The organism is Pantoea sp. PvP021 (genome assembly GCF_054056055.1).
Genome location: NZ_JBSRXX010000015.1, coordinates 1 through 57671 on the forward strand (window position 1 = coordinate 1; position 57671 = coordinate 57671).

The 57671-nt window shown below is 49.0% G+C and carries 56 protein-coding genes, 4 tRNA genes and 1 other annotated feature (1 of these 61 running past the window's edge); of the genes, 44 read left to right on the forward strand and 16 right to left on the reverse strand.

Translation table 11 applies throughout. The features are described 5' to 3' along the window. Nucleotides 1-242: 242 nt before the first annotated feature. The 6 genes from ACVKSX_RS23165 (at nt 243) to ACVKSX_RS23190 (ending at nt 4124) form a co-directional block, all read left to right on the forward strand. Nucleotides 243-656 (forward strand): hypothetical protein, encoded by a 414-nt coding sequence (locus ACVKSX_RS23165; protein ID WP_354439709.1) that lies wholly within the window; start codon nt 243-245, stop codon nt 654-656. 455 nt (nt 657-1111) lie between these two features. Further along, nucleotides 1112-1204, forward strand: a complete 93-nt coding sequence (locus tag ACVKSX_RS23170) for a pantocin A family RiPP (RefSeq protein ID WP_012770338.1) — start codon at nt 1112-1114, stop codon at nt 1202-1204. A gap of 56 nt (nt 1205-1260) precedes the next feature. Beyond that, nucleotides 1261-2382, forward strand: a complete 1122-nt coding sequence (locus ACVKSX_RS23175) for a ThiF family adenylyltransferase (protein WP_354439707.1) — start codon at nt 1261-1263, stop codon at nt 2380-2382. Further along, a complete protein-coding gene (locus ACVKSX_RS23180; RefSeq protein WP_354439705.1) occupies nt 2379-3056 on the forward strand; it encodes a 2OG-Fe(II) oxygenase family protein in 678 nt (225 codons plus the stop codon). Before ACVKSX_RS23175 ends, ACVKSX_RS23180 begins: the two co-directional genes overlap by 4 nt. A 4-nt stretch (nt 3057-3060) precedes the next feature. Next, complete coding sequence (locus ACVKSX_RS23185; RefSeq protein ID WP_354439704.1) at nt 3061-3966, forward strand: DMT family transporter; 906 nt, start codon at nt 3061-3063, stop codon at nt 3964-3966. Nucleotides 3967-3977: 11 nt separating this feature from the next. Next, nucleotides 3978-4124, forward strand: a complete 147-nt coding sequence (locus ACVKSX_RS23190) for a type VI secretion system tube protein Hcp (protein WP_354439702.1) — start codon at nt 3978-3980, stop codon at nt 4122-4124. Nucleotides 4125-4328: 204 nt separating this feature from the next. Here the strand turns inward: ACVKSX_RS23190 and ACVKSX_RS23195 are convergent, their stop codons facing one another. The 5 genes from ACVKSX_RS23195 to ACVKSX_RS23215 all read right to left on the reverse strand — a co-directional run bounded on the left by ACVKSX_RS23195 (nt 4329) and on the right by ACVKSX_RS23215 (nt 8256). Then, nucleotides 4329-4973, reverse strand: a complete 645-nt coding sequence (locus ACVKSX_RS23195) for an EcsC family protein (protein ID WP_354439701.1) — start codon at nt 4971-4973, stop codon at nt 4329-4331. Between the two features lie 126 nt (nt 4974-5099). Continuing rightward, nucleotides 5100-5690 carry a DUF4755 domain-containing protein gene (locus tag ACVKSX_RS23200; RefSeq protein WP_354439699.1) on the reverse strand — a complete coding sequence of 197 codons (591 nt, stop codon included), beginning with the start codon at nt 5688-5690 and terminating at the stop codon, nt 5100-5102. 306 nt (nt 5691-5996) lie between these two features. Further along, nucleotides 5997-7118: a relaxase/mobilization nuclease domain-containing protein gene (locus tag ACVKSX_RS23205; RefSeq protein WP_435530758.1), complete on the reverse strand. Its 1122-nt coding sequence runs from the start codon at nt 7116-7118 to the stop codon at nt 5997-5999. A 19-nt stretch (nt 7119-7137) separates the two neighbouring features. Beyond that, a complete protein-coding gene (locus ACVKSX_RS23210) occupies nt 7138-7530 on the reverse strand; it encodes a hypothetical protein (RefSeq protein WP_354439696.1) in 393 nt (130 codons plus the stop codon). A 198-nt stretch (nt 7531-7728) separates the two neighbouring features. Then, entirely contained in the window at nt 7729-8256 is a 528-nt protein-coding gene (locus ACVKSX_RS23215; protein ID WP_354439695.1) for a hypothetical protein, read from the reverse strand. A 1508-nt stretch (nt 8257-9764) separates the two neighbouring features. On the opposite strand from ACVKSX_RS23215, the gene hxsD reads away from it, so the two are divergent. Genes hxsD through ACVKSX_RS23240 form a run of 5 tightly spaced genes read left to right on the forward strand, consistent with a single transcriptional unit; the run spans nt 9765 to nt 16449 of the window. Then, on the forward strand, nt 9765-10013 hold the full coding sequence (gene hxsD / locus ACVKSX_RS23220; RefSeq protein WP_435530759.1) for a His-Xaa-Ser system protein HxsD: 249 nt from the start codon (nt 9765-9767) through the stop codon (nt 10011-10013). Further along, a complete protein-coding gene (hxsB, locus tag ACVKSX_RS23225; protein ID WP_354439693.1) occupies nt 10010-11404 on the forward strand; it encodes a His-Xaa-Ser system radical SAM maturase HxsB in 1395 nt (464 codons plus the stop codon). Before hxsD ends, hxsB begins: the two co-directional genes overlap by 4 nt. Next, nucleotides 11397-12509, forward strand: a complete 1113-nt coding sequence (hxsC, locus tag ACVKSX_RS23230) for a His-Xaa-Ser system radical SAM maturase HxsC (protein ID WP_116585331.1) — start codon at nt 11397-11399, stop codon at nt 12507-12509. Before hxsB ends, hxsC begins: the two co-directional genes overlap by 8 nt. After that, the gene (hxsA, locus tag ACVKSX_RS23235; RefSeq protein WP_354439691.1) at nt 12506-13141 is read left to right on the forward strand and encodes a His-Xaa-Ser repeat protein HxsA; all 636 of its coding nucleotides are present in this window, start codon (nt 12506-12508) and stop codon (nt 13139-13141) included. The genes hxsC and hxsA overlap by 4 nt, the downstream gene beginning before the upstream one ends. 50 nt (nt 13142-13191) lie before the next feature. After that, a complete protein-coding gene (locus ACVKSX_RS23240; protein ID WP_354439689.1) occupies nt 13192-16449 on the forward strand; it encodes an ATP-binding protein in 3258 nt (1085 codons plus the stop codon). Nucleotides 16450-16773: 324 nt separating this feature from the next. On the opposite strand, the gene ACVKSX_RS23245 is transcribed toward ACVKSX_RS23240, so the two are convergent. Then, entirely contained in the window at nt 16774-18192 is a 1419-nt protein-coding gene (locus ACVKSX_RS23245) for a sugar porter family MFS transporter (RefSeq protein ID WP_354439711.1), read from the reverse strand. A 515-nt stretch (nt 18193-18707) separates the two neighbouring features. Here ACVKSX_RS23245 and ACVKSX_RS23250 point away from each other — a divergent pair. Then, on the forward strand, nt 18708-19109 hold the full coding sequence (locus ACVKSX_RS23250) for a hypothetical protein (RefSeq protein ID WP_354439688.1): 402 nt from the start codon (nt 18708-18710) through the stop codon (nt 19107-19109). A gap of 74 nt (nt 19110-19183) precedes the next feature. Then, a complete protein-coding gene (locus ACVKSX_RS23255) occupies nt 19184-19432 on the forward strand; it encodes a hypothetical protein (protein ID WP_354439686.1) in 249 nt (82 codons plus the stop codon). A gap of 3 nt (nt 19433-19435) precedes the next feature. Here the strand turns inward: ACVKSX_RS23255 and ACVKSX_RS23260 are convergent, their stop codons facing one another. Beyond that, on the reverse strand, nt 19436-19642 hold the full coding sequence (locus tag ACVKSX_RS23260) for a hypothetical protein (protein WP_354439685.1): 207 nt from the start codon (nt 19640-19642) through the stop codon (nt 19436-19438). 636 nt (nt 19643-20278) lie between these two features. Beyond that, entirely contained in the window at nt 20279-20926 is a 648-nt protein-coding gene (gene narL / locus ACVKSX_RS23265; RefSeq protein WP_010248531.1) for a two-component system response regulator NarL, read from the reverse strand. A 316-nt stretch (nt 20927-21242) separates the two neighbouring features. On the opposite strand from narL, the gene ACVKSX_RS23270 reads away from it, so the two are divergent. From ACVKSX_RS23270 to ACVKSX_RS23300, 7 genes are all read left to right on the forward strand, one after another. Then, nucleotides 21243-22634, forward strand: coding sequence for a NarK family nitrate/nitrite MFS transporter (locus ACVKSX_RS23270; RefSeq protein WP_354439684.1), 1392 nt, complete (start codon nt 21243-21245; stop codon nt 22632-22634). Nucleotides 22635-22735: 101 nt separating this feature from the next. Further along, nucleotides 22736-26497: a nitrate reductase subunit alpha gene (locus ACVKSX_RS23275; RefSeq protein WP_354439683.1), complete on the forward strand. Its 3762-nt coding sequence runs from the start codon at nt 22736-22738 to the stop codon at nt 26495-26497. Then, a complete protein-coding gene (gene narH, locus ACVKSX_RS23280) occupies nt 26494-28038 on the forward strand; it encodes a nitrate reductase subunit beta (RefSeq protein ID WP_060680820.1) in 1545 nt (514 codons plus the stop codon). Before ACVKSX_RS23275 ends, narH begins: the two co-directional genes overlap by 4 nt. Continuing rightward, nucleotides 28035-28763 (forward strand): nitrate reductase molybdenum cofactor assembly chaperone, encoded by a 729-nt coding sequence (narJ, locus tag ACVKSX_RS23285; protein WP_010672124.1) that lies wholly within the window; start codon nt 28035-28037, stop codon nt 28761-28763. The genes narH and narJ overlap by 4 nt, the downstream gene beginning before the upstream one ends. Then, nucleotides 28760-29437, forward strand: a complete 678-nt coding sequence (narI, locus tag ACVKSX_RS23290; RefSeq protein ID WP_022623789.1) for a respiratory nitrate reductase subunit gamma — start codon at nt 28760-28762, stop codon at nt 29435-29437. Before narJ ends, narI begins: the two co-directional genes overlap by 4 nt. A 149-nt stretch (nt 29438-29586) precedes the next feature. Beyond that, nucleotides 29587-30669, forward strand: a complete 1083-nt coding sequence (gene mltB, locus ACVKSX_RS23295; protein ID WP_010248519.1) for a lytic murein transglycosylase B — start codon at nt 29587-29589, stop codon at nt 30667-30669. A gap of 80 nt (nt 30670-30749) precedes the next feature. After that, entirely contained in the window at nt 30750-31085 is a 336-nt protein-coding gene (locus tag ACVKSX_RS23300) for a zinc ribbon domain-containing protein YjdM (protein ID WP_010248517.1), read from the forward strand. Between the two features lie 34 nt (nt 31086-31119). Here the strand turns inward: ACVKSX_RS23300 and ACVKSX_RS23305 are convergent, their stop codons facing one another. Beyond that, nucleotides 31120-32007, reverse strand: a complete 888-nt coding sequence (locus tag ACVKSX_RS23305; protein WP_354439680.1) for a dihydrodipicolinate synthase family protein — start codon at nt 32005-32007, stop codon at nt 31120-31122. A gap of 167 nt (nt 32008-32174) precedes the next feature. Between ACVKSX_RS23305 and tam the strand changes: the two genes are divergently transcribed. From tam to luxS, 14 genes are all read left to right on the forward strand, one after another. Then, complete coding sequence (tam, locus tag ACVKSX_RS23310) at nt 32175-32951, forward strand: trans-aconitate 2-methyltransferase (protein ID WP_354439710.1); 777 nt, start codon at nt 32175-32177, stop codon at nt 32949-32951. 105 nt (nt 32952-33056) lie between these two features. Beyond that, entirely contained in the window at nt 33057-33551 is a 495-nt protein-coding gene (gene pncC / locus ACVKSX_RS23315; protein ID WP_010672121.1) for a nicotinamide-nucleotide amidase, read from the forward strand. Between the two features lie 95 nt (nt 33552-33646). Next, the gene (recA, locus tag ACVKSX_RS23320; RefSeq protein ID WP_010248510.1) at nt 33647-34714 is read left to right on the forward strand and encodes a recombinase RecA; all 1068 of its coding nucleotides are present in this window, start codon (nt 33647-33649) and stop codon (nt 34712-34714) included. 122 nt (nt 34715-34836) lie between these two features. Then, the gene (locus ACVKSX_RS23325) at nt 34837-35355 is read left to right on the forward strand and encodes a regulatory protein RecX (RefSeq protein ID WP_010248508.1); all 519 of its coding nucleotides are present in this window, start codon (nt 34837-34839) and stop codon (nt 35353-35355) included. A 133-nt stretch (nt 35356-35488) separates the two neighbouring features. Continuing rightward, the gene (alaS, locus tag ACVKSX_RS23330) at nt 35489-38116 is read left to right on the forward strand and encodes an alanine--tRNA ligase (RefSeq protein WP_010672120.1); all 2628 of its coding nucleotides are present in this window, start codon (nt 35489-35491) and stop codon (nt 38114-38116) included. A gap of 250 nt (nt 38117-38366) precedes the next feature. Continuing rightward, nucleotides 38367-38552 (forward strand): carbon storage regulator CsrA, encoded by a 186-nt coding sequence (csrA, locus tag ACVKSX_RS23335; protein ID WP_008927091.1) that lies wholly within the window; start codon nt 38367-38369, stop codon nt 38550-38552. A gap of 283 nt (nt 38553-38835) precedes the next feature. Beyond that, a tRNA-Ser gene (locus ACVKSX_RS23340) sits at nt 38836-38928 on the forward strand. Between the two features lie 8 nt (nt 38929-38936). Beyond that, nucleotides 38937-39013 (forward strand) — tRNA-Arg (locus ACVKSX_RS23345). A 209-nt stretch (nt 39014-39222) separates the two neighbouring features. After that, nucleotides 39223-39299 (forward strand) — tRNA-Arg (locus ACVKSX_RS23350). A gap of 222 nt (nt 39300-39521) precedes the next feature. Then, nucleotides 39522-39598, forward strand: a tRNA-Arg gene (locus ACVKSX_RS23355). 596 nt (nt 39599-40194) lie between these two features. Next, nucleotides 40195-40761 carry a fructose-1-phosphate/6-phosphogluconate phosphatase gene (gene yqaB / locus ACVKSX_RS23360; protein WP_022623783.1) on the forward strand — a complete coding sequence of 189 codons (567 nt, stop codon included), beginning with the start codon at nt 40195-40197 and terminating at the stop codon, nt 40759-40761. After that, entirely contained in the window at nt 40758-41186 is a 429-nt protein-coding gene (locus tag ACVKSX_RS23365; RefSeq protein WP_010248498.1) for a YqaA family protein, read from the forward strand. The genes yqaB and ACVKSX_RS23365 overlap by 4 nt, the downstream gene beginning before the upstream one ends. Before the next feature lie 31 nt (nt 41187-41217). Continuing rightward, nucleotides 41218-42825, forward strand: coding sequence for a glutamate--cysteine ligase (gshA, locus tag ACVKSX_RS23370; protein ID WP_033770020.1), 1608 nt, complete (start codon nt 41218-41220; stop codon nt 42823-42825). A gap of 150 nt (nt 42826-42975) precedes the next feature. Further along, nucleotides 42976-43491, forward strand: coding sequence for an S-ribosylhomocysteine lyase (luxS, locus tag ACVKSX_RS23375; protein ID WP_009086888.1), 516 nt, complete (start codon nt 42976-42978; stop codon nt 43489-43491). 61 nt (nt 43492-43552) lie between these two features. Here the strand turns inward: luxS and ACVKSX_RS23380 are convergent, their stop codons facing one another. Next, the gene (locus ACVKSX_RS23380) at nt 43553-44839 is read right to left on the reverse strand and encodes an HlyC/CorC family transporter (protein WP_022623780.1); all 1287 of its coding nucleotides are present in this window, start codon (nt 44837-44839) and stop codon (nt 43553-43555) included. Nucleotides 44840-44854: 15 nt separating this feature from the next. Further along, on the reverse strand, nt 44855-45655 hold the full coding sequence (locus ACVKSX_RS23385; protein ID WP_010248489.1) for a cytochrome C assembly family protein: 801 nt from the start codon (nt 45653-45655) through the stop codon (nt 44855-44857). A 166-nt stretch (nt 45656-45821) separates the two neighbouring features. Between ACVKSX_RS23385 and ffh the strand changes: the two genes are divergently transcribed. The 5 genes from ffh (at nt 45822) to rplS (ending at nt 49333) form a co-directional block, all read left to right on the forward strand. Continuing rightward, entirely contained in the window at nt 45822-47183 is a 1362-nt protein-coding gene (ffh, locus tag ACVKSX_RS23390; RefSeq protein ID WP_010248486.1) for a signal recognition particle protein, read from the forward strand. Nucleotides 47184-47325: 142 nt separating this feature from the next. After that, nucleotides 47326-47574, forward strand: coding sequence for a 30S ribosomal protein S16 (gene rpsP, locus ACVKSX_RS23395; RefSeq protein WP_003849041.1), 249 nt, complete (start codon nt 47326-47328; stop codon nt 47572-47574). 18 nt (nt 47575-47592) lie between these two features. Beyond that, nucleotides 47593-48141, forward strand: coding sequence for a ribosome maturation factor RimM (gene rimM / locus ACVKSX_RS23400; RefSeq protein WP_010248480.1), 549 nt, complete (start codon nt 47593-47595; stop codon nt 48139-48141). A gap of 35 nt (nt 48142-48176) precedes the next feature. Then, nucleotides 48177-48941, forward strand: a complete 765-nt coding sequence (gene trmD / locus ACVKSX_RS23405; protein ID WP_010248477.1) for a tRNA (guanosine(37)-N1)-methyltransferase TrmD — start codon at nt 48177-48179, stop codon at nt 48939-48941. Nucleotides 48942-48985: 44 nt separating this feature from the next. After that, nucleotides 48986-49333 (forward strand): 50S ribosomal protein L19, encoded by a 348-nt coding sequence (rplS, locus tag ACVKSX_RS23410; protein ID WP_003849035.1) that lies wholly within the window; start codon nt 48986-48988, stop codon nt 49331-49333. A gap of 97 nt (nt 49334-49430) precedes the next feature. Here rplS and ACVKSX_RS23415 read toward each other — a convergent pair whose 3' ends face one another. Beyond that, complete coding sequence (locus ACVKSX_RS23415; RefSeq protein WP_158131420.1) at nt 49431-49967, reverse strand: GNAT family N-acetyltransferase; 537 nt, start codon at nt 49965-49967, stop codon at nt 49431-49433. A gap of 288 nt (nt 49968-50255) precedes the next feature. Here ACVKSX_RS23415 and ACVKSX_RS23420 point away from each other — a divergent pair, with 288 nt between their 5' ends. Together ACVKSX_RS23420 and tyrA are read left to right on the forward strand one after the other, a co-directional pair. Then, entirely contained in the window at nt 50256-51335 is a 1080-nt protein-coding gene (locus tag ACVKSX_RS23420) for a 3-deoxy-7-phosphoheptulonate synthase (RefSeq protein ID WP_010672116.1), read from the forward strand. 5 nt (nt 51336-51340) lie between these two features. Beyond that, a complete protein-coding gene (gene tyrA / locus ACVKSX_RS23425) occupies nt 51341-52462 on the forward strand; it encodes a bifunctional chorismate mutase/prephenate dehydrogenase (protein ID WP_033758683.1) in 1122 nt (373 codons plus the stop codon). A gap of 56 nt (nt 52463-52518) precedes the next feature. Here the strand turns inward: tyrA and pheA are convergent, their stop codons facing one another. The 4 genes from pheA to bamD form a co-directional block, all read right to left on the reverse strand. Next, complete coding sequence (gene pheA / locus ACVKSX_RS23430) at nt 52519-53682, reverse strand: bifunctional chorismate mutase/prephenate dehydratase (protein WP_010248448.1); 1164 nt, start codon at nt 53680-53682, stop codon at nt 52519-52521. A 22-nt stretch (nt 53683-53704) separates the two neighbouring features. Then, nucleotides 53705-53829, reverse strand: a sequence feature (Phe leader region). Further along, nucleotides 53781-53828 carry a pheA operon leader peptide PheL gene (gene pheL, locus ACVKSX_RS23435; RefSeq protein WP_187507180.1) on the reverse strand — a complete coding sequence of 16 codons (48 nt, stop codon included), beginning with the start codon at nt 53826-53828 and terminating at the stop codon, nt 53781-53783. (Overlaps the previous feature by 48 nt.) Nucleotides 53830-53930: 101 nt before the next feature. Then, a complete protein-coding gene (gene raiA, locus ACVKSX_RS23440; protein WP_003849030.1) occupies nt 53931-54266 on the reverse strand; it encodes a ribosome-associated translation inhibitor RaiA in 336 nt (111 codons plus the stop codon). A 281-nt stretch (nt 54267-54547) separates the two neighbouring features. Beyond that, nucleotides 54548-55279, reverse strand: coding sequence for an outer membrane protein assembly factor BamD (bamD, locus tag ACVKSX_RS23445; RefSeq protein WP_010248444.1), 732 nt, complete (start codon nt 55277-55279; stop codon nt 54548-54550). Between the two features lie 129 nt (nt 55280-55408). Between bamD and rluD the strand changes: the two genes are divergently transcribed. The 3 genes from rluD to clpB all read left to right on the forward strand — a co-directional run. Further along, entirely contained in the window at nt 55409-56386 is a 978-nt protein-coding gene (gene rluD, locus ACVKSX_RS23450) for a 23S rRNA pseudouridine(1911/1915/1917) synthase RluD (RefSeq protein ID WP_010248442.1), read from the forward strand. Continuing rightward, entirely contained in the window at nt 56386-57114 is a 729-nt protein-coding gene (gene yfiH, locus ACVKSX_RS23455) for a purine nucleoside phosphorylase YfiH (RefSeq protein WP_167430644.1), read from the forward strand. Before rluD ends, yfiH begins: the two co-directional genes overlap by 1 nt. 113 nt (nt 57115-57227) lie before the next feature. Then, nucleotides 57228-57671: the beginning of an ATP-dependent chaperone ClpB gene (gene clpB / locus ACVKSX_RS23460; protein ID WP_029519628.1), read on the forward strand. It continues 2142 nt past the right edge of the window; 444 of the gene's 2586 nt are visible here — the first part of the coding sequence; its start codon is at nt 57228-57230; the stop codon falls past the right edge of the window.

Consider the following 57671-nt stretch of genomic DNA (forward strand, 5'->3'; position numbering starts at 1 on the left):
CTGAGCCTGAGCCTGAGCCTGAGCCTGAGCCTGAGCCTGAGCCTGAGCCTGAGCCTGAGCCTGAGCCTGAGCCTGAGCCTGAGCCTGAGCCTGAGGCAGAAGACCCCAAATCGCGCGGAGGTTTTTTAAATGGTTTGAAAGCAATTATTGAAAAGTTTCGAAGATAGTGTAGCTATTGATTTTTAGGTCATATGCGTTATAAGTAACATGTCAAGGATGACAACTTAGCAAGGATGCTTACTATGGATAAATTACAAAAATATTTGCCTGACCAAAGGTTTTTGATTCTTCTTAATCGATTTATCATACGATACGATGAGTCACAATGTAATAAAGATAAAGTTATTAAAGATGCCTATCTTTTCTGTGTGGGTTACTTCTTCAAATATCAGCAAGATTACGAAAATCCTTATCTAAGAGGGCCCAGCAACATTATTGCTATTTTGAGTTCGGCTTTACTTAGTCCAAGCTTCTATGCAATACCTTCGAGTATTAGTCTTGATCGTATTCTATATTTTTATAAATTCATTATTGAATACATAATATGGAATGAGTATGAAGTTGAGACTGTGTTCAGAACTCATAAATTAAGTTTTAGAAAAGATATTCCCTATGAAATCAAAGACCCATCTTCTCGTAAGAAAAAGAGGTTGTAATAACTTTTCATTACTTAATCCCAGGTTAATAACTTCTTCAACAATGGCTTTTCGATTTTCTCAAAGGGGGGGCATATAGGCCATTTTTTTAAGCATTTACAGCTCCTCACTCACTTGTCCTGCTTCCTGCTGAACCCTGAACCTGCTGTCATAAGTTCACTCACTAAGTAAATATTCTAACTATTTCTTAAGGTTACTAATGAGTGTTTTTCAAGTTGCACTTTTTAAGTACATGTTAATAAAATGCTGATAAAAGCATCATCTGCATGATCTTAACTCCGGATTTTGCCTGCAAAGCCAGAGGTTTATTCTTTTAAGATTTTAAATTAAAAAAGAGTATGGCTTTTTGCGGCTAGGGTTATTGACGAGTAAATCATTAATGTTGTTTATTGGAGTGGTATCGATACACAAACACAACTTTACAAACCTAACTGAACAAGCAAGAGGGTATCACTATGATCAAGTTCTCTACTCTGTCTCAGCGCATTTCTGCTATCACTGAAGAAAATGCTATGTATACCAAAGGTCAGGTTATCGTCCTTAGCTGATAACGTATGACAAAGGCCGCATCTCGTATGCGGCCTTACTTTTTTTGGAGCACACCATGTCACTGACGAATGTTAAACCCCTCATTAAAGAATCTCATCACATCATCCTCGCAGATGATGGAGATATTTGTATTGGAGAAATCCCAGGAGTATCTCAGGTCATCAATGATCCTCCTTCCTGGGTAAGACCAGCTCTTGCCAAAATGGATGGTAAAAGGACAGTTCCCCGGATTTTTAAAGAACTGGTTAGTGAGGGTGTCCAGATTGAAAGTGAACATCTGGAAGGACTGGTTGCGGGCTTGGCGGAAAGGAAGCTCCTTCAGGACAACTCCTTCTTCTCAAAAGTGCTGTCTGGTGAGGAAGTAGAAAGGTACAACAGGCAAATCCTTCAGTTCTCCCTGATCGATGCTGATAACCAACATCCTTTCGTGTATCAGGAACGGCTAAAGCAAAGTAAGGTAGCCATCTTCGGGATGGGAGGATGGGGCACATGGTGTGCACTTCAACTGGCTATGTCAGGTATAGGCACCTTAAGACTCATTGATGGGGATGATGTCGAGTTGTCAAACATCAACAGACAGGTGTTGTATCGCACAGATGATGTAGGCAAGAACAAAGTTGATGCGGCCAAAGATACGATCCTTGCCTATAACGAAAACGTGAATGTGGAGACATTCTTTGAGTTCGCTTCTCCAGACAGAGCAAGACTTGAAGAACTCATTGGTGACAGCACTTTCATCATCCTTGCCTGGGCAGCACTGGGTTACTATCGTAAGGACACTGCTGAAGAAATCATCCATAGCATAGCTAAAGACAAAGCCATCCCTGTTATTGAGCTGGGTGGTGATCCTTTAGAGATCTCCGTTGGTCCCATCTACCTCAATGATGGTGTTCACAGCGGGTTCGATGAAGTTAAGAACTCTGTTAAGGATAAGTATTACGACAGCAATTCAGACATTAGAAAGTTTCAGGAAGCCCGTCTGAAGCACTCGTTCATAGATGGTGATAGAAAGGTAAATGCCTGGCAAAGTGCTCCCTCACTATCAATCATGGCTGGTATCGTTACCGATCAGGTTGTCAAAACCATAACTGGCTACGATAAACCACACCTTGTAGGTAAAAAATTCATTCTTTCATTGCAAGATTTCAGGTCTCGCGAAGAAGAGATTTTTAAATGAGCATTGATAGTATTACCTTTAACGACAAAGGTTATCTTACCAAAAACATACAATCTCAATTCGCTTCAAAAATATATGAGATTATGGAGTCGTCACAAGATTCATCTGAGGAGTCCTGGACTTACATATACAAAAATTCCTTAGAGCAAAAAGATCTTTCATTTTTGACCCCGGCTGATGAGATTGAAAAGAGTTTCAACTCTTGTTTTGCAGATTTTTGCGATAATAAATTCAGTTTCTTCTTCAGAAGACTCTCCAATGAAGTGAGAGATAAGGTTGCTTCAAGTGAAGCTTCAATAATTGCTTATAATTTTTGTAATTCCGAAGAGTTTAAAGATCTGATTGCTCGCCTAACCGGGAGGAAGATAGGAAATACCGATCTTTTCTACATTAATCGTTTTGATAAAGGCCATTTTCTCAACACACATACGGATTCAGGGAACAATGTCGGGGTAGCCTTGAATATTACTCAAAATTGGGACCCGAACTTCGGTGGTTTAACACATATCCTTGATCAGGATAGAAAGAAGGTTGTTGATACATTGACGCCAGGTTTTGCGGAACTGTTTCTTTTTGATACATCAGAGAAACAGGTTCCTCATTTCGTATCAATGGTTACAGCTAATCAGAAAAGCAGGCGGATGTCTGTTATAGCAAGGTATGGGAAGGCTTAGATTAATGACTAAAAGTTCTTTATGGCTTACGATGTTAATGGCTTTAATATGGGGCACTTCATTTCCTGTTTCAAAAATTGCGATTAATGTGATAGGCCCTTATGCATTCCGAATGGCGGGTTCTCTTGTTTCATGTGGTATTATTTTTTTGATATTCAACAAAAGTATCCGTGAAAGCCTTAAGGCCCTTAACTTTGATGAATTTTTAAGAATCGCAATAATTGCGGTGCCAAATGTTTTCCTGGTTCCAACACTCAATAGCATCGCTCTTCACTTCACCTCTGTTACGAATGCGACAATCCTTGTTTACACAATGCCTTGTTTTACCTCGATTATCCTGATGGGCTTGGCAAGAAAGCTGAACTTACTCTCCCTGTTCTCACTCCTTCTTTGTTTTTCGGGGATTTTCTTGATACTCAAAGAAGTGCATGTTGGTTTGGGTGAGGTTGTAATTCTATGTAGTGCCATTTTCTGGGCTATAGGAGCTGTCGTTTCTCAAAAGATAGTGATTTTCACTCCATTTAAGGCGAGGTTATTCTGGCAGATATTGGTTTCAACTATTCTGGTTTCCATTACTTATCCTTTCTTTCAATCAGGCCCATTACTTCAACCTCTTGTTACCGCTTTCACTAATACCGAGTGTCTTCTTTGTGTTCTCTATCTCGGTATTGTAGGTAATGCACTGGTATACTTCATCTGGTTTTATCTCATTCAGAACGAGAGTGCAGAATTTGCAAGCTATGCGACTCTGTTATCACCTGTAATAACTGTTATTATTGCTTCTACATTTCTCAATGAACAACCTACAAGCAAGCAAGTAATTGGTTTTAGCCTGATTTTGATGAGTGCTTTAATAGTGAACCTTATCAAACCCTATCTTACTAAGAAGTTAGTGAAAAGGGTTCGCTAAGCCCTCCAGCAGTGAAGAAGTATGTTTCGTCAGGAAATCATCTTGATGAGATGGAAATCTCTGCCTGCAAGTCCGGTGGTAGTCAATCCGAGCTTTGCAGGATCACATTGGAGGATGTGCTTGTTACTAATGTCCTCTTCAATGCAGCGATACACTAAGAAATTCTAAGTATGTCGTATCGATTTCAGGCATCTAAGACGAAAACCAGTACTGGGAACTGGGAACAGACTGCCTCGGGCGGGAAAGGGGCAGGGTCATAATGAGGATGAGGTATGAAAAATAACAATTATGGCTAAGTGAAATTTTGTATCGGAAGCAGTGGTTTATACACACTGCTCCTGTTAAAAATCTATAAATTTGATCTATTCTGCTAACAAACTTTTCTCGATGAATGTTTTTCGAGCAACATTCCCTACAATGTTTGTTGAAACTCCATCAAATGTCCCGCCGATTATACCACCGACAAGGGGGATCATTTTTCCTAAGTTGATAGCCCCTTTTTCACCAAACTTTGTTAACAATCTGAATCCTACTTTTTTGTTAATGGCAAATATGGCTTCTTTCGAAATACTTTTGATTAACTGAGTTGACATCTTTGAGCCAACGACAATTCCTGTTCCTTTGAGAATGTCTTTCGCTGCATTCCCAACAAGGCAACTGTAAACGAGGCTTCTCACTCGATCATCTTTCACATCCCATCCACCCATTATCGCAAGTGAGGTTATCATTCGGATCTGAACATATAGGACAGTAGCGATACTTGCTGGGACTGCTACAGGTAGAGTCACAATACCACCGAGTCCTGACAGAAATCCTGAGGTAACTGACTTAGTGTTTTGCCATCTAATAAGAGAATTAGCTTGGTCAACAAGGGTGCCATCACCTTTCAAATAGCTACCTGCCATTTCAAAAGCTGAATCTGTTCCAGGTATACTCCCGTCCAGGGCCTTGTCATAAGCCCAGTTAAGGACCTGCATAATTTTGCCTTCATTGATTTTTTCAGCCACTTTAAATTTCCTTTTCAACATTTGATTATATGTAGCTGTTATCGGCATTGTTAAATTTTTCTTTATGAAATTTTAAATGTAAAAAGCCAGCAATTAGCTGGCTTTTGTTTGTGTCAAACTCGGTTATTAATGGTGTAAGTTATTAACTACCTTGTCAAAAATGTGCATCCACCGCTTGAGTTGCAGTTCTGTATCACGGATACCTTCCTGTGAGTTGAAGTCACCCTTTTGAGGAAAGAACATTACCCGCCATTCTGGATACTGAACATCGTCAACAGCGATGTAAAAACCTGACTCTCTGAAATCGTGGGTGCGATCCAGTTCCTTATCAAGACCTGTTCTTTGTCTCGTAGTAGACAAGTTGTATCGCCATTCTTTGATAGCTGAGAAGGGATATGATTTCTGTTTATTCTCTTCCTTGAGATGAATTAGTCCTCGTTTTTCATCGAGCTTCATTGCAGTAGGACCGAACTCGTGACTCCACATGCCATCAGACTCTCCGAATACATCTCTGGTGCTGGCATTCCACTTCTTAATGCGGAATTTTTTATAGGCAAACATCAAGAGCATGATGCTTGCGAAAACCCAAATAATAGCGAGTTGCACTAATCCTCTCATACCCAAGAAGTAGAAGATGACAATTGGCATAGCGATGGCAATCCAAACTCGTTTCATCATTAGGAAATTAGGCTGCTTAACTTCAGTAATTGTTGTCATAGAACCATCCAGTGTTGTTTCGTTGGATTCAGAGCGCACGCATCCATCAGCTTATTTTGCTGATAAATCAGTGAGCTATATCGCTTCGTTTGAAGTTACATTACGGCCAGTAATGAGTGTCTAGCAAATCATTTGTACCGATCGATCAGATCTTTTTGATAGGTGCAGGCTATTATGATATTAAAATTGATCTGTAAAAACGATCGATCGGTTTTTCCTATCAATATGATTGTTAATAAGAATAGATAGCGCATTTGACTTAATGTGTAGTTTTAAGCTACTGATAACTAGCAGGTTTAAAAGGCATCAAATAGAAAATCTTTTTTTCCCAGTAGCGCTTTCTTTGATGATTGCGAGTGATTCTTTACCGCCAAGGTTTTGGGTGGGGGTAACGAAGTGGAAAGGTTTCATCTTGATTGACGGCTTAAGAATGCTCAGACCTGTTGCTTTAAAGGCTTGGATAATCTGCTTCAGGTATGGGACCCATAGTAGCCAGCGAACCCTGCCGTTCTGTTTAGTATTCGGCTCCTCAATATGTGGAATAGCAGGGGAGTGGAACATTGGCTCGTCGTCTATGTTCGCCAGTCTTTCCACTGCTACTAACTCCTCCTCAGGCAACTCTGCATCAGCTATCACCTGAGGCTCGACAGCAGGGGGGAGGATAACCCTCTTACTCAGGCTCGACCATGAGTAGGCTTTACCTAACTGAGATGCTTTGAAGGCGATTCCTGCATACTCAAATGAGAAGCCATTCATTTTACCCGTGGAAGCAATGCTCGCTTTGGCTGTTATCTTTAGCTTGCTGAGTTCATAAACAAAATCGTCAATGGTGATGGTGCCATAGAAACTGAGCACCGCCTCAATTGCTTCCTGGATGATTTTTTTTGGAGCTTTAATGCCTGACCTTGCTTCCATCATTTCTTCATTCCTGCCAGTTTTCCTGACTTTGGGTGCTGAAGGAGGAGATGGACCTTTGGTTCGTGTAAGCAGATGATCCCGCTCAAGCTCTTGAATGATTTTGGTGCTGATGAGGTTTTCATTTCTACCGAGGTAGAGCTGGCCATCAGGTATACGGATGCGGGAAGCAATTATGTGTATGTGCTGGCCGGCCTCGTCATTATGCATGATATAGCAACGGAGATGAGTATCACTGAAGCCCATTCGCTTCATATAGTCGTCAGCAACAAGCTTCCATTGCTCATCAGTGAGTGAATCTCCTTTAGGAAGGCGAAGAGAGTTGTGCCAGACAGGTTTCTGCACATCTGACCGGAGCTGCTGTGTTCGCATGAACTCAACAGTCACTTCATCCACAGATAAGCCAATCATGTTACCGCCGATTATCACCGGGGCTGTCTTATGATGAGGTGCTGGGGCAAGTGCATATGAGACGATACCTTTGAAGCACTTACCTCTACGAATTTTCTGCATTCCCTTCATGAGCTGATAGTTACTTATCGAGTGATAGCAGGGCATCTCTCACATGCGACAGCTTCAGCCTGAGAGTATCAACCTCCTTACTCAAAGGTTGAGCATCAGATCCGCGACGATTAAGAAACGAAGTGAGGTCATTCAACTTTTGCAGGGAAGCCGTCAGTTGATGCCAGGCTTCTTTGTTCACCTCTGGAACTGAGGCAGGCAATTGCTTGAGAGCTGAAGATCTCAGCCAACAGCTCCTGCTTAGCTGTCCTCTTGACTGGTTTAGTTTGCTCAGCTCAACCTCATTTAATCTGACAGTCACAGAGTATCTGCGAAGACGATTGGGCGGTAGCTTCTTTGCGATAGGATCATTGGTAAACGAAGAAGGAAACTCATCATCGAAAATAATATTTAATTTTTCCATATCAACTCCTTTTGATATTTAGGCTTAATAGCAAATCCGTATGCTATATGTAATAAATACCATAAAGATCAATAGTGTCAATGGGTTGGCATTTGATTGTGGTGTGGCTTTTATCTTTCTTTTTCAACCGAAGAGCAGAAAAAGCAAGGCAACTGAGCATCGCTCAGTTAGCCCTTGCTAAATAGATTTAGGGGGGTGTTATTTATTTTTAATATTTAAAGAGTCGCTCGGTGATTTCAGGTTGTTAGTGTCATAAAATAATGCCGAATAGATAAAGTCTTTTATAACTTCCTTCCTGATTTCTAATGCTTCTGAAACGATACTCTTTTGCATGGTTTTCAAGAAAACATTATCATTAAATTCGCTATCGAATTTATCAGCTTTAATTAGTTCGGCTTCAAACTGAGATATGTCCAACACTTCATGATCAGAATAATTTATTTCTTCAACCTTCTTCAAATCATCATCTTTTCTAGAAATGATAAACTTTGATTCAATTTCAGCATCATGCCTTTTGTTTTTTTCCTTAGTCTTTTGTATGGCATAATAATAGTTAAAGCCTGTCATGGCAGTTTTCTTATTATCCTTGTCATAGAGCATATATACAGAAATGAAACCTTTTGGACATAGGCTTTCATTTTTCAAAATAGATAGAATAAATGGAGGGAACGGCAGTAAAAAAGTAGGCAAACAAACTTGAGAAAGTATAAAACGATTTGCAGACATATAGTTTCCTAAGGTTTAATTATGATACGGCATTAATAATTCTAGTCTGGCTATGAAGAATAATCAATTTAGATAAATTATATATTAACCTTATATTAATATTGGTTATTAAGATAGTTAATTAGGGGGTGTAAATGTTTATAAGAAAAAATGTTTTGAAATATATTGATAAAGCCTAAAATTCAAATGATAAAGGTATTATGGCTCATGCTTATACTAATATTGGTTTTATCTTCTATAAATTGGATGGTTTTAAATCAGGTCGAGAGTGGTATGAAAAGTCTATTAACATGTTTTTATCAATAAATCATCCCTCTTAAGTTTTGGCTGAAGTAAATCATCTGAGGGAATCCATCATTTCTCAATCACCTTGGGCTGACGAATTATTTGGATCTATCAGTAGGAAAATAGGTAAAGGAGGCATCTGGAACGAGCCTGCTATAAGGTTTTATATGCCTAAACTTGCTAAACTTAAAAAAGATCCATCTAACTGGAGGTTCCTCTTAACAGAAGATAATAAAATTTCTAACAGTAATACGCTTGTTGTTAATAAAAAAGGCAAGATTTAATTTTAGTAGAAGCAATCCAACTATATGGATAAGTAATAAAAAAAGATAAATTAACTGTTAGCTCTAATATCAGTTAGATCTTTTTTTGATATAAGATATCCTAAGGTGATTTTTTATTTTCTGTAACCTTCATAAAAACTTTAAAGAGTTTCAATAACTCATATTGTCATAATCTCAATATGAGTTAAAAGGATTGTAAATAGAAATGGAGGATTTCATTATTGAAGATATTTATGGTGGGGCTTCTTTTTTAAAGAAAAATTGGAATACCTAAAATTATTTTAATTGTTATAAATTTTTCTACGGTGCTCATCAAAGAATATTTATGAAATGATGACTAACATTTGAAAACTGATTTAGGTTTCATACCGTCTTGTAATCTACATCCTTGACACCATGACTGGACGATGAATCTACCATCACCCATATTTCTCATACCAAAATCATCATATTTGAAGAAAACATGTGTGCCTGCATTGCTGGAGCATGAAGGGCAACTTTTGAACACCTCGCCATCTTTTTCAATGATCACAGAATCATGCAAGGGCTGTTGACATGTGGAACATACATCTTCCGCTGGTATCTCAGACATTAGATTGATCCTCCATCATTTTATTTAAATCAATGAGTTAGAATATAGGGCTTGTTGCCCAAAGTTCAATCAAATCATAAATTCATGTAATCATATTCGCATGTGTCATAAAAATTTTCAAAACAAATTTACATTCCCATTCCCGATGATTATTATTTAGGAATAAGAATGTTCTGTAATAAGCATTGAATAAAATAGTTATAAAACAAATGTTTATTGGGTTTCTTCGCTTTTCAATTATTTTTCAGCGATTCAGTGCCTTCTTCGAAAGGTAATTAAAATTTTTCTGATTTCAGCTTTGATACTTTCTGGATGGTAATGTAATGCAAAAAAACATATCAAAAACAATGTATTCAGAATGGGTGCTTCGAAACAGCCTCTATTGGATGAGTGCTGTCGTCCGCTGGAAGTTGGATGAAAATGAGGAGCATTGGCTTGTATCGTTCGATCATTGGAACGACGAGGTGGAGTTCGAGTTCGAACGACTGCTGAATGACTACAAGCTCAGGGAGAAGCTTCAGGCACACACCGTCCAGGTTAGGACTTCGATTATCGACAATGTTCTGAGGAGTATTGATTCGAGACTCTCTCAATGAATACGATGCCATTCAACTTTGACCGCCTTAGCAATGGCAAAGTCTTCATCAGCAACCTTGCTGGCTTTCACAGCTTCGTCGATCACGAAGAGCTACATCTTCTTGCTGATAACAAATTCCCTCCAGAACAAACAATATCCCGGCTACTTGAAAGCAGATTGTTCATTTCAGACGATGCTACTCAGGCAGTTTCAAAAGCCTCCCTAAGTTCTGCATTTGCCAAACGACTGATGAATGAACTGGCCGTCCGTCCAATCTTCATGATAGTGCCGACTCTCAGGTGCGATCACACATGCAAGTATTGCCAGGTCAGCAGAGCATCGATTACCGCTGATGGTTACGACCTGAACCCAGAACTGATACCGCAAATCGTCAGCACTATTAAGAAGCTGAGCACCCCGCCATACAAGATTGAAGTGCAGGGTGGAGAACCGCTTCTCAGGTTCGATCTCGTCCAGTCAATTTATGAGGAGTGTGTGAGTTTGTTAGGTAGTGATGCTTTCGAAATGGTTATTGCCACGAGTCTCTCAATACTCGATGAAAGCATCCTCTCTTGGGTTGAAGACCGGAATATCACCTTTTCTGTGTCTCTTGATGGTAATGAAACCGTCCATAATAAAAACCGTATCCTCACCGATTCTCAGGCTCACAACAAAGCCGTCACGGGCATTAGAAAAATCACAGAAGAGCTTGGAGCAAACCGTGTAGCTACGGTAACCACAGTAACTAAGGAGCTGACAAAAGAGCCAGCTTCCATAGTGGATGCTCATCTGTCCCTTGGCCTAACCGACATGTTTATCAGACCCGTCAGCCCATACGGGTTTGCTCAGAAGCAGAGCTTCACTTTTTCAATGCCTGAATATTTTGAGTTTTATAAGAAGTTAATGCAGGAAGTGTTGCTTCAGAACCAGAAGGGCATACCTGTCGTTGAGCATTCGGCTTCAATCCATCTAAAGCGAATTTTCAATCCGGGCTTCAGTGGTTATGCAGACTTGAAATCACCAAGCGGAGTCGTTCTGAACTGCATCCTGTTCAACTATGACGGCAAGGTCTACGGTAGCGATGAAAGCCGTATGCTTCAGAAAGTAAACCCTGAAGCAGATTTTAGTGCCGGAGAGTTCGCCTCACTGTCATTTAGTAGCAACGAATACTACCGTTCCGCTCTCTCATCTTCATTTAACTTCGCCATGCCAGGTTGTGACACCTGTGCATACCAGCCTTTCTGTGGAGCAGATCCTTGTCAGAACATCAGTGTTCATGGCGAGCCAGTTGGTGACAAGAGTCGGTCAACCTTCTGCCAGTATCACAAAGGGATGTTCCGCTTCCTGCTGAATGAAATCTCTCAGGATGGACCAATGGCTGAGATGCTCAAAAGGTGGGCTTATGTCTGAGGTGCTGAGAAACGATATTTTCCGGTTTTCATCAGACTTACCAGTTCAGCAAGGCTTCTATTGCCTGTGTAAAACCAAGCCCGAGAATCCTCAATTCTATCTGCCAAATTTGCTTGTCACTGCAACACAACTCGATTCCAGACTGCCTGCATATTTTGCAGACTCGATTATGAGTCAGGAGCTTTACGATTCCATAGAAGATGGTGACATTGGGATCGTCAATAATGGCAACATGCTCCGGGTAATTCTGTCCCGTAGAGCAAACCATAACACTGTCCTGGTCACTGAAAGGTGCAACAACAGTTGCCTGTTTTGTTCTCAGCCTCCTAAAGCTGGAAACGATGACTGGCTTCTCAACCAGTCAGCTCTCGCTATCGCTTCCTTCTCTCTGAATGGAGTAGTGGGAGTGAGCGGGGGAGAGCCTTTGCTCTATGGCGAAGACTTCCTGCATTTTCTGGACTTCATAATCGAAAATTCCCCTGAGACAGCACTGCATGTTCTAACCAACGGACGGAAGTTTGCGGATGTCAGCTTTACCCAGCAGATGAAGGAAAGAAGCGATAAGCTCAAAATCACGTTTGGGATACCGCTTTATTCTTCAAGAGCATCAGTGCACGACTATCTGGTCGGAAGCGAGGGAGCTTTTGATGAAACAGTCAGGGGACTGATCAATGCCGGTAACTCAGGGATCAACATAGAACTGAGAGTCATCCCCACTCAGGCTAACTACAGCGAGCTTGATGACATCGTTGAGTTTGCTGGTCGTGTGTTCTCGAACATTAACCAGATCTCCCTTATGGGATTGGAGTCGATTGGATGGGCCCGTAAGAACTGGTCATCAATCTTCATAGAGCACGACAACTACAGAGAACAAATCCTTTCGGCTGTAGATACTGCACACAGGTCAGGCATCCCTCTTACCATCTTCAATTACCCACTGTGTCACCTTCCTGAAAGGGCATGGGATTTAGCCACACAGTCCATCTCAGACTGGAAAAATTACTATCCCAAAGAATGTGATGAATGCACTCAGAAGTCTTCCTGTGCTGGTTATTTCAGTTCATCAAAAGGCCGTTTTCATCAACCTCCGAGACCAATAATATGAAAAAGTTTAATTTCGCGGCTCTGCTTCCTGGATTTTTGGCTCTTAATAACTCTGTTTGGGCAAGTGATTCATCTACTGGTGCCAATGACTTACCTGGTATGACTTTGAACGAACATGATTTAGTGATAGCACCACTCAACACCGAAGTGCCGTTCTACATTGCAGGACATAGAAGTCACAGTTCTCACCGTAGCCACAGCTCACACCGTTCCTCATCAGGCGGTGGCTACTATGGTGGAAGCACTCCTTACTATCCCAAAACATACAGCTCCCCTGGCACATCAGACTCATCCAGCTCAGGAACTCGTTCGTCGTCGTCTTCCTCATCTGTTCGCTCACTTCGCTCTAATGACACAAATAGCTCAACCACAACAAACTCAGAAGGAACCACAGGTGCTAATCGTGCAAGTAGTGGACTGACTGCTGATACAGAAAAACGTAAGCGGTTGATCATGAGAGTGCAGTTCGCATTACTCGATAAAGGTTTTTACAACGGCAATATTGACGGGAGCATGGGACCTGCGACACGAACAGCCATTAAGAATTACAGAGTTGCAAATGGGCTACCCACACCGGCAAGGGAAACCTTGGATACACAGTTATTAAATTCATTAAGTATTTTGGCGAGATAGTTTTTATTTTTTCTTAGTAGAGTTATAACTTTATTTATGCAAGGTAGAAAATGATTACTGACGAAATTGTAGATGAAAAAAACAGCGATTTAGGTGCCGGGGAAAGAGCTTTTCTTATTTCAAAATTGGAAAGTGAAATAGAGCTGCTTACAGAAGGTGAAAACTCTTCAGCAGCCTGTGAACCAGCAAGAAACACATTGGTTGAAGTGGTTAAAAACATTTGCGGCATTGGTGGAACCTATACTGGAGCGAACTTTGAAAGGGTTTTAGGCAAAGTTGAGTCTGCAACTCAGGGTCATAGCGAAGTGGCAGTCATATTTATTCGTTGTCTATCTGTTGATGGATTAATACCTATTGATGAAACACAAAATGTTGTAATAAGAAAGCTCATATCTCTTTTCGAGAGCTATTCCCCAGCTATATTAAAGATTTTCAGGACTGATAAACAACAAAACTATGAAAAACTAAATAGTGTAAGGAAAATACATTCTGCAATTTGCAGTAATTACAATCCTTTAGCTCAGGCCACTGGTAATTTAAGAGAGATATTAACTCAAAAGGAAAGCATTTTAAAATGTTTAAAACATACGGTTTATCAATCATATTTGGAGGTTTTCAATTTTATACCTATTCGCTCTAAAATTGAAACACTGATCGAAGCTATAGAGTCACACTTATCGAGTGAAGGTGCAGACTATAAAACTAGTCTTGAGGAATTAGAAAGGATTGTGTCAGAGTTGTCAGTTTTGCTCGATGAATCCAAGTCATTTTTTACAAATAAATATGCCTTTCCATTGCTTTCAAAGATAAAAAATGAAGTGGATGACATAAGAAAGAATTCATCTGAAATGAGTGGTGCAGTCATTGAATTGCTAAGGCAACCACCCAAATCCGCAGAGAAAAAATATCCACTTCATCAGCAGGATAAAGAAATTAAAATTATCATTCCATTTGTTAACAAAGGTCCAAGTACTGCTCTGGATGTTAATATTGAGATTGATTGTGGTGATGAAGGTTATATTCTGATTGCCAATGAGCAAATTAGATGCGGAGACGTTAGACCAGGTGATTTTGCAGTTTGCTTAGAGGCACATATTATTGAACCTGCAAAAAAACTTGAATTTACATTGGAAATTAATTGGAAAGAAATATTTGGAAGCGAAAATAGTCAAATATACGATATTTGTATAGAAGGACAGAATGAAAAGGTCGATTGGGCAGAGTTGGAAAAACTTGAACCATATAGTCTTGAAGTTGCAGAGGGAGATATGTTTGTAGGCCGCGAAGCTAAAGTTAAAAACATAGTGAATAAATTGTTAAAAGCGCCAATGACTTCGACCTATGTTACAGGACAGAAAAGAATCGGGAAAACTTCTCTTGCAAAAGCAGTTGTTAATAATTTAGAAATGGAAAGCGAGGATTTCCATAGCTTATATCTTGAGTATGGGGAGTTTTGCTCAACCTCACCTCAAAAAACTCTAAAATCACTGGGGGAAAACATTTTTAGCTTTTTAATCGATTATTATCCTGGTAATTATCAGCATGTGCCAGATTTTTCTGAATCGTTATCTGACTTGAACCTAATTGCAAAAAACCTTGAGTCAAAAAACCCAAAAAAACGCTTCATTATTATATTAGATGAGTTTGACGAGATTCACCCCGAAATGTATCGCTCTGGCCCTTTGGCTGAAACATTCTTTGCTAATTTAAGGACTTTAGCGGCTAGGAAAAATTTGGCATTCATACTCGTAGGTGGTGAAAAAATGCCATTTATTATTGGGGCACAAGGAGATCAATTAAATAAGTTTTCAAGAGAAACTCTTGATTATTTTTCCAGAAGTAGTGAATGGGGGGAGTATATTGATCTCATCAAGAATCCAGTTGAAGGGAAACTTAACTGGGACGATTCAGCAGTAAATGCCATCTTCAATTTAACTCATGGGCACCCTTATTATACCAAGCTGTTATGTTCAAAAATTGTTAGTGCATCAGTTAAAGAAAGAGATACCGAAATTATTGATTCGGATGTCTCAAAGGATATGGTGTTACTAATGTCCGAATTAGATACCAATGCTTTTGCTCATCTTTGGAAGGATGGAATTAACTTTGAGAGAGAAAGAACAGAGGTTATTGAACTAAAAAGGCTGAGACTTCTAGTATGCATTGGTCGATGTATTCGCGAGAATAGCCGGAGTTATGAGGATATTGAGAATAGTATTGATGGTTCTCAATTGTTGATACAAGAATTATCCCCTCTCATATCTGATTTTCAAAGGAGAGAAATTTTATATGAAAAAAATAAAGAGCTTCATTTCACTATTCCTCTCTTTGAAAATTGGCTTAAGGAGTACGGTGTAAATAAGCTTATTACCAGCACATTGGGCGATGAATTAGAAGCAGGTATAAAAAGAGCAGAAGACAAAGCTCATGTAACTTCATTTGAAATACAAGAGTTAGTTAGGAAGTGGCCTTTATATCGCTCTCAAAAAATCGATGGAGAAAGGATTCGGGCTTGGTTGGAACAGGTCCCTGATATTCTCTCACAAAGGCTAATGTTTAAAATGTTAACTAATTTGAGATTTATTGCTCCGTTGGAGATTGAATCTTACTTAAAAGATGCTCATTCAAAAATTGTTCGAGATACCATTGGCATCGCGACTATGATTAAAAGAAGTGATCGTAGAGCAGATATCATTATAACCTCTTGTGATGGTTTAGGAAAAAGTGGATTACAGTATGCTCGTATGTATGCCAAGACTAATTCGATTTTAACTAATTGCATTTCAGATATTAACTCACTTGTTAAAAGATTTTCATCTCTAAATGCAGATAGTTTAATTCCAAAAGCTATAGTGCTTGTCGATGATGTTGTAGGAAGTGGTGAAACCCTTTCGCAGGGAATAGGCTCCTTGTTGGATTCGATTGGAGTCTATCTCCAACAATTAAAAATACCCTTATTAGTCATTGCTATTATTGGCACCGAAAAGGGTGAAGGGAAAGTTAATGAAGTTCTTAAAAGGCATTCAGATTTGAATAAAATTCACTTTGCGGAAATGCTTGAAAGTACGAGTGTTGCTTTTCCAAAGCATGGTTATGGTTTTTGGGAAGATATGGATGAAATGCATAAAGCTAAATCATTATGCTTGACACTTGGGGCTAAAATTTATAAGAAACCTCTCGGGTTTGATGATCAAGGTTTATTGTTGGTTTTACCTGAAACATGTCCTAATAATTCTTTGCCGATTTTATTTCAGAGCAAGGCAGGTAAAGAACCTTGGAAACCATTATTTGAGAGGCCCACATCCTAACTGATATTATAAAACTTGAGGTAATGTGTTTAGACTATTGAATCCATGTTTAATAGTCCTTTACATTACCTCTTTTATCTTTTAAGAGAGTAATCTTACATTTTTAAAAAAAAAGCTACAGCTTTATTAATTGTATTTAAATTCTCCGTCATAGGGTGGGTTGTTAATTTTTTATATCATTAATTAAAGGGTGTGATATCCTTTGATCTTTTAGGAATGCTAACTTAAATCAATAATAGATTATTCTTCAAGTTATTTATAAAACTAAACCAGATTTATAAAACTAAGCCAGCCGTTATTTGCTGGCTTTTATTAAATTTTAACTTACTGGCCTATATCACGAAGCCTCTTGCCAGACATCAGATTTTTTTCAATGTACTCAAGAGTAACCCCTTTAGTTTCAGGGACCAGCAGAAAAGTTATCACGATGAAGAGCAGATTGAATCCCGTATAGAGCCAGAATGTCCCTGCCGGACCTATGCTACCCAGAAGTGAAAGGAAGGTCGCACCGATAATCATGTTTGCAACCCAATTCGTCGTGGTTGAACAGGTAATCCCAAAGTCCCGGCATTTTAGGGGCTGTATCTCAGAGCACAGTATCCACACCACAGGAGCAGCACTCATAGCATAGCCACCGATGCATAGCATCGTCATACCCACTGACACCCATGACAGACCCGTGCTGATTTCTCCCTGACCCGCTTTCATCAGACAGTAGCCCAGAACCATTGTGGCGAAGGCCATTACACTAAATCCTATCTTAAGGATTGGCTTCCTTCCTGTTTTATCAACCGTGAAAACTGCAATGAAGGTTGCGAACATGAAGGTCAAACCCACGACAATGGTCGCAATCATTTGCTCCTGGGTGCTCTGGAAGCCAGCCATTTTAAAAATCTGAGGGGCGTAATACATGATAATGTTCATACCCGTAAATTGTTGCATACCCTGTAGCAACATACCGAGATAAACGGCTCGTCTCACATTGCTGTTCTTCCTGAAAAGAGCAAACCCTCCCTGCTTCATACGGAGGCTTTCTCTTATCTCATTCAGCTCCTGTCGTGCTTTCTCAGATGTGTCTCTGAGCATTCTGAGTACTTCTTCCGCCTCTACATGCAAACCTTTAGAAGCTAGCCAGCGGGGGCTGTTAGGCAGGAATATCACCATAACGAAAAGAATAACCGCTGGTATAGCGAGAACTCCAAGCATTGCCCGCCAGTTGCCACTGTAACTAAATGCAGTATCCGACAGGAAAGCTACGACAATTCCAAAAGTGATCATGAGCTGATAAAGGCTGATCATTTTTCCGCGAACATTCTCTGTTGCCATCTCTGACAGGTAGAGAGGGGCGGTGTATGAAGCAATACCAACGGCCAGCCCGAGCAGAATCCTGAATGTAAGAAGAACTTCGACACTGTTTGCGAAAGCAGAACCAAGTGAACCCACGATGAAGAGGATGGCTCCAGCCATAAGGCTGTATTTTCTTCCCAGACGATGCGAAACCCAGCCATTGCAGATCGCTCCAATCGCAGCTCCCAGCATCATACTGCTGACAACCCATTCTTGTTCGTGACTGGTTAACTGAAAATGTTTTGTGATGAAAGGCAGGGCACCTGAGATTACCCCTATATCCAGTCCAAAAAGAAGCCCTGCGAGAGCAGCAGAAATGGATACAAAGAGATTCATTCTTCTGACTTTAGATTGATGGTCACTATCGTATGTGACTGTCTGATTTACATGAGACATCATTAAGCTCCGCTCATACAGCATGTAATAGTGCTCAAGCTTACTCAGGGGTTTCAGGCAGGATTAGGGCAACTGTCTCTCAAGATATGGACTTTATTGCTATAGCTGTAGTTTGTGTGATGAGGATCTCACTGCTGACCCTTATCGAGTTAGATTTTTCTCTAATTAAATTTCAATTCTTATTTATTTTAATTTTTTGGAAAGCCGTGGAGGGGGGCTTTATAATGCCCTGCGAACTTTCTAAAAAATCAGGTTGCTTCTCCAATTTGATTGACAGGTAATTTATATAATTTTTTTTCTGTAGGGTTTTAGATGGTTTAGTTAAAATTCATAGATGTTTACCTTAATGTTTTTTTCTAAAACATTTATTTTCTGGATGGGAATGAAGTTTAATAATTAGGTGTTTGAAGATTTGCAAACTGGCTTGGTTAACTATTACATTCAAATAACGATTATGGAATTGACATACTCAATATTTATGTTATAAGAAAATAACAATAAAGAAGGAGGGCTAAATGAAAGGTGAAAATATAATTGAAGAAGAAACTATATCTTTAATCGAAGCTAAAAAGTTTTTAGTGAAGATTCATATTGTTTTAAAAGCTTTTCTTGAAAAACATGACATGTTAGAGAATTATGAAATGTATCCTGCTGAAGATGTTGTTTATATAATGTTCAGGGAATATTTTAATTCTAAAGAGTGCTTAAGGCTTTTTACTATTGCTCACGGTTTTGAATTGTCCGATCTTGCCAAATATAATAGTGTTGAATGGTGGTTCTTATCATCTTTGGCATTCGATGCGGATTTTGATAAAGTCAAATCTATCATTGAAAGAAAGATTACCAAAGAAGAAAAGAGCCAAATCGGTTCTATCATTGAGAGCAGTGAAGGCAAAATCATTCGAAAAAGAATATAAAATACAATCTGTATTGACATTGTTTTTTATGGTGATTTTAATAAAGAGTTTTTTAAAAAATAAGAGGATTTATCATGACTATAGAAGAGTTTTGGAATAAAGCATTCATAGCTAGTTTAACAAGGCTTCCAGTGAATGAAGCAAAGAAAGAAGCGGATGCAGCACTGAATATATGTATTAAACACTGGGATGCCAAGAAAGACAAATTTATTCCATTTTACAACAAATGGCAAAGTCAAAACGTAGGGGATGTTTTCATTCCTACAGAAGGAACTCAATCGAAAAACTTCCCCGGTTTTTTGGATGAGGAGGAGAGTGATTGATAGTTAAAGTGTGTATGAGTATCCTTCATCATTTAACTTAATTAATGCTTCATCGAAGGAATAAGCGACTGATAGAACTTTAGGCGGAGAAGATTTAACAATAACCCAATATTCATATTGTGGCGGATCATAGGTCTTGCCATTTTCATCAATCTCCTCCACTCTAACTATTGTTGCGGGCGGTTTATTTTTTTTAAACAGGTCTATCATTTATTCCTTCTCCTTATAAAATAAAAACCATAAATTCTGATTTAATTTATAATCATAAATCTAATGAAACTGTTAGGGGGTTGTCAATTTTTTGTTTTCAAAATAACTCTGTTTTACTCATGTTTTTGTGTATGAAAAGACCTATAACCTTTGTCATATCAATGTAACTCTTACCGTAAAAATTAGCTTAGCATGCATGTATGCCATTTGTATGCCAATTAAGAGGTTTAATTTATAAATTCAATAAAAACATTGAATTAAAAATATTAAAAAATACTGCTGCATCATCGGCGTGTGGGAAGGAAAGTCCTTTTCGGTTGGCTCTTGCATAAGGTTTTAGCTCATTTTTAATGCGGTAAATTTCTGGCGGTCAACGCCCATGAAACCGAAAGGGATTCCAGGCGCGCAGGATAATCAGATGATAACGAATAGGGCAGGGCATATGCCAGCGTGATGCACAGCCGCGATCCTGACCGGGTGTAACCTGACAGGCATCCTGGCAAATGTGGCGGTGGCTGGCGACAAAAAAGTGCCTGTTCTCATGACGCTGATGCGGGGCTGCGAGGCGGCTCGCGATTTCTGCGGCAGTTTACGGCCGGCAGGACGGCACTGCGCCGCATCGGGAAGGGGGAAAGGTCAGTGCAGCCCGTTCTGCAGCGCCCAGACGGCGGCTTCAAGTCGGGATTTAAGGTTCATCTTCTTCAGCAGATATTTAACGTGAACCTTAACCGTGCTTTCACTGATGGCCAGCTTGCGGGCAATCGCTTTATTGGTCATCCCGTCGCTGATCAGTTGCAGAATATCGCGTTCGCGCCGGGTCAGCTGATTGATGTCGCGCGTCTGAGCAGGCTGCGCTTCACGCAACCTGGCGACCAGAATCGGGGTTAACGCCTCGCTCAGCACGATCTGACCGGCAGCAGCCTGATGCAGCGCTTTCAGTAAGGCTTCCGGTTCCATATCTTTCAGCAGATACCCATCAGCGCCGCGCTTCAGCGCGCTGACCACATCCTCTTCATTATCTGAAACGCTGAACACCACCACCCGGCCAGAAAGGGCTATCTCACGCAGCTGGGTCAGGGTATCCAGTCCGTTCAGACCTGGCATATTAAGATCAAGCAGGATCAGGTCGGGATCATGCTGCTGTGCCAGCGCCAGGCCATCAATGCCATTACCCGCTTCGGCAACCACCTGCAGTCTTTCATCCAGCGCAATAAGCTGCTTCAGGCCATTGCGCAGCATGGGATGGTCGTCGATCAATAAAAGCGTAAATTTCTCTGCCGTCACAATGGCTCCTGTTCCTGTCACATACGCCAGCCCTGAGCGGGCGGAGAGCCTATCTTACCGGTGAAGCGGGGTCGCTATATACCCCCAATGGACTACTCCTTTATTTCCAGTTGGACACCCTTTTACAGAAGGCATGGGCGACCGTGTTTAAACCTTATGATTTATAAGGGTTATCTGAATTCAGTCAACTACTTAACCGGGGTGAAGAGAGGGCGCCGCGCCTCTGTAACCTGCATTGCCGTTGATTTGTATCAAGCCCGACACCACGGCGGATGCGCAGGATACGCACAATTATTATTCTGCTAATGAGAGATTTATGACCCAATCCACCTCTTTGCAAACCCCGACGCGCGGCGCGTTAATTCAGGACTGGCAACCGGAAAACGATGCGTTCTGGCAGGCGCGTAGTAAACGTATCGCCAGCCGTAACCTGTGGATTTCTGTCTTCTGTCTGCTGCTGGGCTTCTGCGTCTGGATGCTGTTCAGCACCGTTGCGGTTAACCTGAATAAAGTTGGCTTTACCTTCAGCACTGAGCAACTCTTTTTACTGACCGCACTGCCGTCGGTTTCTGGCGCGTTGCTGCGTGTGCCTTACTCTTTTGTTATTCCCATCTTTGGGGGACGTCGCTGGACCGCCTTCAGCACCGGCATCCTGATCATTCCCTGCCTTTGGCTCGGCTTTGCCGTACAGGACAGCCAGAGCTCATTCACCACTTTTATGGTGATTTCCCTGCTGTGCGGTTTTGGTGGCGCTAACTTCGCGTCGAGCATGGGCAATATCAGCTTCTTCTTTCCCAAAGCCCGTCAGGGCGGCGCGCTGGGTATCAACGGCGGCCTCGGTAATCTTGGCGTCAGCGTAATGCAGTTTGTCGCCCCGCTGGCGATCTCCTGTGCCATTTTTGGTTTTGCCGATGTGGGTCAGACCACCGTCACCGGCGACAGCATCTGGCTGGAGAATGCCGCCTGGATCTGGGTGCCGTTCCTGGCGATCGGCACGCTGGCGGCCTGGTTCGGCATGAACGACCTGGCGGCGGCGAAATCCTCGCTGCGTGAGCAGTTGCCGGTGCTGAAACGTCCCCACCTGTGGGTTATGGCGCTGCTCTATCTGGCCACCTTTGGCTCATTTATCGGTTTCTCTGCCGGTTTTGCCATGCTGACGAAGACGCAATTTCCTGATGTCGTGATCATGCATTACGCCTTTTTCGGCCCCTTTATTGGCGCGCTGGCCCGTTCAGCAGGCGGCATCATTTCTGACCGCTTCGGCGGTACCCGCGTCACGCTTGTCAACTACGTGCTGATGGCGCTGTTTGCTGCGCTGCTGTTCCTTACCCTGCCGGGTGCAGGACATGATGGCTCGTTCGTGGCCTTCTTCGCCGTGTTTATGGGCCTGTTCCTGACGTCCGGGCTGGGCAGCGGCTCCACCTACCAGATGATTGCGGTGATCTTCCGTAAGCTGACGCTGGAACGTATCAAAGCTGAGGGCGGCGACGATGCGCTGGCACAGCGCGAAGCGGCAACAGAAACCTCTGCTGCGCTCGGCTTTATCTCCGCCATTGGCGCGCTGGGCGGTTTCTTTATTCCGCAGACTTTTGGCCTGTCGCTCGCCATGACCGGTTCACCCGCCGGCGCGATGAAAATCTTCCTGGTCTTTTATCTCTGCTGCATCGCGGTGACCTGGCTGGTTTACGGCCGAAAATCACGCGCCTGATAACGACAAAGCCGGTGTGGCGCACCGGCACAATTTCACTTTCTGTGTCGGGACAGATGCAGAGTCAGCAATGTCACATTAAGCCTTCAGGAGTATTCCGGATGAGCAAGTTTCTAGATCGGTTTCGCTATTTCAAACAGCTGGCCGAACCCTTTTCCGGCCAGCATGGCCAGACGTTAAACAGCAACCGCGACTGGGAAGATGGCTATCGCAGTCGCTGGCAGCACGATAAAATCGTGCGCTCCACGCACGGCGTTAACTGTACCGGCTCATGCAGCTGGAAAATCTACGTCAAAAATGGACTGGTCACCTGGGAGACCCAGCAGACCGACTATCCGCGTACCCGTCCCGATCTGCCAAACCATGAGCCGCGTGGCTGCCCACGCGGTGCCAGCTACTCGTGGTATCTCTACAGCGCTAACCGCCTGAAATATCCGTTAATGCGCAAGAAGCTGATTCAGCTCTGGCGCGACGCGAAAGCGCAGCACAGCGATCCGGTGGACGCCTGGGCATCAATCATCAGTAATCCTGAAAAGGCCAGAAGCTACAAACAGGCGCGTGGACGCGGCGGCTTTGTCCGCTCCAGCTGGCAGGAAGTCAACGAGATGATCGCTGCCGCGAACATCTGCACCGCGAAGACCTACGGCCCTGACCGCATTATGGGATTCTCACCGATTCCGGCGATGTCGATGGTCTCTTACGCTGCGGGCGCACGTTACCTGTCACTGATTGGCGGAACCTGTCTGAGCTTCTACGACTGGTACTGCGATCTGCCGCCGGCCTCACCGATGACCTGGGGCGAGCAGACCGACGTGCCGGAATCGGCTGACTGGTACAACTCCTCCTACATTATTGCCTGGGGCTCTAACGTGCCGCAGACCCGTACCCCGGATGCGCACTTCTTTACGGAAGTCCGCTATAAAGGGACGAAAACCGTGGCGATCACGCCGGACTATGCTGAGGTCGCGAAGCTGTGTGACCAGTGGCTGAGTCCGAAGCAGGGCACCGACAGCGCGATTGCGCTGGCGATGGGCCACGTGATGCTGAAAGAGTTTCATCTTGATCGCGAAGTTGGCTATTTCCGCGACTACGTGCGCCGTTACACCGATATGCCGATGCTGGTGCTGCTGGAACCCCGTGAGGGCGGTTTTTACGCCGCCGGCCGTCAGCTGCGCGCCAGCGATCTGGTGGATGGGCTCGGTCAGGAGAATAACCCGGAGTGGAAAACCGTCGCGATCAACGAGGCGACCGGGGAACTGACCGCGCCGCAGGGATCTATCGGCTTCCGCTGGGGCGAAAAAGGCAAGTGGAACCTCGAGCAGCGTGATGGGGCGTCACATCAGGAAGTTGAACTGCAGCTCAGCCTGCTCGGCAGCCACGATGAGGTGGTCGAGGTTGGTTTCCCTTACTTCGGTGGCATTACCAGCGAGCATTTCAACAGCGTTGCGCTGGACGAAATCCTGCTGCATAAGCTGCCGGTGAAACGCCTGCAACTGGCGGATGGCAGTGAAGCGCTGGTCACCAGCGTCTACGATCTGACGCTGGCGAATTATGGTCTGGATCGCGGTCTGGATGATGCCAACTGTGCGCAAACCTACGACGACATCAAAGCGTACAGCCCGGCCTGGGCGGAGCAGATTACGGGTGTCTCCCGTCAGAACATCATTCGCATTGCCCGTGAATTTGCCGAAAACGCCGAGAAAACCCGCGGTCGTTCGATGATCATCGTCGGTGCCGGTATGAACCACTGGTATCACATGGACATGAACTATCGTGGCCTGATGAACATGCTGATTTTCTGCGGCTGCGTTGGTCAGAGCGGCGGTGGCTGGGCGCACTATGTCGGCCAGGAGAAACTCCGTCCGCAGACCGGCTGGACCCCGCTGGCCTTTGGCCTGGACTGGCAGCGTCCGCCACGCCAGATGAACAGCACCTCCTTCTTCTACAACCACTCCAGTCAGTGGCGCTATGAAACCCTGGCCACCAGCGAATTGCTCTCCCCGCTGGCGGATAAAAGTCGCTACAGCGGCAGCCTGATCGACCTTAACGTCCGTTCCGAACGTATGGGCTGGCTGCCTTCAGCGCCGCAGCTTAACGTCAACCCGCTGCACATCGCGGCGCAGGCGAAAGCCGCCGGTCAGTCGCCGCTGGATTACACCGTGGAAAGCCTGAAGCAGGGCACCATGCGGTTTGCCGCTGAACAGCCGGACGATCCGCAGAACTTCCCGCGTAACCTGTTTGTCTGGCGCTCCAACCTGCTCGGCTCATCCGGTAAAGGGCATGAGTACATGCTGAAGTATCTGCTGGGCACGGAAAACGGCATTCAGGGCAAAGATTTAGGCCAGCAGGGCCGCGTGAAGCCGGAAGAGGTGGAGTGGCTGGATCAGGGCGCCGAAGGCAAACTGGATCTGGTGGTCACACTCGACTTCCGCATGTCGAGCACCTGTCTCTACTCCGATGTCGTGCTGCCAACGGCGACCTGGTATGAAAAAGACGATATGAATACCTCGGATATGCATCCGTTTATTCATCCGCTTTCGGCGGCCGTCGATCCTGCCTGGGACTCAAAAAGTGACTGGGAGATCTACAAAGGCATCGCCAAAGCCTTCTCCGATCTCTGCCCGGGTCATTTAGGCGTTGAAACGGACGTCGTTACTCTGCCGGTGTTGCATGACTCACCCGCGGAACTGGCGCAGCCTTTTGAGGCGAAAGACTGGAAAAAAGGCGAATGCGATCTGATTCCGGGTAAAACCGCGCCACACATTATGGTGGTGGAGCGCGACTATCCGGCGACCTGGGAGCGCTTTACCTCGCTGGGACCGTTGCTGGAGACCCTGGGTAACGGCGGCAAAGGTATCAGCTGGAACACCAGCAAAGAGGTCGATTTCCTCAAGCAACTGAACTACGTCAAAGCGGATGGCCCGGCAGCGGGGCGGCCGAATATCGACACGGCGATCGATGCGGCAGAAGTGATCCTGGCGCTGGCACCGGAAACTAATGGTCAGGTGGCGGTGAAAGCCTGGCAGGCACTGGGCGTGATTACCGGTCGTGACCACACCCACCTGGCGCTCAATAAAGAAGATGAGAAGATTCGCTTCCGCGATATCCAGGCGCAGCCGCGCAAAATTATCTCCAGCCCGACCTGGTCAGGGCTGGAAGATGAACATGTCTCTTACAACGCCTGCTACACCAACGTTCATGAGCTGATCCCGTGGCGAACCCTGAGCGGCCGTCAGCAGCTCTATCAGGATCATGAGTGGATGCGCGCCTTCGGTGAGAGCCTGATGGTCTATCGTCCGCCAATCGATACCCGTGCGGCGAAGCCGTTGCTGAACAGCAAACCCAACGGTAACCCGGAGAAGGCGCTGAACTTCCTGACGCCACACCAGAAGTGGGGCATTCACTCCACCTACAGCGACAATCTGCTGATGCTGACACTGTCGCGCGGTGGACCGATTGTCTGGATGAGTGAAGATGACGCTCGTGAGCTGGGTATCGTGGATAACGACTGGATCGAGGCGTTCAATGCCAACGGTGCGCTGACCGCACGTGCAGTAGTGAGTCAGCGCATCCCGGCGGGTATGACCATGATGTACCACGCGCAGGAACGTATCGTGAATATCCCTGGCTCGGAGATCACCAGCCAGCGCGGCGGGATCCATAACTCGGTGACGCGGACCTGCCCGAAACCGACCCATATGATCGGCGGTTATGCGCAGCTCTCCTGGGGCTTTAACTACTACGGCACCGTCGGCTCTAACCGCGATGAGTTCGTGGTAGTGAGAAAAATGAACAACGTTAACTGGTTAGATGGGGAAGGCAACGATGCCTGCCAGGGCAGCCAGCAGGAGGTAAAACCATGAAAATTCGTTCACAGGTCGGCATGGTGCTGAACCTCGACAAATGTATCGGCTGCCACACCTGCTCGGTGACCTGTAAAAACGTCTGGACCAGCCGCGAGGGCATGGAGTACGCCTGGTTTAACAACGTTGAAAGCAAACCTGGTGTTGGCTATCCGCACGCCTGGGAAGATCAGCAGAAGTGGAAGGGCGGCTGGATCCGTAAGATCAACGGTAAGCTGGAGCCGCGCATGGGGAGTCGCATCGGCCTGCTGTCGAAGATCTTCGCCAACCCGGATGTGCCGGCGCTGGATGATTACTACGAACCGTTCGATTTTGATTATCAGCATCTGCACAATGCGCCCGCCGGTAAGCATCAGCCGATTGCGCGTCCGCGCTCGCTGATCACCGGTCAGCGGATGAAAAAGATCGAAAACGGCCCGAACTGGGAAGAGATCCTCGGCGGCGAGTTTGCCAAACGTTCGCAGGATAAGAACTTCGATAACATCCAGAAGGAGATTTACGGTCAGTTTGAGCACACCTTCATGATGTACCTGCCGCGCCTGTGTGAGCACTGCCTCAACCCGGCGTGTGTGGCGACCTGCCCAAGCGGCGCGATCTACAAACGCGGCGAAGATGGCATCGTGCTGATCGACCAGGATAAATGTCGCGGCTGGCGGATGTGCCTCACCGGCTGTCCGTACAAGAAGATCTACTTCAACTGGAAAAGCGGCAAATCAGAAAAATGCATTTTCTGTTATCCGCGCATTGAAGCGGGCCAGCCCACCGTCTGTTCAGAAACCTGTGTCGGCCGTATCCGCTATCTCGGCGTGTTGCTCTATGACGCTGACCGCATTGAACAGGCGGCCGCAGCGGAAAACGAGAAAGATCTCTATCAGAGCCAGCTGGATATCTTCCTTGATCCCAACGATCCGGCGGTGATTGCGCAGGCGCTGAAAGATGGCGTTGCGCAGAGTGTAATCGACGCAGCACAGCGTTCACCGGTCTATAAAATGGCGATGGAGTGGAAGCTGGCGCTGCCACTTCACCCTGAATACCGCACGCTGCCGATGGTCTGGTATGTGCCACCACTGTCACCGATTCAGTCGGCGGTGGATGGCGGGGCGCTGGCGCACACCGGCGTGCTGCCGGATGTGGAAAGCCTGCGCATTCCGGTTGAGTATCTGGCGAACCTGCTGACCGCAGGCGACACCGCACCGGTGCTGCTGGCACTGAAGCGGATGCTGGCTATGCGTCATTACAAACGCGCAGAAAGCGTGGACGGTGAGCATGATATCCGGGCGCTGGAGCAGGTCGGCCTGACCGAAGCGCAGGCGCAGGAGATGTACCGCTATCTGGCGATCGCGAACTATGAAGATCGCTTTGTGGTGCCCTCCAGCCATCGCGAACTGGCGCGTGAAGCCTTCCCGGAAAGCAAAGGCTGCGGCTTTAGCTTTGGCGATGGCTGTCACGGCAGCGACAGCAAATTCAACCTGTTCAACAGCCGCCGTATTGATGCCATCGACATCAGTAAGAAAACCATCCGTCCGGAGGATGCCTCATGATGACGTTACGGATTCTTTCGCGGCTGCTGGACTACCCGGACGAGGCGCTGTTTACACACTCTTCTGACCTGATCGCGGCGCTGGATGACGCCTCTGAACTCAACCTGCAGCAGAGCGCACGGCTGGTGCGGTTTATCAATCAGCTCTGTGCCCGGCCACTGCTCGACGTACAGGCTGACTACTGCGAACTGTTTGATCGTGGCCGCGCCACCTCGCTGCTGCTGTTTGAACACGTGCACGGTGAGTCACGCGATCGCGGTCAGGCGATGGTTGATCTGCTGGAACAGTATCGTGCCGATGGTCTGGAGCTGGACAGCAAAGAGCTGCCCGATTTCCTGCCGCTCTACCTGGAGTATCTCGCCTGTAAAAGCGATGAGGCCGCGCGTCAGGGACTGGACGACATCGTGCCTATCCTGGCCTTGCTGGCGGCGCGGCTTGAAGAGCGTCAGAGCCCCTACGCCGATCTCTTCACAGTGTTACTGACGCTGTCCGGTAGCGCAGTTGATCCTGCGGCCCTCAAGCCACAGGTGGCGCAGGAAGCGCGCGACGATACGCCGGCAGCACTGGATGCTGTCTGGGAAGAGGAGCAGATTAAATTTCTCGGCGAACAGGGCTGCGCCTCGGCGCAGCAGGCGATGCATCAGCGTCGCTTCGCCGATGCGGTCGCGCCGCAGTATCTGGACATCGCCGCGGCGACGGCGCGTACCACAGGAGAATCAGCATGAATTTTATTAACACTTTCTTCTTCGATATTTACCCCTACCTCGCCGGAACGGTCTTCCTGGTGGGAAGCTGGCTGCGCTATGACTACGGGCAATACAGCTGGCGTGCCGGTTCCAGTCAGATGCTGGACAAAAAAGGGATGCGTCTCGCCTCCAACCTGTTTCACATCGGCATCATCGGTATTTTCTTCGGTCATATCGTCGGGATGCTGACGCCGCACTGGATGTATGAATCCTTCCTGCCGATCGACGTAAAGCAGAAACTGGCGATGATTGCCGGTGGCCTGTTCGGGGCGATGACACTGGTGGGCGGTGGACTGCTGCTGAAGCGCCGTCTGACCAATCCACGGGTGCGGGCGACCAGTAGCGTCGGTGATATTCTGATCATGACCCTGCTGGTGGCTCAGGCGACGCTGGGCCTGCTGACCATTCCCTTCTCCGCCCAGCATATGGACGGCAGTGAAATGATGAAGCTGGTGGGCTGGGCGCAGGCGGTGGTGACCTTCCACGGTGGCGCTTCGCAGCATCTCGACGGCGTGGCGTTTATCTACCGCGTGCACATGGTGCTGGGAATGACGCTGTTCCTGCTGTTCCCGTTCTGCCGGCTGGTGCACATCTGGAGCGCGCCGGTTGAGTATCTGACCCGTCGCTATCAGCTGGTGAGAAACCGCCGCTAAGCGCATGATGGCTGCGGGGCAGAGAGAGCCCCGCAGCCATTTTAGCCCATGGCTGCCTTGACGTTTTTTTAAGATTTTGCCCTGTATGTCATTGCGCTGAACGTCTACTATTACCGCATCTGAAATTACCCCTCGTTTATGGATAACCGATGCGCCTCAAGTTAGCCTTCCTTGCGTTCATTCCGCTTCTGGCCTCCTGCAGCAGCAAACCTGAAGTCCCGTCCCAGCAGAAGATGCTGGCTGCGCCACAGGGCGGTTTTTTACTGCAGCCGTCGCACAGCGGACAGGCGATGTTTGGCGACTTTGCCGGTAACCCGGCAGCAGAGCAATTTATCGATAAGATGGTGGAGAAGCATGACTTTGACCGTCAGCAACTGCACAACATCATCGGTCAGGCCAAACGACTGGATTATGTGCTGCGACTAATGGACCGTCAGGCACCAAGCTATACGCCAGCGCCAGGGCCTAATGGCGCCTGGATCCGCTATCGCAACAAGTTCATTACGCCCGATAACGTGCAAAATGGGGTGGCGTTCTGGAATCAGTATCAGGATGCCCTGCAACGCGCACAGCAGGTTTATGGCGTGCCACCGGAAATTATCGTGGGCATCATTGGCGTGGAAACCCGCTGGGGTCGTGTGATGGGGAAAACGCGGATTCTGGATGCGCTTGCGACCTTATCCTTTAACTATCCGCGCCGCGCAGAGTACTTCAGCAGCGAGCTGGAAACCTTTCTGTTGATGTCGCGCAAAGAGCAGGATGACCCGCTGGCGCTGAAAGGCTCCTTTGCCGGGGCGATGGGTTATGGTCAGTTTATGCCCTCCTCTTACAATGATTATGCGGTTGATTTCAACGGCGACGGTCATGCAAACCTGTGGGATCCGGTGGATGCTATCGGCAGCGTGGCGCACTATTTTCAGAAGCATGGCTGGCGTAGCGGCGAAAACGTGGCGGTACCGGCCAGCGGTCAGGCACCGATGCTGGAAGATGGCTTCAAAACCCGTTACAGCGTGAGCATGCTGGCGGCGTCAGGATTGTCCCCACAGGGCTCGCTGAACGGTAACGATCAGGTCAGTCTGCTACGCCTGGATTTGGGCACCAGCTACCAGTACTGGTACGGCTTACCCAATTTCTATGTCATTACCCGCTACAACCACAGTACCCATTATGCGATGGCGGTGTGGCAGCTGGGTGAGGCGGTGAGCAAGGCACGCCAGGGCGGCCTGTTATAAAGGCTATCCTTGTTAACTGTAAGGTTATATGATGACGCCCTTTTTCAGGCCACACAGCCACTGATATTTCTGGAGTCACTATGTCTTTACCTGCCTGCCCGGCTTGTCACGCCGATTACACCTGGCAAGATGGCGATAACCTTAACTGCCCCTCCTGCGGTCACATCTGGACCGAGGGAGAAGGTGACAGCAGCAACGCAACACTGGAAGTGCGTGATGCCAACGGCAATCTGCTGGCAGATGGCGACAGCGTCACGGTGATCAAAGATCTCAAGGTGAAGGGCAGTTCTTCATCGCTGAAGATCGGCACCAAAGTGAAAAGTATTCGTCTGGTTGAAGGGGACCACAACATCGATTGTAAAATCGACGGTTTTGGCCCGATGAAATTAAAATCTGAGTTTGTGAAAAAGAACTGAGATCGGGGGCGCAGGGATGCGCCCGCTTTCCTGCTTAGCTGAACAGCTTATCAATTGCGGCACACTGTTCCGCATTCAGCGTGCCACCGTAGTTTCGTGAGCCGCTGTTCATCGAGTCATAGCGCCGTGCCACGGCCGTTTTAATTGTCGTTACGAAATCATCTCCGATACTGTAAATCGCCATCAGACGGCCGATCTGCTGCTGCAGGTGCGTCAGCTCCGGCAGATTGCCATTTCGCCACGCCGTCATCATCTGCGCAAAGTACTCCGGCACAATATTATTCAGTCCTGAAATGACACCGGCACCGCCCGCCAGCAGGTTCGGGAGCAGGTACTCGTCATACCCCGACAGTACGGCGAAATCGCTACGCACCTTGCGGGTCTCTTCAATCATCATCCGGTTGTGCGACAGGCAATCCACCGTATCTTTAATGCCGGCGAAGTTGGGCAGCTTTGCCGCCAGGGCGGCAATCAGCGCGGGCGTCAGATCGCAGCCGGTGCGGGCCGGAAAATTGTAGGCAAACCATTTACCACCCAGCTGCGCGTCCAGTGCTTCGAAGTAGTGCATCAGCTGGTTTTGCGTCTGGCCATAATAGTAGGGTGGCAGCACCATCACCGCGTCAAAATCATTTTTCCAGGCGGCTTCAGCCAGCTCCAGCATGTCAGGAATGCAGGTTGCCGAGACGTTCGCGACCATCTTCAGCGATGACAAGGGTCTGGCTTCCTGAATCAGTTGTAAGCGTTCCTGCTGCGTCAGTGAGGCGAACTCGCCAATGCTGCCCATCACCAGTAAGGTATCGATACCGGAGTCATTGAGGCGGGAGAAATGTCGCCCGAGCGCATCAATATCGACCGCACCCTGCGCATTAAACGGGGTGACTGAAGGGCACCAGACACCGGCAAAGGGCGATTTTTCACTCATAAATGACTCCTGAATCGGATGTTAAAAAAATGAAACAGTGTTTTAACTTAATGACTCCGGCCGGTCTCTGCCAGCGCATGATTCAAAAATGAGCAACGGGTCGCACTTTTTCCTCTTTCATCCGTCTCAGTAAGCGGATGCATCTGATAACTGAGCGAGAGGTCATGATGAAAGAGTGGGATCCTGTGCTGTACCGTAAGTTTGAAGCAGAACGAACCCGTCCAGCCCGCGAACTTCTGGCGCGCCTCAGCCTGGAACAGGTTGAGCAGCTGACCGATCTGGGATGCGGGCCCGGTAACAGCACCGAGCTGCTCGCCGATGCCTGGCCACTGGCGCAGATTACCGGGCTGGACAGTTCCGCCACGATGTTAACTCAGGCCGCTGAACGCCTGCCGCACTGTCGTTTTATCCAGGCGGACATCCGCAACTGGCAGGCCGATGTGCCGCAGCAGGTGGTCTACGCCAATGCGTCTCTGCAATGGCTGGATAATCACGCAACGCTGTTTCCCCATCTGGTCAGCCAGCTGGCGCCCGGTGGCGTGTTAGCGATCCAGATGCCTGATAACCTCAATGAGCCGTCGCACCGGCTGATGCGCGAGGTGGCGGCAACAGATCGCTGGCGTTCACGCATCAATGCCGATGCCGCTGAACGTACACAGCTGCTTTCCACGGGCGAGTATTACGATCTGCTGACGCAGGCCGGCTGTGAGGTGGATATCTGGCGTACCACCTATTATCACGTGATGGCCGATGCGCAGGCAATTATCAGCTGGCTGCAGGCGACCGGTTTACGGCCTTTCCTGGCAACGCTGGATGAGACCGAACAGACGGCGTTTCTGACCGATTATCATCAGCGTTTGCTCGCGGCTTATCCGGCTCAGGCCGATGGTCAGGTGTTGCTCGCCTTCCCGCGTCTTTTTATGGTTGCGGTGAAAAACCGGTAAGCGCAGTGGAAAGCTGGCCGCAAAAACAGCGTAATAATGGTGAGTGACCTTGAAAAAGCGGTTTTTCTGCACCACCTTCAACCCACAGCCAAAGGGAGAGTCGCAATGGATGATCAGCAATTGCAGGCGCTTAGTGCGCAGATAGGTGAGAAGCTGAAGCAGCGCAATGCCACCGTAACCTGTGCGGAATCCTGCACGGGGGGATGGATTGCCAAAGTCTTTACCGATATCAGCGGCAGCTCCGCCTGGTTCGAACGCGGTTTTGTGACCTACAGTAACCAGGCCAAACAGCAGATGGTCAGTGTTCAGGCTGCTTCGCTGTTGCAGTATGGTGCGGTAAGTGATGTGGTGGTGCGGGAGATGGCGCTGGGTGCCCGCAGGGCGGCCCATGCTGACTACGCGATCTCCGTCAGCGGTATTGCCGGTCCGGATGGCGGCAGTGAAGAAAAACCGGTGGGCACGGTGTGGTTTGGCTTTGCCGGGCCGCAGGATAACGTATTGACTTTTCAGCAGCATTTTAGCGGCGATCGTGATGCCGTACGCCGCCAGTCGGTGGCATGGGCCCTGCAGAAACTGTATGGCGAATTTCTGACAAATTAAACTTGATACTGTATGACTATACAGTATAATTGTCGGCAACAGAAAGAGTACAGGCACCCTGAGTGCGTGTTTACCCGGCTTGATTAGGAGTTGAAATGGCGATTGATGAAAACAAACAGAAGGCTTTAGCTGCCGCGCTTGGCCAGATTGAGAAGCAATTTGGTAAAGGCTCCATCATGCGCTTGGGTGAAGACCGCTCAATGGATGTGGAAACTATCTCTACCGGCTCGCTGTCGCTGGATATCGCATTAGGCGCAGGCGGTCTGCCAATGGGCCGTATCGTTGAGATCTATGGACCTGAGTCTTCAGGTAAAACCACGCTGACTTTGCAGGTTATCGCATCTGCACAGCGTAAAGGTAAAACCTGTGCCTTTATCGATGCAGAACATGCGCTTGATCCGGTTTACGCCAAGAAACTCGGCGTAGACATTGATAACCTGCTCTGCTCTCAGCCAGACACTGGTGAGCAGGCGCTGGAAATCTGTGATGCGCTGGCGCGCTCTGGTGCCGTTGACGTGATCATCGTCGACTCCGTCGCGGCGCTGACGCCTAAAGCGGAAATCGAAGGTGAAATCGGTGACTCACACATGGGCCTCGCGGCACGTATGATGAGCCAGGCGATGCGTAAACTGGCCGGTAACCTGAAGCAGTCCAATACCCTGCTGATTTTCATCAACCAGATCCGTATGAAAATTGGTGTGATGTTTGGTAACCCGGAAACCACCACTGGTGGTAACGCGCTGAAGTTCTACGCCTCTGTCCGTCTTGATATCCGCCGTATCGGTGCAATCAAAGAGGGCGATAACGTGGTCGGCAGTGAGACCCGCGTTAAAGTGGTGAAAAACAAAATCGCCGCGCCATTCAAACAGGCTGAGTTCCAGATCATGTACGGCGAAGGTATCAATACCTTTGGTGAGCTGGTCGACCTGGGCGTGAAGCACAAGCTGATTGAAAAAGCGGGTGCATGGTACAGCTACAATGGCGACAAGATTGGTCAGGGTAAATCGAATGCCGGCAACTTCCTGAAAGAGAATGCTGCTGTGGCAAACGAGATTGATCTGAAGTTACGTGAGATGTTGCTCAACGGCGCGGATGAAAAACTCGCAGCAGCCGACAAGGCTGCTGAGAAAGAAGACGCGGCTGAAGCGAACGAAGACTTCTAATCTCTGATGCGGGAGGGGCGAAAGCCTCTCCCGTAGTTTTATCCCCCTCTATTATCTTTCTTGCCTTCCCTCTGTCCTGTTCTGTCGCCATAATCTCCCTCTGTTTGTACAAGGTGCGCAGTATGACTGAACCCTCTCAACCCCAACCTAATGTCGTCTCTTACTCTCGTCTGCTTGACCGTGCGATGCGTATTCTGGGTCAGCGCGACCACAGCCGTGCAGAGTTAGCGCGTAAACTGCAACAATCAGCGCAGCGTGCTGCGTGGGCGCAGAAAAAAGAGCCCGAAATTGTTACCGAAGCGTTGCTGGAACAGGTTCTTAACTGGTGTCAGGAAAGCGGCTGGTTAAACGACGAGCGTTTCACCGAACGATTTATTCAGAGCCGGAGCCGTAAGGGCTTTGGATCGCAGCGCGTGCGCCTTGAACTGGGCCAGAAAGGCATCGACCGTGAAGCCATTGATCTTGCAATGGAAGAGACAGAGGTAGACTGGGCGGCGTGTGCGGCTCAGCTGGCTGAACGAAAATTCGGACACCCGCTGCCCACAGAGTGGAAAGAGAAAGCGAAAGTACTACGCTATCTGCAGTCAAAGGGTTTTATGAGCGAAGATATCCAGTCCATTTTCAGAAATTTTGATGACTAAAAGCCGATGTAATTTTACTTCCCACTGAAGAAAATTTATCTTATTCCCACTTTTTGTTCCGCTAATCAGGCACCACCAGAATGTGGTCGCGCCGATCAGAGGGAACGTTCGTTAGCGTGATTCCAGGATATATATGAGCAAGAGCACTGCTGAGATCCGTCAAGCGTTTCTCGACTTTTTTCATAGCAAGGGACATGAGGTTGTAACCAGCAGCTCCCTCGTACCGAATAACGATCCAACGTTGTTGTTTACTAACGCCGGGATGAACCAGTTTAAAGATGTGTTCCTCGGTCAGGACAAACGTGACTACACACGTGCGACCACGTCACAGCGCTGCGTACGCGCAGGCGGCAAACACAACGATCTTGAAAACGTCGGTTACACCGCACGTCACCACACCTTCTTTGAAATGCTGGGTAACTTCAGCTTTGGTGACTACTTCAAGAGAGAGGCGATTGGTTTTGCCTGGGAACTGCTGACGAGCGAGCAGTGGTTCAGCCTGCCAAAAGAGCGTCTGTGGGTGACGATCTATGAAACCGACGATGAAGCCTTTGATATCTGGGCGAACGAAATCGGTGTGCCACGTGAACGCATTATTCGCATCGGCGACAACAAGGGCAGCGCGTATGCGTCAGATAACTTCTGGCAGATGGGCGATACCGGTCCTTGTGGTCCGTGCAGCGAGATTTTCTACGATCATGGCGATCACATCTGGGGTGGCCCGCCGGGCAGCCCGGAAGAAGATGGTGACCGTTACATTGAGATCTGGAACATCGTCTTTATGCAGTTCAACCGTCAGGCTGATGGCACCATGCTGCCGCTGCCAAAACCGTCGGTTGATACCGGAATGGGCCTTGAGCGTATTTCTGCCGTTCTGCAACACGTCAACTCCAACTATGAAATCGACCTGTTCCAGAAACTGATTCAGGCCGTGGCGCAGGTTACCGGTGCCACTGACCTCAGTAACAAATCGCTGCGTGTCATTGCCGACCACATTCGCTCCTGTGCTTTCCTGATTGCCGATGGCGTCATCCCGTCTAATGAGAACCGTGGCTACGTGCTGCGTCGTATCATTCGTCGTGCCGTGCGTCATGGCAACATGCTGGGCGCTAAAGAGGCCTTCTTCTATAAGCTGGTTGCGCCACTGGTTGAGGTCATGGGTGCCGCAGGCGAAGAGTTACAGCGCCAGCAGGCTCAGGTTGAGCAGGTGCTGAAAAGCGAAGAAGATCAGTTTGCCAGAACCCTGGAGCGCGGACTGGCGCTGCTGGACGAAGAGCTGGAAAAACTGCAGGGCGACACGCTGGATGGTGAAATCGTCTTCCGTCTCTACGATACCTTTGGTTTCCCGGCTGATTTAACGGCTGACGTCTGTCGCGAACGCAATCTGAAGATCGACGAAGCCGGCTTTGAGCGGGCGATGGAGCAGCAGCGTCAGCGCGCACGTGAAGCGAGTGGCTTCGGCGCTGACTACAGCAACGTTATTCGTATTGATGCCGCCTCATCCTTCAAAGGCTACGACCAGCTCGATTTAGCTGCCACGGTGAAAGCGCTCTATGTTGCAGGCGAGGCGGTTGATGAAGTGACCGCGGGTCAGGATGCCGTGGTCGTGCTGGATGAAACGCCATTCTATGGCGAATCGGGTGGCCAGGTAGGCGATACCGGTCTGCTGAAAGGGAAGAATGCTGAATTTAGCGTCCAGGATACACAAAAATATGGTCAGGCAATCGGTCATGTCGGTAAGCTGACCGCAGGGCAGTTGCGTATCGGTGATCGCCTTGAGGCGCAGGTTGATGCAGCACGCCGTGCGCGCATCCGTCTTAACCACTCTGCTACTCACTTACTGCATGCCGCCTTGCGTCAGGTTTTAGGTGAGCATGTGGCGCAGAAAGGCTCGCTGGTTAACGACAAGTACCTGCGTTTCGATTTCTCGCATTTCGAAGCGATGAAACCTCAGGAGATTCGTCAGGTCGAAGATATCGTCAATGCGCAAATTCGTCGCAACCTGCCGGTTGAAACCGAAGTGATGGATCTGGATGCGGCGAAGTCTAAAGGGGCAATGGCACTGTTTGGCGAGAAATATGATCAGCGCGTGCGTGTTCTGACCATGGGTGATTTCTCTGTTGAGCTGTGTGGTGGTACCCATGCTGCGCGCACGGGTGACATCGGGCTGTTCCGTATTCAGGCGGAGTCAGGTACCGCAGCCGGTATTCGTCGTATCGAAGCGATTACGGGTGAAGGCGCGCTGGCGCAGGTCAATGCGCAGAGCAGCCAGCTGCAGGATCTTGCGCAGCTGGTAAAAGCGAACAGCAGCAACCTGAATGAGAAAGTGCGTGGTCTGGTCGATCATGTACGGGCTCTGGAGAAAGAGTTGCAGCAACTGCGCGATCAGCAAGCCGCGCAGGAGAGCGCTTCACTGAGCAGCAATGCTATCGACATTAAGGGAGTGAAACTGTTAGTCAGTGAGCTCAACAATGTTGAACCTAAAATGTTGCGTACCATGGTTGATGATCTTAAGAATCAGCTGGGGTCGGCGATTATTGTGCTGGCAACGGTTACTGAAGGTAAGGTGTCGCTGATTGCGGGTGTGACCAAAGATCTGACTGACCGTGTTAAAGCGGGTGAGTTGATTGCCGGTCTGGCTCAGCAGGTTGGCGGGAAGGGCGGTGGCCGTCCTGATATGGCACAAGCTGGTGGTAACGATGCGGGTGCTCTGAAAGGCGCATTAGCAGGGGTTGAGGACTGGGTCAGCAGCCGTCTGTAAGTGAATTAAAACAAGGCATCGTAAAAAGCGTCAGAACGGTTGTTCCGGCGCTTTTTAATACGATGCTAAAGCAGCAAATGACAAAGTCAGGTTGATGTAGTGTATTTCGGCTAAACTAACTATCAGCAGAATGTATTGGCGCATCGATGTGCATTGGTGTATTTCTCATACACATTGTGCAGCGTTAAATGATGGATAATGCCGGGAGCCTGTACAAGCCCGACTCTTTTAATCTTTCAAGGAGCAAAGAATGCTTATTCTAACTCGTCGAGTTGGTGAAACCCTCATGATCGGTGATGAGGTAACTGTAACGGTGCTGGGTGTTAAGGGTAACCAGGTTCGTATCGGTGTTAACGCGCCGAAAGAAGTGTCTGTGCATCGCGAAGAGATCTATCAACGCATCCAGGCTGAAAAAACGCAACAAACCAGCGTTTAACGGATTCAGCGTCTCGCACCTGTGCGAGGCGCTACCGCTTTCTGTAAAAATCCTGCCTTTTCTTTCTACCTGTTCCTCCTCTGTTTTGTTAACGCCATCATCTTTCATTGTTGATAATTCACTCTTTTTGTCGCCATTTTGTCCCAATTGTGTGTGATTTGCTCAATCAAACAAAGTTTCGGAAAAATTGTTTGACTTAAAAGTCCGGGAAAGTAATATGTGCGCCACGCAGTGCCGATGAGCAGAAACAACGTTCAGACGCACAGTTCGAAAGAAAGCGTAAGGTGAGGTGGCCGAGAGGCTGAAGGCGCTCCCCTGCTAAGGGAGTATACGGTCAAAAGCTGTATCGAGGGTTCGAATCCCTCCCTCACCGCCATTTTCGATGCATCCATAGCTCAGCTGGATAGAGTACTCGGCTACGAACCGAGCGGTCGGAGGTTCGAATCCTCCTGGATGCACCATATTTTCGAATATGGAGAAGTGCCTCGGTGTGACATGACGCATTAGCGTACAGGCCGCACTAAGGAGGATAACTTTGCATCAGCAACGGCCCACAGGGCGAAGCGCAAGCTGAGTAATCCTCCTGGATGCACCATCGAAACAAAGCGAATTAGCAATTCCTTTCATGGTGAGTAGTTAGCACCCTGCGTTGTACAAGAATTTGTTTTATGCATCCATAGCTCAGCTGGATAGAGTACTCGGCTACGAACCGAGCGGTCGGAGGTTCGAATCCTCCTGGATGCACCATATTCTTCCCGAATATGGACAGTGCCTCAGTGTGTCATGACGTAATTATCGTTCAGGCCGCACTAAGGAGGATAACGTTGCATCAGCAACGGCCCATAGGGCGAAGCGCAAGCTGAGTCATCCTCCTGGATGCACCATTCTTTGTAACATCCTCAGGTTGGTTTCTGTAAGTCCATAAAAAGTTGTACCTCAAAAGATAGACCCCAAAAGATAGACCCCAATGCATCCATAGCTCAGCTGGATAGAGTACTCGGCTACGAACCGAGCGGTCGGAGGTTCGAATCCTCCTGGATGCACCATCTTCTCGAATGTTGGCAGTTCCTCAGTGTGACATGACGCAATAAGCGTTCCGGCAGCACGAAGGGGGATAACGTTGCATCAGCAACGGCCCGCAGGGCGAAGCGCAAGCTGAGTCATCCTCCTGGATGCACCATCTTCTTCTTTAGCCTCAAAATCCCTCAAAGTATCATGGCGCGATGATCGCTAAGACCTCACTAAACACGATAGCGTTACTTCCGTAACCGTCCGTACAGCAAACGCTGAGTGAGTATCCTGAAAAACCTCTGCAGTTTCCCTCTGGCTTCACACGCACTCTTTTCCTGTTTAATCTGCCCCATTGATTCATCATCCTGACTTAAGCGATCCGAAACGCCTGTTTCCCGCATCAACGCCTTCTGTTTTGCTGCCCATGCCCGTCCGCCGCCGCTTGTCTGCCAGAAGAATGTTAAAAAAACGCTGGAATTTCGTACGTTTATCGCTGGTCGTGCACGATCACCTTTATCTGAAAACAAAAATTGTTAATGCTTTCAAAGCATTTGCTGTTCATCCCCCCTGGCGACAACCTGTCCACATTAGGCTAAAGTAATGTCTCATTTGATGAATGTCCGGAGTGACAATGTACGATCAATATGACGCCCTGATTTTCGATATGGACGGCACGATTCTTGATACTGAGCCGACACATCGAAAAGCGTGGCGTCAGGTGCTCCAGCGTTATGGATTAACGCTGGATGAAGCACGTATTATCGACTTCAATGGCGCACCAACCTGGCGGCTGTCGCAGTTCATCATTGAATCCAATCAGTCGTCACTCGACCCTCATCTTCTTGCCGCAGAAAAAACCGCTGCCGTGAAAGCGATGCTGCTGGAAAACGTGAAGCCACTGCCTTTAATGGAGGTGGTGAAAGCGTATCACGGGCGTCGTCCGATGGCGGTCGGTACCGGAAGCGAACACAGCATGGCAGAGGCGTTACTGACGCAGCTGGGCGTACGTGAGCTCTTTTCGGCCGTCGTCGGTGCTGACGACGTACAGCGTCATAAACCTGAGCCAGAAACCTTCTTACGCTGCGCTGAGCTGATGGGTGTGACGCCGGCACGTTGTGTGGTGTTTGAGGATGCGGACTTTGGTATTCAGGCAGCGAAGGCGGCAGGTATGGCTGTGGTGGATGTCCGCTTACTGTGAGTGACGTTCTTACCTATGCCTCGATGTTCGGCAGCAGCTTTTTAAGTGCAACGCTCCTGCCGGGAAGTTCTGAAGCACTGCTGATAGCACTATTGATAGCAAAAAAGACATCAGTTTACGGGTTGCTTTTGGCCGCATCACTGGGAAACACCTTGGGCGGCTTAACCAACATTCTTATTGGTCGCTTGCTGCCGTTAAAACGTCAGGGGCGATGGCATGACACAGCAATGACGTGGTTGCACCGACTGGGACCTGCAGCACTGTTATTCAGCTGGCTGCCAGTGATAGGTGATCTGCTCTGCGTTCTGGCAGGCTGGTTACGTTTCGCCTGGCTACCCGCGATGCTGTTTCTCGCTGTCGGCAAAACACTGCGTTATATCGTTATCGCGACTGCCACATTACAGGGTATGCAATGGTGGCATTGATTCGCACAGATTCGAGGCTACGGTTAACATTATGCTGAACAAAAATAAATTATTATCACAGCGGGGGGGTAATGTGATCCCGGACGTATCTAAAGCGCTCTCCTGGCTGGAAGCGCATCCCAATGCCCTTAAAGGTATTGGCCGTGGCATCGAGCGTGAAACGCTGCGTGTACAGGCAAATGGCGAGCTGGCAAAAAGCGGCCACCCGGAATCTCTGGGGTCGGCGCTGAAACATGACTGGATCACCACTGACTTTGCCGAAACGTTGCTGGAGTTTATTACGCCAGTGGATCACAGCATTGATCATATGCTGGCATTCCTGCGCGATATTCATCGTCACGTTGCCCGTGAACTGGGTGATGAACGCATGTGGCCGTTTAGTATGCCGTGCGTGATTGACGATGCGGACAATATTGAGCTGGCGCAATATGGCACGTCCAATATTGGTCAGATGAAGACGCTCTACCGCGAAGGACTGAAAAACCGCTACGGCGCGTTGATGCAGACCATCTCCGGCATTCACTATAACTTCTCACTGCCACTCTCATTCTGGCAGGAGTGGGCTGACGTGAAAGATAAGGAAAGCGGAAAAGAGACGATCTCGGCGGGCTATCTGCGGCTGATCCGCAACTATTATCGCTTCGGCTGGGTGATCCCCTATCTGTTTGGCGCATCGCCTGCTATCAGCTCCAGCTTCCTGCAGGGCCGTGAGAGCGCGCTGCCGTTCGAAACCAACGACAAAGACACGATGTGGCTGCCGTATGCTACCTCACTGCGTCTGAGCGATTTAGGCTACACCAATAAATCGCAGAGCTCTCTGGGCATCACGTTTAACTCACTGGAAGGCTATGTCACCGCGCTGAAGAAAGCGATTAAGACGCCGTCAGAAGAGTATGCAGCGATGGGCACTAAAGATGCCGACGGTAACTGGCTGCAGCTCAACACCAACGTGCTGCAGATTGAAAACGAGCTCTATGCGCCAATCCGGCCTAAGCGTGTGACACGCTCGGGTGAAGCGCCTTCTGATGCGCTGCTGCGTGGTGGTATTGAGTACATTGAAGTGCGTTCGCTGGATATCAACCCGTTCTCTGCGATCGGCGTAGATGAGAATCAGGTTCGCTTCCTCGACCTGTTCCTGATCTGGTGTACCCTGGCCGATGCGCCGGAAATGAGTGCAGATGAGTTGCAATGCACCCGTATAAACTGGAACCGGGTTGTGCTGGAAGGGCGTAAACCGGACCAGAAAATTGCCGTAGGCTGCGGAGAAGCGGAACATTCGCTGGTTGAAGTGGGCAAAACCCTGTTTGCCGATCTGCGTCGGGTTGCTGAAGTGTTAGACAGTCATAATCAGGACAGCACGGAATATCAGCAGGTTTGCGATCAACTGGTAGCATCGTTCGACGATCCTGAGCTAACCTACTCGGCGCGCATCCTTCAGGCAATGAAGGACAATGGTGTAACCGGAACCGGCGTGGCGCTGGCTGAACAGTATCGCCATCTGCTCTGCGAAGAGCCGCTGGAAGTGCTGACAGAAGAAGATTTCACGCGTCAGGCGCAGGCGTCTGTTGCTGCACAGCAGCAGCTGGAAGCGAATGATAAGCTGGATTTTGAAGCGTATCTGGCGAGCCGGGAAGGGTAGAAAAGAAAAAGGCCACATCAATGTGGCCAAATTAACATCTCTGTTGTCAGGGATGATGATAACAAATGCGCGTCTTTCATATATTCAGACGTTGGGCGAACAGAAAAGTTTCATCGTTTTAAAAAAAATTCTCAGAACAGGAGGTGACGTATGCCACTACTGGACAGTTTTACCGTTGATCACACCATCATGGGCGCACCGGCAGTTCGCGTGGCGAAAACCATGAAGACTCCGCATGGCGATACGATTACCGTTTTTGACCTGCGTTTTTGCCGCCCGAACATTGATATCCTCACTGAGCGTGGCATTCATACGCTGGAGCATCTCTTTGCCGGATTCATGCGTGATCACCTGAATGGTGATGGTGTGGAAATCGTCGATATCTCGCCAATGGGTTGCCGCACCGGCTTCTACATGAGCCTGATTGGTACACCAGACGAGCAGCGCGTTGCCAAAGCGTGGAAAGGGGCGATGGAAGATGTTCTGAAAGTGAAAGATCAGAACCAGATCCCTGAGCTGAATGAATACCAGTGCGGCAGCTACAAGCTGCACTCACTGGATGAAGCGCAGCAGATCGCCCGCAATGTGCTGGCGCATGAGATCGGCGTTAACCGCAACGAAGATCTGAAACTGCCTGCTGAAAAGCTGAAAGAACTGCACATCTAGTCAGGGCTTTGCTGCTAAAAAAAACGCCGCATCATGTCGATTGCGGCGTTTTTTTATCGCTTCAGGACCCTACCGATTTTTTCAGTGGCGTCTTCGGCGTAATGCGCACTTGTTTAATCATGTTGTCCTGCACGTCCAGAATATCGACGTTGTAGTGGCCGATCTGAACACGGGTGGCGATGGCAGGGATCTCTTCCAGCGCTTCCAGCAGCATGCCGTTGATGGTGCGCGCTTCCTGCTCTGGCAGCTGCCAGTTAAACGCCTTGTTAATTTCACGCACACTGGCGCTGCCTTCAATCAGCACGGACCCGTCATTCTGCGGCATCACTTCTTCTGCCAGTGATGGTGACATGGAGGTGGTGAAGTCACCCACGATCTCCTCCAGAATGTCCTCTATCGTCACCAGCCCTTTGATGTCGCCATACTCATCCACCACCACGCCCGCTTTCTCTTTGTTGCGCTGGAACTTCACCAGTTGGGTGTTCAGCGGTGTCCCTTCCGGGATGTAGTAGATCTCATCGGCGGCACGCAGCAGCGTCTCTTTGGTGAACTCTTTTTTCTCCGTCATCATGCGCCAGGCTTCGCGCACCCGCAGCATGCCGACGCAGTCATCCAGCGAGTCCCGGAACAGCACAATCCGGCCGTGTGGCGAGTGGCTTAACTGGCGCACCACCGACTTCCAGTCATCGTTGATATTAATGCCGACGATCTCGTTACGCGGAACCATGATGTCATCAACGCTGACTTTCTCCAGGTCGAGCACGGAGAGCAACATGTCCTGATTACGGCGTGACATCAGGCTACGTGACTCATAGACGATGGTACGCAACTCCTCTTTGCTCAGCGCGGAGTTAATGGCACCGTCAGCGCGGATACCCGCCATCCTCATCAGCAGACGGGTAATGGTGTTGAGTAGCCAGACCAGCGGCAGCATGATGTATTGCAGCGGGACCAGCAGCAGGCTGCTGGGAAAGGCGACGCGTTCGGGATAGAGGGCCGCCACTGTTTTCGGCAGCACTTCAGCAAATACCAGCACCACAAAGGTCAGGATACCGGTTGCGATCGCAACCCCTTCGTCACCGTGAATACGCATGCCAACAATGGTGGCAAGTGCGGAAGCCAGAATATTCACCAGGTTATTGCCGATTAATACCAGGCTCAGCAACCGGTCGGGGCGACGCAGTAACTTCTCCACCCGGCGTGCGGGGCGACTGCCGTTTTTGGCCTGATGGCGCAGCTTATAGCGGTTAAGCGTCATCATTCCGGTTTCCGACCCGGCAAACCAGGCGGAAACCAGTACCATGACGCAGAGAATAATAATCAGCGTGGTGGTTGAAACATTCTCCAACGCAGAACTTCCTTTTTAACGAGAGGTGGGGACAAGCAGATGCTGCAGGATGCGACTGCCGAAGTAAGCCATGGTTAACAGCACCGCACCGCTGCAGTTAAACCAGACGACGCGGCGACCACGCCAGCCTTCATGATAGTGCCCCCAGAGCAAAACGATATAAACAAACCACGCGATGATAGAGAGCACGGCTTTATCGACGTTTTCTGCGCTGAAGAGATCCTGCATATAAAACAGACCGGTGCAGAGCACCAGCGTCAACAGGACGACGCCCACCTGGGTGATGTGAAACATTTTACGTTCAATGGTCAGCAGCGGCGGCATATCCTGTGTGAACGCCAGGCGCTTGTTTTTTAACTGGTAATCGATCCACGCCAGCTGCAGTGCATAGAGCGCGGCAATAATCAGCGTCGCGTAGGCGAACAGCGACAGGCCGATATGAATCATCATGCCTGGCGTGGTTTCCAGATGGGTGATAAACGCATTGGGCACAAAAGTGGCGAAGGCCAGATTGATCAGCGCGAAGCTGTAAACAATCGGCAGCAGCAGCCAGCCACGGTTGCGTGACGCCACAATGGTCATGATGGCGCAAATCAACAGGCTGACCAGCGAGCCTATGTTGAGCAGGCTTAAATTCTGTCCGCTATCAACAGCAAATATGCGTTGCTGCAAGGCCACCGCGTGTGTCACCAGCGCCACACAGGCAGAGAGCATCGCCATTCGCCGCCAGCCGCCGTTACGTTTCAACAGGCTGGGAATGATCAGGGCAAGACTTAAGGAGTAGGCGAATAGCGCCACTATCGCGAAAACGAACATAGATCCTTTCAGGTTCAGTCAGATAAGGAAAAAGGCAGTATAGCGCCAGCCGAAGCAGGCTCCAAACGATCTGAGGGGCAATTGCAGAGATCGCTGAGGCTTCGTGTTATAATCCGCCGCATTCTGCCGATCAGGCGCCTCGCGATCTTTTTTTTAGTGAGAGACCATGTTTGATAATTTAACCGATCGTTTGTCGCAAACCCTGCGAAACATCAGCGGCCGCGGAAGGCTGACTGAAGAGAACATCAAAGAGACCCTGCGTGAAGTGCGCATGGCACTGCTTGAGGCTGACGTTGCGCTGCCGGTGGTGCGTGACTTCATCAACCGTGTGAAAGAGAGCGCGGTCGGCCATGATGTGAATAAAAGTCTGACTCCAGGTCAGGAGTTTATCAAAATCGTTCGTAACGAGCTGGTTACGGCGATGGGTGCAGAGAACAATGCTCTCGACCTGGCTGCTCAGCCGCCAGCCGTGGTGCTGATGGCGGGTTTGCAGGGTGCCGGTAAAACAACCAGCGTCGCTAAGCTGGGTAAATTCCTGCGCGAGAAGCACAAAAAGAAAGTCTTAGTGGTTTCTGCCGACGTCTATCGTCCGGCGGCAATCAAACAGCTGGAAACGCTGGCACAGCAGGTGGGCGTGGATTTCTGCCCATCCGATCTCAGCCAGAAGCCGGTCGATATCGTTAACAATGCGCTGCGTGAAGCTCGCCTGAAGTTCTACGATGTACTGCTGGTGGATACCGCCGGTCGTCTGCACGTTGACGAAGCGATGATGGACGAAATCAAACAGGTTCATGCCGCGATCAATCCGGTAGAAACGCTGTTTGTGGTCGATGCCATGACCGGTCAGGATGCGGCAAACACGGCTAAAGCTTTTAATGAAGCACTACCGCTGACCGGTGTTATCCTGACCAAAGTCGATGGTGATGCACGAGGCGGTGCGGCGCTGTCGATTCGTCATATCACCGGTAAGCCGATTAAATTTATGGGTGTCGGTGAAAAAACCGATGCACTTGAGCCGTTCTATCCGGAGCGTATTGCTTCGCGTATCCTCGGCATGGGTGACGTGCTGTCACTGATCGAAGATATCGAAAGCAAGGTTGACCGCGATCAGGCTGAGAAACTGGCTAAGAAGCTGAAAACCGGCGACGGTTTTGATCTCAACGATTTCCTTGAGCAGCTGAAGCAGATGCGCAACATGGGCGGCATGGCCAGCCTGATGGGCAAACTGCCCGGTATGGGACAGTTACCTGACAATGTGAAGTCACAGATGGATGACAAAGTGCTGGTGCGCATGGAAGCGATCATCAACTCGATGACACGCAAAGAGCGTGAAAAACCAGAGATCATCAAAGGCTCACGCAAGCGCCGCATTGCGACCGGCTCCGGTATGCAGGTGCAGGACGTTAACCGCTTATTGAAGCAGTTTGACGATATGCAGCGTATGATGAAGAAAATGAAGAAGGGCGGTATGGCGAAAATGATGCGCGGCATGAAGGGTATGATGCCGCCAGGTTTTCCTGGCCGCTAAAGCGTTCCACAAAAAAGCCCGAAATGGCACGGTTTAGGTTGCTTTTTTCGCCAAAATGAGTAAAATTTTCGGGCTTTTTATACAGCACCCGGACCCCGTTCCTCGATGGGGGCCGGGTGTTTTATTAACTGAAGAGGATGTTATGGTAACAATTCGTTTGGCACGTCACGGCGCTAAAAAGCGTCCGTTCTATCAGGTCGTCGTCACTGACAGCCGCAATGCACGCAACGGTCGTTTTATCGAGCGCGTTGGTTTCTTCAACCCGATCGCATCTGGTCAGGCTGAAGGTCTGCGTCTTGATCTGGATCGTATCGAGCACTGGGTTGGCCAGGGCGCAACGCTTTCTGATCGCGTTAACGCGCTGGTCAAAGAAGCTAAGAAAGCAGCTTAATCTGTCACGGTGGTGAGCATGAGCAGACAAATTGCCGCACAGCCTCCTGTTAACCCGATTGTATTGGGTAAGATGGGAGCCGCCTACGGTATTCGCGGCTGGCTCAAAGTGTTTTCCTCCACTGAAGACGCTGAAAGCATCTTCAACTACCAACCCTGGTTCATCCAGCGCGCCGGTAAATGGCAACAGGTCGAACTGGACGGTTGGAAGCACCACAATCAGGACCTGATCATCAAAGTCAAAGGCATTGAAGATCGGGATGCGGCGGCTCAGTTAACCAATTGCGAAATTCAGGTTGACTCGACGCAGTTGCCATCGCTGGAAGAGGGCGACTACTACTGGAAAGACCTTATGGGCTGCCAGGTGGTTAACCTTGAAGGCTACGAGATGGGTAAAGTCATCGATATGATGGAAACCGGCTCGAACGACGTTCTCGTCGTTAAGGCAAACCTGAAGGATGCATTCGGTGCTCAGGAGCGGTTAATTCCGTTTCTTGATGAACAGGTTATCAGGAAAGTCGATCTCTCTACTGGCATCATTGAGGTAGATTGGGATCCTGGTTTTTGATCTCCGAATCGAACGGTAACGTAACGGCGAATACAATGTGGATTGGTGTTATTAGCCTGTTTCCAGAAATGTTTCGCGCTATTACCGATTACGGGGTAACTGGCCGGGCTGTAAAAAACGGTCTGCTCAGCATTCAGAGCTGGAGTCCTCGTGACTTCACGCACGACCGGCACCGTACCGTGGATGATCGTCCTTACGGCGGCGGACCGGGAATGCTGATGATGGTACAACCCTTACGGGATGCCATCTCCGCAGCGAAAGCAGCGGCAGGTGATGGGGCCAGGGTGATATATCTTTCACCTCAGGGTCGCAAACTGGACCAACAGGGCGTTTGCGAACTGGCGGCACGGGACAAGTTAATTCTGGTCTGTGGCCGTTATGAAGGGATTGATGAGCGCGTAATCCAGACCGAAATTGATGAAGAATGGTCAATCGGTGATTACGTTCTCAGCGGCGGGGAACTGCCAGCGATGACGATGATTGACGCAGTCGCCCGGTTTATTCCTGGCGTGCTCGGCAAGCAGGCGTCAGCCGATGAGGATTCGTTCTCGGAAGGTTTGCTGGATTGTCCGCACTATACCCGACCTGAAGTGTTAGACGGCGTGGAGGTCCCGGCAGTATTACTGTCAGGCAACCATGCTGATATCCGCCGCTGGCGTCTGAAGCAGTCGCTAGGCCGTACCTGGCTGAGAAGACCTGAACTTCTGGAAAACCTGGCTCTGACTGAAGAGCAAGCAAGGTTGCTGAATGAGTTCCAGCGGGAATCTCAGCAGCAACAAAACGATGATGTGGAAGAGTAAGCTCTTCCCCGACTATCAGTTTACCCAGGATATGAGATTTAATTATGAGCAACATTATCAAGCAAATTGAACAAGAGCAGATGAAACAGGACGTACCTTCCTTCCGCCCGGGTGATTCCGTGGAAGTGAAAGTATGGGTCGTTGAAGGTTCTAAAAAACGTCTGCAGGCATTCGAGGGCGTGGTTATCGCTATCCGTAACCGCGGTCTGCACTCTGCATTCACTGTTCGCAAAATTTCTAACGGCGAAGGCGTTGAGCGTGTATTCCAGACTCATTCACCTGTAATTGACAGCATCGCTGTTAAACGTCGTGGCGCTGTGCGTAAAGCCAAACTGTACTACCTGCGTGAGCGTACTGGTAAGTCTGCTCGTATTAAAGAGCGTCTTAACTAAGGTATCGCTAACGCGACATCTAAAAGTTAATAGCAAACAAGGGGTTGGCATCTGCCAGCCCCTTTTTTTATGTCACTGCCAACCTTGCTGCCTACAGTTAATCGTCGTCCGGCCGCTGAAAATGATAAATCGCGGTATTAACCGGCCCTTCCTCTAAGACGATCAGGCCATAGCGACAGCCAATGAACTGACCACCGCACTTCTCAGCCACGCCCCGACTGGCCAGGTTATCCTCTGCTGCCAGAATCTCAATCACCCGGGTCTCTGGGCGTGAAAACCCCAGCGGCAGCAACGCGGCCACCGCGCGGCTGGCGATTCCCTGACGCTGTGCATCACTGCGAACCCAGTAGCCAATTGCGCTGGTGTCACCCGGATGACGGGCAAAGCGTATTCCTGCGCCCCCCAGCAGCTGGTCATGCTGATCAACGATGGCAAACTCTTCCGCTTCCTCTTTCATCCGTTGCCAGTGGGTAAAGCGGATCCAGCTTTCTGCTTCATGAGGCTGATAATCGTGATGCGCCCAGACCATCCACGGGATAAGGCTATCCAGCGAGGCATTAACCGCAGTGGTAAACGCAGATACGTCGCTGAGCTCAAAAGGTCGCAGATAAATATTTTGTGGTGATGGGTACATAACTCTCTCAGCGCGAACAGAATGATTCTTTTATTCTGCCTGTGGGTAGAAGAAAGGCAACAACCTTAACTGTAAACTTATTTGTACAATTGTCTTTGGTTTTTTGTGGTTGAGCTTTTTATTATATGCATGATTTTATTGGTTATTTTAAGTATATTTCGCACCCTTCTTGATCCGTGGTAATAAAAGTGTACATATAATATTGCGCTATGTATTGTATGTGATACAGTATTTGCATTCCTCAGTGAGGAGTCCATGACTGCCAATACGAGCCAAAGGATCGCCATCATGCAAAAAGACGCGCTGAACAATGTGCATATCGCCGGTGAACAGGTATTAATCACGCCTGAAGAGCTGAAAGCGAAGTTTCCACTGACCACTGAACAGCAGGATCAGGTCGCGGCGTCGCGCCAGACTATCTCTGACATTATTGCCGGCCGCGATCCGCGTCTGCTGGTAGTGTGCGGACCCTGCTCAATTCACGATACCGAAGTGGCACTGGACTATGCTCGTCGTCTGCAAACCCTTTCTGAACAGCTGAAAGATCAGCTCTTTATCGTGATGCGCGTCTATTTTGAAAAACCTCGTACCACCGTCGGCTGGAAAGGGCTGATCAACGATCCTTTCATGGATAACTCGTTTGATATGGAAGCGGGTCTGCACATTGCGCGCCAGCTGCTGGTGAACCTGGTTGAAATGGGTTTGCCTCTGGCCACTGAAGCGCTGGATCCTAATAGCCCGCAATATCTGGGCGACCTGTTCAGCTGGTCTGCCATTGGCGCCCGTACCACTGAATCGCAGACGCACCGTGAAATGGCCTCGGGCCTGTCGATGCCGGTAGGCTTTAAAAATGGCACCGATGGCAGTCTGGGAACGGCAATCAACGCCATGCGTGCTGCCGCAATGCCACACCGTTTTGTCGGGATTAATCAGGCCGGTCAGGTCTGCCTGCTGCAGACTCAGGGCAATCCGGATGGTCACGTGATCCTGCGTGGCGGCAAAGCGCCGAACTACGGTCCTGAAGATGTCGCGCAGTGTGAAAAAGAGATGCTCAAGGCGGGACTGCGTCCGGCCTTAATGATAGATTGCAGCCATGGTAATTCGAACAAAGACTACAGCCGTCAGCCTGGCGTAGCGGAATCCGCTATTGCGCAGATCAAAGACGGGAACCGTTCAATCATTGGTTTGATGCTGGAAAGCCATATCAATGAAGGTAACCAGTCTTCTGAGCAGCCACGCAGCGAAATGAAGTATGGCGTTTCCGTAACCGATGCATGCATCAACTGGGAAGTGACCGAAACGTTGCTGCGTGAAATGCATCAGGATCTGCAGGGAGTGCTGTCGGCGCGTCTGTCACAAGAGGTGTAAGAGCAATGGTGGCTGAACTGACCGCGTTACGCGATCAAATTGACAGTGTTGATAAAGCGTTGCTGGATCTGCTGGCTAAGCGACTGGAACTGGTGGCCGAGGTAGGTGAGGTGAAGAGCCGTTACGGCCTGCCTATTTATGTGCCTGAGCGTGAAGCGACGATGCTGGCTTCCCGTCGTAAAGAGGCCGAAGCGCTCGGCGTCCCACCGGATCTGATTGAGGATGTGCTGCGTCGCGTGATGCGGGAATCCTATACCAGCGAGAATGATAAAGGCTTTAAAACCCTCTGTCCTGAACTGCGCCCGGTGGTGATTGTCGGTGGTAAGGGCCAGATGGGCCGGCTGTTTGAAAAAATGCTCGGGCTATCAGGCTACACGGTTAAAACGCTGGATAAAGAGGACTGGCCTCAGGCTGAGACTCTGCTCAGCGATGCCGGAATGGTGATCATTAGCGTGCCGATTCACCTGACCGAGCAGGTGATTGCCCAACTGCCACCACTGCCGGAAGATTGTATTCTGGTCGATCTGGCGTCAGTCAAAAACCGGCCTCTGCAGGCAATGCTGGCTGCCCATAACGGGCCTGTGCTGGGTCTGCATCCGATGTTTGGCCCGGACAGCGGCAGCCTGGCAAAACAGGTTGTGGTCTGGTGTGATGGAAGACAACCGGAAGCGTATCAGTGGTTCCTGGAGCAGATTCAGGTCTGGGGTGCGCGTCTGCATCGTATCAGCGCTGTTGAGCATGACCAGAACATGGCATTCATTCAGGCGCTGCGTCACTTTGCTACCTTCGCTTATGGTCTGCATTTAGCCGAAGAGAACGTCAATCTGGATCAGCTGCTGGCGCTCTCGTCGCCCATTTACCGGCTTGAACTGGCGATGGTGGGGCGGTTGTTCGCTCAGGATCCGCAACTCTATGCGGATATCATCATGTCTTCAGAGAGTAATCTGGCGCTGATAAAACGCTATTACCAGCGGTTTGGTGAAGCGATTGCGCTGCTGGAGCAGGGCGACAAGCAGGCGTTTATCGCCAGCTTTAACCGGGTTGAACAGTGGTTTGGCGATCACGCAAAACGCTTCCTGGTCGAAAGCCGAAGCCTGTTGCGATCGGCCAATGACAGCCGCCCATAAATGACAGCCATCCATCAATGAAAAAGGCATCCAGTTGGATGCCTTTTTTCTTCTTTTTATTCGCCAGGTTCAGCGGGCACCACATTTTCGCTGGGGTAACAGCCCAGTACCTTCAGAGAGCGGGTCATGGTCTGTAATTCCTGCAGCGCCTGCTGCATCCGCTCTGATTGCAGGTTGCCCTGCACATCAATGTAAAACATCTCTTCCCACGGATTACCATTAATCGGGCGGGACTCCAGCTTGCTCATAATCAGGTTGTGCTGACGCAGTACCAGCAGCGCGTCGACCAGCGCACCCGCCTGCTGGCCGGTTGCCATAATCAGCGTGGTTTTCGCTGGCACCTGGTCAGAAACCTCGATTGCTTTGCGGGCCAGCACGATAAAGCGGGTGTGATTCTGCTGCTGATTCGCCAGATTACGTTCCAGCACCTGCAGCTGATAGAGTTCGCCGCCGGCCTCACTGCCCAGCGCCGCCACCTTAGGTGAGTTGAGCGCAGCCACTTTCTCCATCGCTGCCGCGGTACTCTCGGTGTATTCGATTTTCCAGTGCGGGAAACGATTAATAAACTGGCTGCACTGCTGGAACGGTTGAGGATGGCTGTAAACCGTCTCAATCTGCTGAAGGTCGGTGGGGCCATTCACCAGCACGCAGTGGTCGATAGGCAATGTCAGCTCGCCCACGATTGAGAGGCTGGTCTGTTGCAGCAAATCGTAGACATCGTTGATCGAGCCTGAACTGGTATTCTCAATCGGCATCACGGCGTAATCAGCTACGCCATTTTCGACCTGTTTGATGATGTCGTGAAACTTCAGGCAGCCACACTCCACCATGCTATCGAAATGGCGCGACGCGTAGTTGCGTGCTGCAAGATGCGAGTAAGAGCCTTTCGGGCCCAGGAAGGCGATACGGGCGGCATGCGCATGGGGATGGTTGAGGTTTTTTTGCAGCAGCGCTTGCTGAGTCAGCACGGAATCTTCAATTACCAGCTGGAACAGACGGGTGATGTAGTGCGCATCCAGGTTGTGTGCCTTACCCAGTACGATGAGATTCTCCAGTAGCGCGCGTTCGCGCTCCACATCCCGAATCGGGCGATGCGTCGCCAGTTTCGCTTGTGCAACTTCCACTGCCAGCAAACGACGCTCGGCCAGCAGCGTCAGAAGTTTTTTATCCACGGCGCTGATTTTATCGCGTAGCGCCAGCAATGGATTATCGGGATTCATAGGGCTCACCTGTATGCTATCCAAAAAAAAAGCCTCCCGGTTGGGAGGCTTCGGTGTTCGTCTTCGCTTTCATTTTCACACGACGAATGGCCTCCCGTTCAGGGGAAGGTAAAAAAGAAAGCGAAGAAAAACAGATCAAGTTTCATGGTAATGTCCGAAAAGAGAGTGACCTGAGAGTAACCGTACTGCTTAAAAGCTGTCAATAAAAAACGCGCCCGCAGGCGCGTTAAGAAACAGCGTTAAGAAAATCAGGACTCTTCGTCGGCGGGAATGATGTCTTTCACGCTGGCACTGGCGCGGCGTGCTTCAGACTTATGCTGAACTTTATTCAGCTGACGCTCGAGCTTGGCAATCAAATCGTTGATAGCGGTATACATATCATCGTGCTTGGCGCTGGCCACCAGAGTCCCGTTAGGTGTGTTAATAGTGGCGTCAGCCACGAATTCTTTGGGCTCTTTGGAAAGGACAATATGTGGATTAATCAGGTCGGTTTGCCATTTTTCGAGCTTGGCGAGACGGTCTTCAACATGGCTTCGGATTGCCGGAGTGATGTCCATTTGTTTACTGGTAATGTTCAGAATCATCGTTCTTACCTCTCTGTCATTTCCGTCTTGGTCTTCTCAGCATAGCGCGAAAAAGCGTTCAATGTGGGATTTCGATCACGAAAAAATGTCACTTTTTGTCAGTCACAACATTCTGTGAGAAAGGCAGAGAAACTGGCCGAAATGGCTTGAAGCGAAACGATTAACACGGCATGCTTGATGAGTTAGCTCGCTGAGAACAGATCCAAATCTGACTGTTCTGTGAGCAAAAAAAAGCAGCCCTGAGAGGCTGCTTTTTTTATGGCTGAAAATCCTTCGAACGATCAGCTTTTGTTAGCTGCAATGATTTTCGCCACTTTATCGGCTTCAGCGTTCAGCTGCAGATTGCGGTAAGCATTCTCCATCAGCGGCAGGGCATCGTGTGTTGCCTGCGTATCCGGATAATCGCGCATCATACCTTCGACACGGTTAACAACCGCGACATAAGCCTCACGCTTAGTATAGAATTGCGCCACTGACAGCTCATATTTAGCCAGACGGTCTTTCAGATAGACCAGGCGTTTCTGAGCATCAGCCGCATACTGGCTGTTCGGGTAACTCCGCAGCAGCTGGGAAAAGTCGCGGAAAGCATCACGAGCGTGCGTCGGATCGCGGTCAGAACGATCAATACCAAAGAAGCCCTGCAGCGCGGAGTCATCCAGCGCCATGTCCGTCAGACCTTTCATATAGATGACATAGTCAATGTTCGGATGCGTGGGGTTCAGACGCATAAAGCGAGCAATGGCAGCCTGCGCCAGGGGCAGATCGGCATTTTTATAGTACGCGTAGATTAAATCCAGCTGCACCTGCTGCGAATAAGGACCGAACGGATAACGATTATCCAGCGCTTCCAGTTGCTTAATCGCAGCTTTAAAGTTACCGTCCTGCAGCTTTTGCTGCGCTGTAGCATAGATTTCAGAAGGCGGGCTGTCCGGTACCGCGTCATTTGAGCCGGAACAACCAACAAGTGCCAGGCTCAGTGTGGCAGCAGCCACCAGATGTTTCATACGCGTCATGACGAAGTGATTATCCTCAAATGTTATGGCGGAAGCTGTCCGTATAGCTCCCGGTAATGACCAGGTACGATAGCACATTATATTAAACGGCATCGCCGTGAAAACCCAACGTTAACGAAGAAGCTGTATATGGCACAACAAGTTCAACTCACCGCAACGGTATCCGAATCACAACTCGGACAACGCTTAGATCAGACTTTGGCGGAATTGTTCCCTGATTATTCACGTTCTCGCATAAAAGAGTGGATCCTCGATCGTCGCGTTACTGTAAACGGCGTCATGGTCGATACACCCAAAGAAAAAGTGCTGGGCGGCGAGCTGGTCGCGATTGACGCTGAGATCGAGGAGGCGCAGCGCTGGGAACCGCAGAATCTGCCACTCGACATCGTTTATGAAGATGAAGACATTATTGTCATCAACAAACCACGCGACTTCGTGGTTCACCCTGGCGCCGGGAATCCAGATGGCACGGTATTAAACGCCTTACTTCATCACTATCCGGCGATTATGGATGTGCCGCGCGCGGGCATCGTACACCGCCTGGATAAAGACACTACCGGTTTAATGGTGGTCGCGAAAACCGTTCCGGCTCAGACGCATCTGGTGGACTCGCTGCAGCGTCGCGAAATCACCCGTGAATATGAAGCGGTTGCGATTGGCAATATGACTGCGGGCGGCACCGTTGAGCAGCCTATCAGCCGTCACTCAACTAAACGCACCCACATGGCGGTACACCCAATGGGTAAACCGGCGGTCACGCATTACCGCATCATGGAGCACTTCCGGGCCCATACCCGTCTGCGCCTGCGTCTGGAAACCGGTCGTACTCACCAGATCCGTGTGCATATGTCTCACATCAGCCATCCGCTGGTGGGCGATCCGCTTTACGGTGGCCGTCCGCGTCCGCCAAAAGGCGCGTCTGAAGCATTTATTACTACGCTGCGCGGTTTCGATCGTCAGGCACTGCACGCCACGATGTTGCGCCTCTATCACCCCATTAGCGGTATTGAAATGGAATTCCATGCTGCGCTTCCGCAGGACATGGTTGATCTCATCGCGGCGTTAAAAGCAGACACTGAAGAATTTAAAGACCAGTTGAATTGGTGATGAATCTGATTACTCCTCAATGGCCCGCTCCGTCACGCGTTCGGGCCTGCTCGACGCAGCGACAGGGCGGCATCAGCACATCGCCCTGGGATGCACTGAATCTCGGCGGGCATGTGGGAGATAATCCGGATGCGGTGGCGCGTAACCGGCAGTTGCTGTTGGAAGAGGCGGGTTTACCTGCCATGCCGCAGTGGCTGGATCAGGTTCATGGCACTGAGGTTGTGCGTCTGACTGCAGGGGAAAGTACGCCATTACGTGCTGATGCCTGTATTACCGATCAGCCCGGCGTCGTCTGCGCCATCATGACCGCTGACTGTCTTCCGGTCCTGTTCTGTTCGCAGGATGGCACGGAAGTGGCGGCGGCACATGCAGGCTGGCGCGGACTTTGTGCGGGTGTACTGGAAAATACGCTGGCGCAGTTTCGTTCGCCGCCTGATCAGATTCATGCCTGGCTTGGACCGGCAATCGGACCTGATGCGTTTGAGGTCGGCGAAGAAGTCCGTCAGGCCTTTATGGCTCAGGATCCCCGGGCTGTGCAGGCTTTCCGTCCATCAGGTGACCGCTTTTACGCCGACATCGGCCTGCTGGCGCAGATGCGACTACAGGCAGCGGGCGTGAATTCAGTCAGCGCCAGCAGCCTTTGTACCTTTACGCAGCGCGACGATTTCTTCTCTTTCCGCCGCGATGGGATCACCGGGCGTATGGCAACTTTGATCTGGCTGTTATAACCTTACGCCATAAGACGGTCCAGTTAGCGTATTTTTTACTCAAATCTCAGGTCATTAACCTTGAAATTTTGAGGGATGACCTCATTTAATCTCCAGTAGCATTTTGACCTGTAATGGGAGGAATTATGCGTCTGGATCGTCTTACTAATAAATTTCAGCTGGCTCTCGCCGACGCGCAGTCCCTCGCTCTGGGACACGACAATCAATTCATCGAACCTCTGCATCTGATGAGCGCATTGCTCAAACAGGAAGGCGGATCGGTTTCACCTTTACTGACTTCGGCCGGTGTCGACGTTACGCCATTTCGCGCTCAGGTTGAGCAGGCTATTGATCGCCTGCCACAAGTTGAAGGCAGCGAAGGCGATGTACAACCCTCATCTGACCTCGTCCGGGTATTAAACCTGTGCGACAAGCTGGCACAGAAGCGCAACGATAACTTTATTTCATCCGAATTATTTGTTCTGGCCGCCCTGGAATCGCGGGGCTCACTGGCCGATCTGCTCAAAGCAGCGGGCGCAACGCGTGAAAAAATCACCAGTGCGATTGAACAGATGCGG

Bases quoted from the DNA above. Each gene is read 5' to 3' on its own strand.
- ACVKSX_RS23165 (WP_354439709.1), top strand. From the start codon at position 243: ATGGATAAATTACAAAAATATTTGCCTGACCAAAGGTTTTTGATTCTT.
- ACVKSX_RS23170 (WP_012770338.1), top strand. From the start codon at position 1,112: ATGATCAAGTTCTCTACTCTGTCTCAGCGCATTTCTGCTATCACTGAA.
- ACVKSX_RS23175 (WP_354439707.1), top strand. From the start codon at position 1,261: ATGTCACTGACGAATGTTAAACCCCTCATTAAAGAATCTCATCACATC.
- ACVKSX_RS23180 (WP_354439705.1), top strand. From the start codon at position 2,379: ATGAGCATTGATAGTATTACCTTTAACGACAAAGGTTATCTTACCAAA.
- ACVKSX_RS23185 (WP_354439704.1), top strand. From the start codon at position 3,061: ATGACTAAAAGTTCTTTATGGCTTACGATGTTAATGGCTTTAATATGG.
- ACVKSX_RS23200 (WP_354439699.1), bottom strand. From the start codon at position 5,690: ATGACAACAATTACTGAAGTTAAGCAGCCTAATTTCCTAATGATGAAA.
- ACVKSX_RS23205 (WP_435530758.1), bottom strand. From the start codon at position 7,118: ATGCAGAAAATTCGTAGAGGTAAGTGCTTCAAAGGTATCGTCTCATAT.
- ACVKSX_RS23210 (WP_354439696.1), bottom strand. From the start codon at position 7,530: ATGGAAAAATTAAATATTATTTTCGATGATGAGTTTCCTTCTTCGTTT.
- ACVKSX_RS23215 (WP_354439695.1), bottom strand. From the start codon at position 8,256: ATGTCTGCAAATCGTTTTATACTTTCTCAAGTTTGTTTGCCTACTTTT.
- hxsD (WP_435530759.1), top strand. From the start codon at position 9,765: ATGTATTCAGAATGGGTGCTTCGAAACAGCCTCTATTGGATGAGTGCT.
- hxsB (WP_354439693.1), top strand. From the start codon at position 10,010: ATGAATACGATGCCATTCAACTTTGACCGCCTTAGCAATGGCAAAGTC.
- hxsC (WP_116585331.1), top strand. From the start codon at position 11,397: ATGTCTGAGGTGCTGAGAAACGATATTTTCCGGTTTTCATCAGACTTA.
- hxsA (WP_354439691.1), top strand. From the start codon at position 12,506: ATGAAAAAGTTTAATTTCGCGGCTCTGCTTCCTGGATTTTTGGCTCTT.
- ACVKSX_RS23240 (WP_354439689.1), top strand. From the start codon at position 13,192: ATGATTACTGACGAAATTGTAGATGAAAAAAACAGCGATTTAGGTGCC.
- ACVKSX_RS23245 (WP_354439711.1), bottom strand. From the start codon at position 18,192: ATGTCTCATGTAAATCAGACAGTCACATACGATAGTGACCATCAATCT.
- ACVKSX_RS23250 (WP_354439688.1), top strand. From the start codon at position 18,708: ATGAAAGGTGAAAATATAATTGAAGAAGAAACTATATCTTTAATCGAA.
- ACVKSX_RS23255 (WP_354439686.1), top strand. From the start codon at position 19,184: ATGACTATAGAAGAGTTTTGGAATAAAGCATTCATAGCTAGTTTAACA.
- ACVKSX_RS23260 (WP_354439685.1), bottom strand. From the start codon at position 19,642: ATGATAGACCTGTTTAAAAAAAATAAACCGCCCGCAACAATAGTTAGA.
- ACVKSX_RS23270 (WP_354439684.1), top strand. From the start codon at position 21,243: ATGACCCAATCCACCTCTTTGCAAACCCCGACGCGCGGCGCGTTAATT.
- ACVKSX_RS23275 (WP_354439683.1), top strand. From the start codon at position 22,736: ATGAGCAAGTTTCTAGATCGGTTTCGCTATTTCAAACAGCTGGCCGAA.
- narH (WP_060680820.1), top strand. From the start codon at position 26,494: ATGAAAATTCGTTCACAGGTCGGCATGGTGCTGAACCTCGACAAATGT.
- narJ (WP_010672124.1), top strand. From the start codon at position 28,035: ATGATGACGTTACGGATTCTTTCGCGGCTGCTGGACTACCCGGACGAG.
- narI (WP_022623789.1), top strand. From the start codon at position 28,760: ATGAATTTTATTAACACTTTCTTCTTCGATATTTACCCCTACCTCGCC.
- mltB (WP_010248519.1), top strand. From the start codon at position 29,587: ATGCGCCTCAAGTTAGCCTTCCTTGCGTTCATTCCGCTTCTGGCCTCC.
- ACVKSX_RS23300 (WP_010248517.1), top strand. From the start codon at position 30,750: ATGTCTTTACCTGCCTGCCCGGCTTGTCACGCCGATTACACCTGGCAA.
- ACVKSX_RS23305 (WP_354439680.1), bottom strand. From the start codon at position 32,007: ATGAGTGAAAAATCGCCCTTTGCCGGTGTCTGGTGCCCTTCAGTCACC.
- tam (WP_354439710.1), top strand. From the start codon at position 32,175: ATGAAAGAGTGGGATCCTGTGCTGTACCGTAAGTTTGAAGCAGAACGA.
- pncC (WP_010672121.1), top strand. From the start codon at position 33,057: ATGGATGATCAGCAATTGCAGGCGCTTAGTGCGCAGATAGGTGAGAAG.
- recA (WP_010248510.1), top strand. From the start codon at position 33,647: ATGGCGATTGATGAAAACAAACAGAAGGCTTTAGCTGCCGCGCTTGGC.
- ACVKSX_RS23325 (WP_010248508.1), top strand. From the start codon at position 34,837: ATGACTGAACCCTCTCAACCCCAACCTAATGTCGTCTCTTACTCTCGT.
- alaS (WP_010672120.1), top strand. From the start codon at position 35,489: ATGAGCAAGAGCACTGCTGAGATCCGTCAAGCGTTTCTCGACTTTTTT.
- csrA (WP_008927091.1), top strand. From the start codon at position 38,367: ATGCTTATTCTAACTCGTCGAGTTGGTGAAACCCTCATGATCGGTGAT.
- yqaB (WP_022623783.1), top strand. From the start codon at position 40,195: ATGTACGATCAATATGACGCCCTGATTTTCGATATGGACGGCACGATT.
- gshA (WP_033770020.1), top strand. From the start codon at position 41,218: ATGCTGAACAAAAATAAATTATTATCACAGCGGGGGGGTAATGTGATC.
- luxS (WP_009086888.1), top strand. From the start codon at position 42,976: ATGCCACTACTGGACAGTTTTACCGTTGATCACACCATCATGGGCGCA.
- ACVKSX_RS23385 (WP_010248489.1), bottom strand. From the start codon at position 45,655: ATGTTCGTTTTCGCGATAGTGGCGCTATTCGCCTACTCCTTAAGTCTT.
- ffh (WP_010248486.1), top strand. From the start codon at position 45,822: ATGTTTGATAATTTAACCGATCGTTTGTCGCAAACCCTGCGAAACATC.
- rpsP (WP_003849041.1), top strand. From the start codon at position 47,326: ATGGTAACAATTCGTTTGGCACGTCACGGCGCTAAAAAGCGTCCGTTC.
- rimM (WP_010248480.1), top strand. From the start codon at position 47,593: ATGAGCAGACAAATTGCCGCACAGCCTCCTGTTAACCCGATTGTATTG.
- trmD (WP_010248477.1), top strand. From the start codon at position 48,177: ATGTGGATTGGTGTTATTAGCCTGTTTCCAGAAATGTTTCGCGCTATT.
- rplS (WP_003849035.1), top strand. From the start codon at position 48,986: ATGAGCAACATTATCAAGCAAATTGAACAAGAGCAGATGAAACAGGAC.
- ACVKSX_RS23415 (WP_158131420.1), bottom strand. From the start codon at position 49,967: ATGTACCCATCACCACAAAATATTTATCTGCGACCTTTTGAGCTCAGC.
- ACVKSX_RS23420 (WP_010672116.1), top strand. From the start codon at position 50,256: ATGCAAAAAGACGCGCTGAACAATGTGCATATCGCCGGTGAACAGGTA.
- tyrA (WP_033758683.1), top strand. From the start codon at position 51,341: ATGGTGGCTGAACTGACCGCGTTACGCGATCAAATTGACAGTGTTGAT.
- pheA (WP_010248448.1), bottom strand. From the start codon at position 53,682: ATGAATCCCGATAATCCATTGCTGGCGCTACGCGATAAAATCAGCGCC.
- raiA (WP_003849030.1), bottom strand. From the start codon at position 54,266: ATGATTCTGAACATTACCAGTAAACAAATGGACATCACTCCGGCAATC.
- bamD (WP_010248444.1), bottom strand. From the start codon at position 55,279: ATGACGCGTATGAAACATCTGGTGGCTGCTGCCACACTGAGCCTGGCA.
- rluD (WP_010248442.1), top strand. From the start codon at position 55,409: ATGGCACAACAAGTTCAACTCACCGCAACGGTATCCGAATCACAACTC.
- yfiH (WP_167430644.1), top strand. From the start codon at position 56,386: ATGAATCTGATTACTCCTCAATGGCCCGCTCCGTCACGCGTTCGGGCC.